Origin of the sequence: Arundinibacter roseus (assembly GCF_004348825.1) — a bacterium.
GTDB lineage: Bacteria > Bacteroidota > Bacteroidia > Cytophagales > Spirosomataceae > Arundinibacter > Arundinibacter roseus.
In genome coordinates, this window is record NZ_SMJU01000001.1 from 1 (window position 1) to 55,595 (window position 55,595).

Genomic DNA, 55,595 nt, shown 5'->3' on the forward strand with positions numbered 1-55,595 from the left:
ACCTACATTGGAAACAGAAACAATCATACTTATTTGTGCCTTGTAACAGATGCTTATTCCAAGAAAATTGTGGGTTATGATCTCTCTGACAGCTTGAATGCAGGTGGTGCAGTAAGGGCTTTAAAAATGGCCTTGAAACAAAAGGGAACAAAAGAATCGTTAATTCATCATTCGGACCGAGGCTTACAATACTGCTGTGATGACTACCAGAAAGTACTTAAAAAACACAAAATAAGATGCAGTATGACAGAGTCTTATGATCCTTATGCTAACGCAGTGGCAGAAAGAGTAAATGGAATTTTGAAAGATGAATTTATGCTCGAAGAATATCAGGTTGATTTGCAAACGATGAAAAAGCTTGTCAAGGATAGCATTGAAATCTATAATTCCATGCGCCCTCATTATTCTGGTTTTATGTTAACACCAGAGCAAATGCATCAGCAGAGTGAAATAAAAATACGCACTTATAAAAAAGAAAGCCGCTGCAAAAATAATGTTGCAACGGCCTAAACAATCTAAATTAAACTAATCTTAAATCTGTATCTCTATTTTAGGACTAGTCATAAATAAAAATTTATGAATTGCTTATACTTTATAAGTCCACCCAAATGTATCGGCCTCTTTGCCAGTACGCAAGTCAGAAAGAAAACGGCTTACCCGCGCCACAAACGAATTTTCTTCTAATTGTGGAAGAACATACTCTTCACCCTGATACCCAATGACAGAAAATGGCGAAACAACCACGGCTGTTCCGGCACCAAAAGCCGCTTCAAGGCGCCCTTCTTTAATGGCATCAATCACCTCCGTGATATTGACTTTCCGTTCTTCCACTACCATTCCCCAGTGGCGGGCAATCTCTACAATACTTTTACGAGTAATTCCATCAAGAATAGTATTCGAAACAGCGGGAGTTACCAGCTTGCCATCAATTACAAACATGACATTCATCGTGCCCGACTCTTCTATAAATGTATGCTCTTTGGCATCTGTCCAGATCAATTGGTCGTAGCCCTGCTGCTGAGCCAGTTTGGTAGGGTAAAGCGATGCGGCATAATTTCCGGCGCACTTGGCAGCGCCCACGCCACCTTCCGCTGCCCGAATATACTCCGTTTCAACCTTTACCTTGGGTGGATTGGAATAGTAAGAACCTACAGGAGAGGTAAAAATTATGAAGTAGTAGGTTTCGGAAGGACGCACACCGAGGTACGGATCCGTTGCAAACATGTAGGGACGCACGTATAATGAGCAACCGGGCTGCGAAGGAACCCAGCCAGCATCAAGGCGAAGTAGCTCCGTAAGGCCGCCCATAAACAATTCTTCGGGCACTTCGGCCATGCACATGCGTTGTGCCGAATGATTAAACCGTTTCCAGTTGTCGTGGGGCCGGAAAAGCAGCACTTCGCCTTCGTCATTTTTGTAGGCCTTCATGCCTTCAAAAATCGCCTGTCCATAATGCAAAGCTGCCGTAACGGGGCTTAGTGAAAGATCACCATAAGGTACCACGCGGGCATCCTGCCATTGGCCATCGCGATATTCGGCAATAAACATATGGTCGGAAATATTCCGGCCAAACACAAGGTTGTTAAAGTCAACCTCTTGCAAACGAGACTGTGTCGTTTGCTGAACCTCAATTTGCAACGTATCAGCTATCATAATTACTGGTGTTATTTCTGACTATTTCGATGGCCTGCCTATCCGAGTTATAAACGGTCGTGCAATTTAATCATATTTAATCATATTTTGCCAAACCCTTAGTACAACAATTAATTCATTATTTTAAACTAAAAATCAGATTCTGGGCTTCCATATAACCTCCTCTACGGCAAGCTCAACCGTCATTTTCCGGCATAGTACAAAAAGATAATCAGACAGACGATTGAGATATTTTATCAAAATTGCTTCAACGGGCTCATGCTCGTGCAGGTAAATGACGGCCCGTTCGGCCCGCCGGCAAACGGTGCGGGCTACATGTCCAAACGAAACGGAAGGATGCCCGCCCGGCAACACAAATGCCCGCAAGGGAGGCAAGTCAGCATCCATCTGATCCATTAGTTGTTCCAGCATTTCACTATCGCTTTCATGAAGATCTGGTAACTTACTGAAATTCAAATCATTTTCAGCAGCTAAATGTGATCCGATGGTAAAAAGCCGGTCCTGAATTTCTTTCAACTCCTCGCGTCGGTGGGCATTTACGGGTTGATCGCGCAACAGGCCAATGCAGGCATTAAGTTCATCAACGGTACCGTAGGCCTCAATACGCATGTGTGCCTTGCTGAGGCGGGTTCCTCCCACAAGCGATGTACTGCCGGTGTCGCCGGTTTTAGTATATATTTTCATGAAAACTCTGGTTTAAATTCTTTAATTATTACAACAACCTTTTTGAGCGATATTAGGTTTTAGGAACCGTCCCCCCTAATTTTGCCCCCACTATTTTTAACCCATACAGGGCTGATATAGATTTAAAAATTATTTTTATTATAGTATTTCATGAAAGTTACAACATTTGCTATAAAAGTTTGGCGCTGGTTTTCGGTCGTTTTAGTGATCGGGGCCCTCGCCTGGACCTACTCTTTACTTCCTGACCTCGTGGCTGTGGGCTACGCTGCCTCAGGAATGGCCGATCATTATGTAGAAAAAAGCACAATTTTCTACATCGTGATGGGTCTCATTATTTTCAACAATGTAGTCATAATGGCTACCGCGCGTCAGATTCCCAAAGTTCCGGCAATGATGATGCCCATACCAAACAGGGCTGCATGGGCGGCTAATCGGGATGTCCTCAACGAACATCTGACCAATTGGCTGCTGTGTTTGGTGGCAGCCATAAACACGATTCTTGCGCTTAGTTTATTTTCGCTCGCTACGGTAAACAGCTCGCAATATAAAAGCGATATTTTTGATTTTGCCTGGCTGTTTTATCTGGGCTTTGGCATGTTGACAAGTATAGTGCTGGCATTGCCCATTCGACTCATGCGTGCACCTGCACCAGAAATCTCCCTGGATTAATTTCACGATCTTTGTATGCAAGAGAACTGGCAATCACAAGCCGATGCACTGCTTTTAAGTGAATTCACGTACGATCTTCCTGATGAACGCATCGCACGGTATCCGGTTAGTCCCCGGCACGATTCCCGCCTGCTTATTTATGAGCAATCAAATATTGAACACACTCATTTTCATCAACTTACTAACTATCTACCTGCGCAAAGTCTGCTGGTTTTTAATGATACGCGGGTTATTCCGGCACGGGTATATTTTCAGAAATCAACCGGAGCTACCATTGAAGTTCTGCTCCTGAATCCCGAAGCGCCTACGACAAATATCAATGAAGCGATGCTTGCAAAACAGGCTTCGGTATGGACCTGTATGATCGGAAATAAGAAAAGATGGAAACTTGCGGATACCCTTTCAAAAATCTTAACGATCAATAATCAGTCTGTACTTCTTCGGGCCGCCTATGCAAACTATGAGCAGAATCAGGTGGAGCTATCCTGGGATACAGACGCTACTTTTCTGGAAATTGTGCAGGCGCTAGGAGAAATTCCGCTGCCGCCTTACCTGAATCGAAACACCGAAGAGCGCGATTTGGATACGTATCAAACCGTGTATGCGCGGCAGGAAGGTGCCGTGGCCGCACCTACCGCCGGCCTGCATTTTACGGAAACTGTTTTGAATCAGCTGGAAGCCAAAGGAATAAAGCGCTCGTTTCTTACCCTGCACGTCGGTGCTGGCACCTTTCAACCAATCAAGGTAGAAAACGTAATAAACCACTCCATGCACAGCGAGCAGATTGTTTTTACGCGTGCATTTATTGAACAACTGCTGGTGCAAAACGGGCCGATTGTTGCCGTTGGCACAACGTCTATGCGTTCGCTGGAAAGTCTGTATTGGTTTGGAGTAAAGCTCTATCGCAAAGAATCAACAACATTTTGGATCGAAAAACTTTATCCATATTCTATTTCCGAATCAGATGCTCCTTCGCTTACACAGTCTTTGGAGGCGATTCTGGAACAAATGATGTTGGAAAACAAGGATGAAGTTACCGGCCAAACCGAGATTTTTATTTTTCCCGGCTATTCATTTAAAGTTTGCGATGGACTCATTACAAACTACCATCAGCCGGGCTCCACCCTCATTTTGCTGGTAGCTGCTTTTGTCGGTCAAAACTGGAAACAAATTTACGAAGCGGCCTATTTACACGGCTATCGCTTTCTGAGCTACGGCGATTCGTCACTTTTATGGAGGAATCAGCGCTCCGTTTGAAAGGCAAAGTAAGTGGTTTAGAGCATATTCATTTTACGGAAGAATTTCATTTTTCCAACGTATTTTTGTGTTGCTTCGGCCCAATGAATCTAAACCAACCCTTCCTTTCAAGCATTTATGAACAACCGTTTACTATCTCTCGACGTACTCCGAGGGCTCACCATCATGATGATGACCATCGTGAACAACCCCGGCGACTGGGGGCATGTATACGGCCCACTGCTCCACGCCGAGTGGCACGGCCTGACGCCCACGGATCTGGTTTTTCCAACTTTTCTCTTCATTGTCGGCATCACTACCGTCCTGGCAACTCCCCAAAAAATACTCAATCAGGAAACCTTGCAAAAACTCCTGACGCGCTTTCTACGGTTTTTTACCCTTGGGCTTTTCCTTAACTTTTTTTCAAAAATTCAACCAGGTAGCTTAGAAGGTACGTCGTTACTTTTAGTTCGGCTTGCCTTTACCGCACTCATCGTAGTTGCGCTATTCGGAAACTATAATCGTCGCTTACAACTTTTTGTAGCAGCAGGTATATTGGCTGTACTACTTGTACTGGCCTTTGGCAGCTTTGACGCCTACGCATCAGTACGGCTTCCGGGCGTTTTGCAGCGCATTGCGTTGGTTTATTTGGTGGTTTCATTACTTTATCTTTCCAGTTCGGTACAAACACAAGCCGTGGTTGGGGTGATCGTCCTGCTTCTATACTGGGCACTAATGGCTCTTATACCCGTGCCGGGAATAGGTGAATCCTCTTTTGAAAAGGGCGTAAATCTCGCGGCCTGGCTCGACAATCTGCTATTGCCCGGGCATTTATGGGCTACTTCAAAAACCTGGGATCCGGAAGGAATTCTGAGCACACTACCGGCTATTGGCACAGGCATTGCCGGACTGCTTGCAGGCGCACTTCTTACGAGTACCCGAACACCTGCTCAAAAAACGGTTGGACTACTCGCTGCCGGAATCGCAGGAATCTTGATTGGGGTTTTATGGGGAATAGTCTTTCCCATAAACAAGGCGCTTTGGACAAGTTCATATGTGCTCCTAGCGGCTGGAATTGCACTAGTTTTACTTGCTGTCCTGTACGCGGTGATTGACTGGAAAAATCAAAAAAGCCGGATCCTGCCATTTCTTGTCTTTGGTGTAAATCCAATGGTTGTATTTTTCTTCTCAGGCATTATTCCCCGAGTACTCAATGGCATTAAAGTACCTTCACCGGATACCCCTCAGGAGATCATTGGCCTGCAAAGTTATCTGTATGATTTTCAGATTGCACCTCATTTTTCAGATCCAAAAAATGCCTCACTTGCTGGCGCACTGATTTATCTGTTGATCTGGTTCGGGATTTTGTATTTTTTTTATCGTAAAAAACTAATTTTCAAAGTATAAGATCATTTTCCACTTTTCTCAATTTTATCATTTTCTGTAACACTAACTCACGCATGAAAAAAAGCTTACTCCTACTGTTTTTCTGGCTTCCAGGCTTATTTTGTTTTGGTCAGTCCTTGCCTCAGCGCAGCTTTGAGGGGACAATTATGGGCAAAATCCCTATTACACTTACCCTATCGGAAGACGGAGATGCGATCTTTGGCACCTTGATTTACAAGAAAAAAGGGATTCCAATTACGGTCATTGGTTCCAAATACGACGGCACCTATTTCCTGAAAGAACATATGCCAAACGGCGAAGTTACGGGTGTCTTTTCGATCTCTCCCAAAGGCACCGGCCTGGAAGGAATATGGTCAGCACCAAAGCGCGACGCGAAAGAATTGAAAGTCAGCCTGAAACAAACATCCCGGAATACGGTGGCATCCAAACCTTTACCTGACCTTACAGGTACTTATTACTATTCCTTTGGGGCCGAAGACGGCTCAGGCGAGTTGAAAGTCCAGCAGGCAGGACCCGGCAAACTAGTGATAGCGCTCAGCGCGGTGACGGGAGGGCCGTCGTTCCATATTGCGGACCTGGAAAAAACGACGATTAGTTTAAAAGGGAATAAGGCCATTTACGAAAATAAAGAGTTTGGCGCCTGCAAACTGCTCTTCACTTTCGGCAAAAATTCCGTGCAGATTGACTACCTCGACGATGCCTACGAATGTGGCTTCGGAGCACGCGCCTCTGCGGCGGGCAGTTATGTCAGAATCAAAGCCAGTAAACCTGATTTTTTGTAGAAATAAAATACAAAAAAAAATGGCTCCCGATTCCTTGAAGGAAAAGGGAGCCACATGATTATTCCTGCCGATTGGCAAATTAGAATTGCTCGGTGGCAGAAAAGAAGAAATTTCCTTCAATGGCAGCATTTTCGTCCGAGTCAGACCCGTGAATAGCATTAGCCTCAATAGAACGGGCATAGAGCTTACGGATCGTGCCTTCTTCGGCATTGGCTGGATTGGTAGCACCAATCAGTGTACGAAAATCAGCTACAGCATTTTCTTTTTCCAGAATCATCGGCACAATAGGCCCCGACGACATGTACTTACAAAGATCTGCATAAAAAGGACGCTCCTTATGAACTTCATAAAACTGACCCGCCCGCTCAGGCGTAAGTACTGTTTTTTTCATGGAAACAATCCTGAATCCAGCCTCTTCGATCATTTTAATAATTGCACCTGAGTGACCGTCAGCAACGGCATCAGGTTTAATCATAGTAAAGGTTTTATTGCCTGACATACAGTTCCAAAATTTTATTTTGGCCGCAAAATTAGCCAAGTTTCCCCATAAAACCGATAACACTCAACAAATCTCAACAGTTTTGTTAATTTTGTGCGCTAATCAGGAAACCTAAGCCAGGTGCAAGTTTTTATACAACGGATCTATCGGCAGGTAAATAGCCTCATTAACTGACTACAAATAGCTGTGATTCAAGATCTGGAAGCCTTAAAAACTTTACTTTCTACTCCCCAAAAAATCGTGGTAACGATGCACCGGGATCCCGACGCTGATGCAATGGGATCTTCGCTGGGCTGGGCTCTCTACTTACAAAAGAAAGGGCATCAGGTAACGGTCATCAGTCCTACTGATATGGCCGCTAACTTGCAGTGGCTGCCCGAAGCTGATACCGTGTTGACTTATGAAGGTAATGCCGCCAAACCGCGCGAATGCCGGGTGCTGATTCAGGATGCAACGCTGATTTGCTGCCTGGATTTTTCTGCTTTGTCGCGTTTAAAAGAATTGGGCAAACTCGTCAAGGAAGCCTCAGCCGTAAAATTGCTCGTAGATCATCATCTCGAACCCGAAAATTTTGCCGATTTGATGGTATGGAGCACCAAGGCTGCTGCAACGGCTCAGCTGATTTTTGAGCTGATTCGTGACTTAGGCGATTTGGAACTGATTGATGTGCCAATGGCCGAATGTTTGTACGCAGGCATTATGACTGACACAGGTTCATTTCGGCATGGCAGCACTACACCGGAAGTACACATGGCCGTTGCTCAACTCATGCATACCGGCTTTGAAGTAAACAAGGTACATCGGATGATTTTTGATAATTCTCCGATTTTACGAATGAAACTTTTGGGGCATGTACTATGCAACAAATTGCAGGTTTTGCCTGAGTACCGCACTTCCTACATGACCCTAAGCGCTGCCGAACTCGAAAAGTATCATTCCGAAGCCGGCGACACCGACGGGATTGTCAACAACGGGTTGCAGATAGAAAATGTGGTCATGACTGCTCTTTTCATTGAGCGAAAAGGCGAAGTCAAAATCTCGTTTCGCTCGTTTGGAAGCTTTTCAGTACGCGAACTCGCCAACGCACATTTTGATGGAGGCGGGCATTTTAATGCGTCCGGCGGGCGCTCCAGTCTTTCCCTGGAAGAAACCGTCGAGCATTTTTTAAAACTGTTACCTTTTTATAAAACTCAGCTTTTAGCCGTAGAAAAGTAAGTCTATTTTCTTACCTCAAAACATAAAAAAGCCGCAGGATACGTTATAAAAAGAATTATTTAAGACAAAAATCAATCACGTAACTACGAACTACTCTAATTTATATTTAATCAAGAACCAATGAATCTTAAATCAATCGGTATTGTGCTGGGTGTCTGTTTCCTGGCCGCCTCCTGTAACCAACATCGGGTGCAGGTAACAGAAAGTGGGCTAAAATATCAATTTCACGAACATGATGATGATGCACCCAAATCTAAACTCGGGGATATAGTTTCCTTTCATCTGCTTTTGAAAAACAGCGAAGACTCTGTATTACGTGATACGTACAAGGAAAACCTGCCCGTTAAGCTCGTACTTCAGCAACCCCCTTTCAAAGGTAGTTTTGAAGAAGGACTTGCCATGCTTGCCAAAGGCGACAGTGCCACGTTCTTTGTCAGTGCCGATACGCTCTTTGCAAAAATGATGCAGCCACTGCCTCCGATGGTAAAAAAAGGCACAGATCTTACATTTACTGTTAAGGTATTGAACGTTCAGTCGTCAGAAGATTTCCAGAAAGATCAGGCTGCCAAGGGTGCTGCCCAAAAGTCAGTGGATGCCAAAATCATCAGCGATTATCTGGCCAAAAACAAGCTAACTGCTCAAAAAACCGAATCAGGCCTTCATTATATTGTTCAAACTCCGGGCTCAGGTGCTACACCTGCCCAAGGCGATGTTGTGAAAGTACACTACACAGGCAAACTGCTGGACGGAAAAGTATTTGACAGCTCTATCGGCAATCCTCAAACAGGTGGCAAACCCATCGACTTTCAGGTTGGCGTAGGCATGGTAATTCCGGGTTGGGAAGAAGGCATTATGTCGATGCGTAAAGGCGAGAAACGCACCTTAATCATTCCGTCAGGATTGGCCTACGGAAGCGAAGGCTCCGGACCAATACCTGCCAATGCCGTGTTGCTTTTTGATGTTGAATTAGTAGATTTCTCAAAATCTGGTACAGGAAATACTCCGGCTGGTAATACCCCCTAAGGACTATGAAAGTGGTGAATACAAACGGTTGGATAGTAGCCCTCGGGCTATTGGTGGGTGGTCTTCTGTCGGCTTGTAATGATCAATCAAATATAATTGGTGATCAGAAAAAAGCTCAGAACGACGAGGAAATCAGAACCTATCTGTCAGAAAATGGAATTACAGCTCAGCGGACTACCGAAGGCCTGTATTACTCCGTAATCTCCCGCGGCACAAGCGGGCAGAAGGTTGCTGTTGGTGACGAAGTGAAGGTAACGTATGTAGCCACCCGCCTGGATGGAGTTTTGGTAGATAGTAGCGAGATCACGCTCAACAAGCCTGTCCGAGCAATATTTGGTATATCCAAGCTTCCATTTTTTTCAGATCAGGCCATGTCGCTTGTGTTCGGAACGCCGCTGCTCACAGAGGGGGATTCTGCTGTACTTTTCCTGCCTTCGTACCTTAGTTTAGGAGCAACAGGTACTTTACTTTTTCCAGCATATAGTCCCGTCAGGATTGATTTGAAGGTAACTAGTATCAGCACCGAAACAGAACAAATGGATGCTTTCGTGCGTGATCATGCCGTAGTCATTACCGAAACAACTGAAAGCGGACTGCGGTTTGGAAAATTAGTTTCCTATCCTGATTCCGCAGAGGTAAAAGACGGAAGCGTTTTGCAGGTAAAATATACAGGTCGCCGGATGGATTACACTATTTTCGATTCAGGGACTATTAGCGTAACCGTAGGTAGTACAAGCCTTGTACGTGGATTTACGGAAGGTCTACTGAAATTACGAGCGGGCGAAAAAGCGAATTTGCTTTTCCCATCGGCCCTCGGGTACGGTACACAGGGAAACAACAATATTCCTGGCTTTGCACCGCTTTATTTTGAAGTAGAAATTGTGTCAAAATCCAATTGATCGCACGCTTTCAGTTGGTATAAAAACGAAAGAGGCCGTCCCGCTAGGATGGCCTCTTTCGTTTTTATATCTGTCTTGTTTCCGTCAACTTTTATACCTTGTGCAGGCAAAAGTCATCGATCATCCGTAAACTTATCTGCATCAATTTTATTTCGTGAACTTTACAGGAAAAACTATGGAACTTTGTTTTGCAACAAATAACCTGCACAAACTCGCCGAAATTCAGGATCTTATGGGTGCTGAATTTCGTCTGTTAACCCTCGAAGATATTGGCTGTTTTGAGGATATTCCAGAAACTCAACCTACGATTGCGGCTAACTCGCACCAAAAGGCCGAGTACATTTGGGAGCATTTTGGAGCCAATGCTTTCGCCGACGATACAGGCCTGGAAGTGTACGCCCTCGACAATGAGCCCGGTGTGTATTCGGCGCGCTATGCCGGCCCGCAACGCGATGCCAACGACAATATTGAGCACCTGTGGCACCGACTGGCCGAAACCGGAAAAACGCTCCCTTCGCCGGCTCGCTTTGTGACCATCATTACGCTGGTGCATCGTGGAAAATACTATCAATTTGAAGGAATCATGGAAGGCTCAATTATTGCTAAAAAAAGAGGAACCAATGGCTTTGGCTATGATCCCGTTTTTTTGCCTTTGGGACATTCACGCACGTTTGCCGAAATGAGCCGGGAAGAAAAAGGGCAGCTGAGTCATCGTGCCAAAGCATTTGAAAAACTGGTTGAGTTTCTTAAACAGTCGCCTTTGGAATAAAGCAGACTTGTAAAAATGCGTTCGTTTTTTTTAACTATTTCATTTTCATCAACATAGAAACCTATGCCCCATTTTGATCCTGATTTCTTCCGCTACGATGGCTCCCGACCGTTCAATATTGCGTCAACTGATACCAAAATTCCTGACATTTATGATACAAGGGAAGAATATGAAGAATTGTTAAAGGAATCTGCGCAAAGTCTTGATGTACTGCAAAGCATGATGTACGCCCACAATCGGTACGGACTTTTGGTCATTTTGCAGGCGCTTGATGCCGCCGGAAAAGACGGTACGATCAAACACGTGTTATCGGGTGTAAATCCAATCGGGCTTAAAATTCATTCGTTCAAACGCCCCACAGTAACTGAGCTTGGACACGATTACATGTGGCGCAGTTCGGTACTTTTGCCCGAACGCGGGTCAATCACAATCTTTAATCGTAGCTATTATGAAGAAGTGCTTGTGGTGAAAGTTCATCCTGAGATTCTGCTGCAAACGCAAAATTTGCCTGTTGAACTAACAGAAGATTTGGAGAAAGTTTGGAAAAACAGATACAAGGATATTCGAAATTTTGAAAAATATCTGTATCGAAATGGTATTCGCGTGATGAAAATATTTTTAAATGTATCCAAAAAAGAACAGGCAGAACGGCTCATTGAGCGCATTCAGGACCCATCTAAAAACTGGAAATTTGAAGAAGGTGATGTAAAAGAACGAGGCTATTGGAACGAGTATATGGATGCTTACGAAACCTGCATCAACAAAACAGCCTCTAAACAGGCACCGTGGTATGTAGTGCCCGCGGACGACAAGAAAAATGCGCGATTGATTGTTGGTAAATTAATTGCCGAAGAACTTCAAAAAATGCATCTAAGCTATCCGAAAGTAGACGACAAACGCTCAGAGGAATTACAGCATTTTATTGATTTAATCAATTCTCAAAACGAGGAGTAAAGCCAGGCTACCACATAAAAATAGCAGGAAGCCTTTCAGGACTTCCTGCTATTTTTACACAATACATTTTTGATTATTAACGAATTACGAAGTTTCCACCACCAATTCGATATCCTTCGGCATATAGTTCAATGCTGTATTTGCCAGGGCGGAACTGTGATGAATTGTCGTAGATCATTTCCACTTTCTGATTATTGTTCAGGTATGCAACTGACTCACGCGTGGTGAATTTTGTTTCCTGACCATTGACTTCAAATTCTCCCGAACCAACGGCATCATCAGAAAGAACTGCGCCTTCCGGATCAAGTACGCGCACATAAATATCCTTCGTATCCTGACGGGTCAATGGATTTTCGGGCAAATCAAACACAACTTTAATTTTATCAACCCGCTTGGCTTTGTACGCATCGTCCTCTCTGGTTTTTCCTTTGTTTGTAACAGCCAATACTTTCAAGTTCTGTGCTTTAAGTGCAGCCGCACGATTTACCTTTTCCGAAAGCTCCTGATTTTGAGCCGTATAGGTCATCACAGAATCTGCCAATTCGGTTTGACGCTGCACGAGGGTCTCACGCTCACTCCGCAACGAACCTACCTGAACATTCAGCGAGTCATTGTTAGCAGCCAATAGCTGATTTTCTTCGCGTAATTGCGCAATTTCCGTGTCCTTTTCAGTCAGGTAATTTTCGTATTCCTTAATCTTAGCCAGGTATTTACCTGTTTCTACTTTCTTACTTCTGGAAAGAGCTACTTTATCGGCTTCCAGTTGGGCCTTCATTTTGTTTAGTTCTTCAACATCACCGCCCAACTTTTCTACTTCTGCAATTTTCAAGTTAAGAGCAGTCGACAAAGAATCCAGCTTCGTGCGGGTAGAGGCTACCTCCCTTACCTTTTCCATAACAACAGCCTCCTGATTGGTCAATTCGGCTCTCTGTTGGAAAAACAGAAACCCTAACATGGCCGTGGCAATTGCCAAAACTACCACAACTGCCCATGCCGTACTTTGCTTTTTCTGTGCTTCGTTTTGCATTTTGATTTACGTTTAGATTGAAATTAAGTTAGAAAAGAAAAAAGTACAGATTCACACATCCATCCACATTTAGTTTTACAATCTCTGATTCGTTTAAACTTTTCTGTACAGACCTCAGTCTGTAAAAATCCAATTTGGTTTTCCAGCAGTCATTTCCTGCTTTCTGAACTTGCTGCGTATTGAACGTTATTCGTGTCCTGTTTAATATATAGTACTACAAAGACTGTTCTAAGCAAAAAGGAGAACAACCTGGTTGCTCTCCTTTTTAACCATTTGATTATTAATAAATTACATTAATTATTAGCTTCACGAACCTTTTGACTAACCAATCGTCTGAATTAGTGAACGGCAAAAGAAGCTATTTATAATTTAAGAAGTGTAGAATAAAATACACGACGCTCAGAAATCAAATCTATAAAACGTCCTATTTTCTCCCATATTCTGTCAGAATTTGTCCGCTATTTTTGTTGACCGTAGAGTTTAAATGATGCCTCCTCATACTTATCTCCGGCTACCCATTTTGGCGCAAGGGCACGATCAGCAATGAGCCGGGCTGCATAGGCATAGGCTTGTGAAAATTTCAAAAGGTAATTAAAATCAATGGTGTCAGGGTTGTCTGAAACCTGATGGTAATTTTTCATCAGCTCTGCATCAAATGCTCTGAAACCAGGCGTCATTGTTGGTGCCGGAATCCCTTTGGCAGCAAAACTTACGTTGTCCGATCGATCGAATAATCCCTGTTCCGGAGAAGGATCGGCTACAACGTCTAAACCAAAAGCCTTGCTTGCGGTTTCTATTTCGGCACGGGCGCCGGTTCGATCAAGGCCAATTACGCTCAAAATACTGGTATCATTATAGCCAGCACCATCCGAATTAAGATTAAAAATACACTGTTTCCAGGGTAATAGCGGGTGGTTGGCCAGGTATTTACTACCTAACAACCCAACTTCTTCGCCGGTCAGGGCTACCAAAAGAACGGAACGCTTCGGCGGATTTTGGGCCAGCGCCTCGGCAGCTGACAACAAGGCTACCACTCCAAACGCATTGTCGCGGGCACCATTAAAAATACTATCCTCAGCAGTATACGGCTGCCCTCCTTGCTTACCCACCCCAACGTGGTCATAATGGGCAGTCAGAAGCACATATTCGTCCTTTAACTTTGCGTCCGAACCCTGAATATAAGCGGCTACGTTAAAACCATTAATCGGCTGAACGAGGCGTCCATCCGTTTTGATTTGCAGCGAAGTGGCTGCACGCAAAAGTTTGGTAAGGGCGGCTTCGCTACCATTTACCCATGCGTGAGGAAGTGTCACAGGAGCTGTTCCATCTGCAAGTGATAGGCGTTCCCCAGAGAAATAATTCACCACAAAATTCCACGGAATGGGAGCTTTGAAAAGCTCAATTACCGCAACAGCTCCTTTTTCAGCAGCAATTCGGCGCTTCTGCGTGGATGCACTAATAATGTCGGAGGGTGTAGTTGCTTCTGATGAGCCGCTTTGTACCAGCACGATTTTCCCTTTGACATCCAGTCCTTTGTAATCGTCCCAGCCTTTGGCTACATCTTCCAACCCAAATCCTGCATAGGCAAGCGGTGCATCGATATTCATCGTCGAGCCTGCCATCAGAATCCAGTCTTTCTTCTGAACTAGCGTATCATTTCCGGCGATAAGCATACCCTCGCCCACACTCCCCAATTTTTCAAGCGGTACGGGCTGCATGTAGCCTGACTGCCCCGATTGCCCCGGTGCGGGCGTAAGCCCCAAACGCCGGAACTGCTCCGCGATATAGCGGGCAGCGACCAGATTGCCGGGCTCTCCCGTGCGTCGCCCCTGCAACTCATCTGACGCCAGGAAACGCATGTGAGCTTCTCTTTCTACTTTTTGGAGGTTAAACTCCGGAAGGCTTTTTCCCTTTTGACCAAACGCCGGGCTGATCAGCAAAAGTCCGAATGAGCATAGGTATAAAATCTTTTTCATGTGCAGAGAAAATTGAATAATTGGAATAACACGTTACTATTGAATATTTACCTTCACATCGAACGGCTTTCGTTCGCTAATGATTAACTCCTGAAATCCATAGATATGATACGAGCGCAACCTCCACTTTCCGTCAAGTGCGGCGGCCTGCATTATCAGATTTTTTTCAGATTCATATAAAGGATTCTTCGAAACGATTTTAGCTTCGATGCGTGCAGGTTGCCGGTTTTGGTCATCAAGAATCACTTTTAAAAATTGTACGGGTAAATCTTCTCCATTTTTTAGTACATAAGTAAAAGTCAGAGAATCCGGGCGGCTTACTTCATAGCTTTGCCGATAGGCCGGCTTATTGATGTCAGCCTGAATAAATAATTCAAGTTCTTTTTGCCAGTCAATGGCATCAGAATTTCGGCTTTCGGATTGTTCCCCAACAATCATCTGTTTTTCTACCGCAGGCTTTTGCTGATTCAGAATCTCAATTTGCTGCTCCATAAAGCCTTTTACGTCGTAATAAACGTTGGCTTGCGTTTTAGATTCTTTTTGAGACTCACATGAAGAAATAGTCCACACGATACACATACTCAAAAACCAGACAGCCCGGGTCGGTGTCGTTCTTTTGGTGTGTAAATGTTTTTTTGTAAAGATAGCGTACACTGTACAGGGGAAAAATGAAGGTTTCAATCGAATATAAAAAAATTCAGAGAGCCAATGTGACTCTCTGAAAGGCTAACACAGGTCGTGCGTATATAGTTTATAATAGGCTTTCTCCGGTCATTTCTACGGGCTTTTCGACACCCATCAGCGCCAGAATAGTAGGAGCTACGTCCGAAAGCTTACCGTTTTTGAGCGGCGTTGTATAGGTATTGTCCACAAGTATACAAGGTACAAGATTGAGCGAGTGTGCCGTATTGGGCGAACCGTCATCATTAAACATATAGTCCGAATTGCCATGATCAGCAATAATAATAGATGAGTAGCCATGAGCGAGTCCGGTTGTTACGACGGCCTGTGTACATTTGTCGACTGTTTCGCAGGCTTTTACAGCAGCTTCAAAAACACCGGTATGTCCAACCATATCCGGGTTAGCAAAATTCAAACAAACAAAATCAACTTCCTCTTTTTCAAGCGCCGGCACAATAGCATCCCGAATATCGTAGGCAGACATTTCAGGTTGCAGGTCATACGTAGCAACTTTGGGTGAAGGGCACATTAAGCGACTTTCCCCTTCAAATTCGAGTTCACGCCCGCCTGAAAAGAAGAATGTTACGTGCGGGTATTTTTCGGTTTCAGCAATTCGGATCTGTTTTTTACCTGCTTTTGCCAGTACTTCGCCGAGGGTGTTTGTCAAATTATCTTTATCAAAAATTGCTTCTACGCCTATGTAGGTATCATCATAGTTGGTCATTGTGATATACCTGAGGTTCAGCTTGTGCATATTTTGCTCGTGGAAATCCTGCTGAGTAAGCACCTCGGTAATTTCCCGGCCACGATCGGTACGGAAATTAAAACAAATCACGACATCATTTTCCTCAATGCAGGAAACGGGTGTTCCTTCTGCTGTAACGGCCACAATTGGCTTGATAAATTCATCCGTAATTCCATCCTGATAAGACGCTTCTACGGTTTGAAGCACAGCGGTCTCCGGTACGTGCTGCCCTACTCCATGGACCATAGCGTCGTAGGCAAGTTTCACCCGTTCCCAGCGCTTGTCGCGATCCATGGCGTAATAGCGGCCTGTAATACTGGCAATTTTGCCGGTAGTAACGCCCATGTGCGTTTCCAGTTCTCTCAGAAACCCAAGACCACTTTTTGGGTCGCAGTCGCGACCGTCAGTAAATGCATGTACGAACACATCTGATAAACCCGCCTGATGCGCAATTGTACAAAGACCTTTGAGGTGATCAATGTGCGAATGTACCCCACCATCCGAAACAAGTCCAATAAAATGTACCTTGGTACGATTCGCTTTGGCATAGGCAAGAGCCTGCGCCAACACGGGTTCGTGAGCCAAAGTACCTTCCTGAACGGCCAAATTAATTTTTACCAAATCCTGATAAACCACTCGTCCGGCTCCCAGATTGGTGTGTCCTACTTCGGAGTTTCCCATTTGTCCATCGGGTAAGCCAACGGCAAGGCCACTCGCTTCCAGCTTACTATGAGGATATTTTTGAAGAATGCTATCGTAAAAGGGTGTTTGAGCGGCCAAAACAGCGGAACGGTTTTCTTCTCCGTTTTTGGCGATCCCCCAACCATCCATGATGATAAGTATGACTTTCTTATTCATTGTTTTAATTGATTCTTTTGGATTAAAAATTCGAGAAACTGTACTCCGCATCTTTCGACCATACGGAACACGTCTTCAAATACAGAAATATCTTCGTAATAAGGATCAGGAACATCAGATGAACCATCCTGAACAGGATCAAACTCCCGATATAAAAACAACCGATCTTCGGGATAAAAGAATCCACTGCTCCGGTAACTCTGATTTCGAATGTCGTCAAAGTTGATTTCATCCATAGCCAGGATATAATCGAAGGTATAGAAGTCATCGCCATTGAGTTTACGGCTTTTGTGAATCAGTTGAATGCCATTCTGAGCAGCTACCTGACGCATACGGCGGTCCGGAAGATTTCCGATGTGATACGAAGCTGTACCTGCCGAGTCGCACTGAATAGCGTCCGAAAGCCCGGCATCCTCTACAAGTTTGCGAAAGACGCCCTCTGCCACTGGCGAACGGCATATATTTCCCAGGCAAACAAAGAGTACGTGTATCATGCAGGAAGGTTGTATTTGCGAGAGAGATTAAAGAAAAACAGGCCCAAATTGTACCAGTTGGCTTGAATTACTTCTTTTCGATGTATTCTCCGTTTTCATCAACTATGACATATACATCTTCGGAAGGCTTCCTCATCATGTACTTTTCGCGTGCCCACTTTTCAAGCAGTGCTTTACTGCCGAAAACTTCATCATGTTCTTTTCTTACAAGTTTTACCTGCTCGATAAAATAGCTCCGGTCTCGCTCCAGGTCCAACATTTTCTGACGGTTTTCCCAGACCACAAATAAATTGTTATCGTCAATGACAAAGATCCAAACCAGCCAACCAATAAATGTTGCTGCGTAAAATTTTCGTAAAAAAAGGAAGGCCTTGCGAAGCCATGCAGGAATTGTGACCATACGAAAACGGAAAAGACCGGAGTTATTAAACAACTCCGGTCAGGTATACATTTGAGATTCTTGTTAGAATTTCAGACCTGGGAAATAGGCAGTTTCTCCAAGCTCCTCTTCAATGCGCAATAGTTGGTTATATTTCGCCATACGGTCGGAACGTGACGCCGAACCGGTTTTGATTTGCCCGGTATTCAACGCAACCGCAAGATCGGCAATTGTAGAATCTTCGGTTTCGCCCGAGCGGTGCGACATAATGTTTTTGTAGCTGTTGCGTTTAGCCAGATTAACCGTATCAATCGTTTCGGTCAAAGATCCGATCTGATTAACTTTAATTAAAATAGCGTTTGCGATGTTTTGATCAATGCCCTGCTGCAGACGATTTACGTTCGTTACGAACAAGTCGTCCCCTACGAGCTGACATTTGCTGCCAATACTATCGGTAACAGACTTCCAGCCATCCCAATCGTCTTCGTCCATGCCGTCTTCAATGGAAATAATTGGATATTTATTAACCCACTCTGTCCAATATCCAGCCATTTCTGCCGAGGACAGCTTACGACCATCTGATTTTTTGAAGTGATAAACACCATTTTCGTAGAACTCTGACGCAGCAGCGTCCATAGCGATAAAGATATCTTCACCAGGCTTATAACCGGCCTTTTCGATAGCCTGTACAACGATTTCAATCGCTTCTTCATTGGATTTGATATTGGGGGCAAAACCACCTTCATCCCCAACATTGGTTGAATATCCTTTGCTTTTCAACACTTTTTTCAAGGTATGAAATACCTCAACACCCATTCTCAGCGCTTCGGAAAATGTATCAGCCTTGGCGGGCATTACCATAAACTCCTGAAAATCAATTGAATTATCAGCATGACTACCTCCGTTAAGAATATTCATCATCGGTACGGGAAGGGTATTCGCATTTGTACCGCCAACGTAGCGAAATAGCGACATTCCAGCTTCCTGAGCAGCAGCTTTTGCAACGGCCATCGAAACGCCCAAAATTGCATTGGCGCCCAATTTCCCCTTGTTATGGGTACCGTCCAGTTCAATCATAATCTTATCGATTAGATTCTGCTCATAGATCGAAATACCGATTAGCTCAGGATATATGATATCGTTAACGTTTTCTACCGCTTTCAAAACCCCTTTACCTACATATACATTATCATCGTTGTCGCGTAATTCTACGGCCTCGTGCTTACCTGTTGAAGCTCCGGAAGGTACGGCGGCCCGGCCTAAATAGCCATTTTCGGTACGGACATCCACTTCTACGGTAGGGTTTCCTCGTGAATCCAGAATTTGTCTTGCATGTACTGACTGAATAGTACTCATGTGCAGCTTTGGGTTTGTTTGAGTTATTGGTTAAATTTAACGAAGCAAAAATAACGTAAAATTTTGGGAACCGTTGTGTCCCTTCTTTTTTTAAAACCTTTTCTATAAATCCTTTACAATTGATATACTATGCGACGCTTACCAATTCTCCCTCTGATGACACTCCTGTTACTTTCTCTTTGCGGAATGGGCCAAACGGTTTTGGATGCAGAAATTTTTAAAAATAAACTCTCCTCAACTCCAAACGGTCAGTTACTTGATGTGCGCACATTTGAAGAATACGCACAGGGCCATTTAAAAAATTCACTCAATATTGATGTAACAGGGTCTTCTTTTGAGCAAAAGACGCTGGCATTGGATAAATCCCAACCTGTTTTTGTATACTGTTTGTCCGGAGCCCGAAGCGCAAAAGCCGCAAAACAGCTTGTAGATAATGGTTTTAAAGAAGTATATGATATGAAAGGAGGCTATCTGAAATGGTCTTCGGCACAGCTACCTATTGATAAAAATGAACACCTTGCCAAGGGAGTAGAAGAAATAAGTCAGGATGATTTTGAGAAACTTATTGCTTCTGACAAACCTGTATTGCTTGATTTTTTTGCTACATGGTGCGCACCCTGCAAGCAAATGATGCCTACGATGCAAAAACTCACAAAGGATTATGAAGGCAAGGCGGTTATTAAAACCATCAACTACGATAAAAACAAAGCACTTACCCAACGCCTTCAAATTGACGAAATCCCTATTTTCTTACTTTACAAAAATGGGAAACTGCTGTGGCGCGGCATGGGATTAATGCCTGAAAAGGAGTTTAAAGAAATAATCGAGGCAAATTTGTGATAAAATGACTTAACCATTAAGAGTGAAGCCTTCCGGCAAGAGAAAAGTTCTCATGCAGGAAGGCTTCATTTTTAATCAATAGGTTGAATTTACTCAGCTTCGGTTAACAACTTGGCAAATTCATCAAACAAATAGCGCGAATCGTGCGGACCGGGTGATGCTTCGGGATGATATTGTACTGAGAACGCCGGTTTGTCCTTCCGACGAATACCTTCAATAGTTTTATCGTTCAGATTAACATGCGTTACCTCTACATCAGGATGACTCAAAATCTCGTCCGGGTTAACAGCAAACCCGTGATTTTGTGAGGTCACCTCACAGCGGCCTGTGATAAGATTCTTAACCGGATGGTTTAGTCCCCGGTGTCCGTGGTGCATTTTGTAGGTAGAAATACCACTAGCCTCTGCCAAAAGTTGATGTCCGAGGCAAATTCCAAAAACTGGTTTGCTGGTATCTACCATCTTTTTGACAGTTTCAACGGCATACAACATGGCGCCGGGATCTCCCGGACCATTTGAGATAAAAAATCCGTCGGGCTTCCATTCCATTACCTCTTCAAACGATGTTTGGGCGGGGAAAACTTTACAATAGCATCCTCGCATTGTCAGGTTTTTGAGGATACTTTTTTTAATGCCATAGTCCATCACCGCAACTCGCCAGCGACTTTCCATTTCATCGCCAACAAAGTATGCCTGCTCTGTACTGACTTCCGATGATAATTCCAGGCCAGCCATAGAAGGTATCTTCTTCAACTCCTGCATCAATTCGGTTTCATCCAGAATTTCAGACGAAATAATGGCGTTCATTACGCCTTTTTGACGCACATGCCGTACCAAATGCCGGGTATCAACATTACTAATCCCGACAATATTAGCTCTTTCAAAGTATTCCTGAAGAGAAAAGTCGGCGGTATGCCTTGAATAGACATTTGAAAAAGTGTTACAAACCATGCCTTTAATCTTTACATGATCTGATTCTTCTTCACTTCCCAGTTGCACGCCATAGTTCCCAATGTGCGAGGTCGTGTTAACCACGATCTGACCATAATACGAAGGATCTGTATAAATCTCCTGATAACCCGTCATGCCGGTATTAAAGCAGATTTCACCTCCCGTAGTACCAGATTTTCCCAGGGCTGTGCCTCGATAGGCCGTACCATCTTCCAGTAGCAATAGTGCTTCCTTTGTCTCAGTCATTTTTATCGTTACAAGAGTTAGAGATTCAAAAGTATTAAATAATGCCCAAAAAAAGGGGTTAAACGATAATCGCCTAACCCCTTTCTCAATTTTATTCTATCATTTCTGATATATTTTCTATCAATTCTCGCGTCCTCCGTTCAATTCGTCCTGCCAGGTTTTCAGCTCTTCCCACTGACCTGCGGCGGCCAATTCAGCTTGCTTAGGCCAGGTTGCAGGATCATGTGAAGCAAATTGTGAACCTGCATTGTCCAGGATTTCACGAATAGCCTCGGGAGTTGTTTCAGCCAATTTAGCGAAAGAGTCAATACCGGCAGCTTGCAAAACCTCAGCAATTTTTGGTCCAACACCTTCTACTTTTTCCAAATCGTCAGCTTCGGGTGCAGCTGTTTCTTCCAGAGCTACGGGAGCTGCTTGCGCATCATCCGCAGTTGAAGTTTCAGACTTTTTACCACCACGACGGCTACGACGCGTTTTGGTTGCTTTTTCAGTTTCTGCGAGAAGTAGTGTTTCGTTGAAATCAACCAATTCCATCAAACAGGTTTCGGCGGCATCTCCAAGACGAGTTCCCAACTTTACGATACGGGTATATCCACCCGGACGGTCAACAATTTTATCAGAAACAACATTGAAAAGTTCTTTTACAGACTCCTTATCATGGAGGTAAGAAAAAACGATCCGACGATTGTGCGTAGAATCCACTTTTGAGCGAGTCAAAAGAGGTTCAACATACTTTCTGAGTTCCTTGGCTTTGGCAAGTGTAGTCTCAATGCGTTTGTGTAAGATCAATGAAGAGGCCATGTTTGACAGCATTGCCCGACGGTGTGAAGCCGTTCTTCCCAGGTGGTTATCTTTCTTTCCGTGTCTCATTTTTTTAATTGTTTAGTAGCTTCGAGCGGCGGGTTAAAACGCGCTACAGAATACTGACTTATTTAACTTACTTTTCAATCCTCTTCAAGACGGTACTTTCCAACCTCCATGCCGAAGGTAAGGCCTTTCTCAGATACGAGTTGCTCCAACTCGGTCAATGATTTCTTTCCAAAATTGCGGAATTTCATCATGTCTGAAATTTCTAACTTCACCAGATCTCCCAACGTTTTTACATCTGCTGATTTCAAACAGTTGTAAGCCCTAACAGAAAGATCAAGTTCAGACAAAGATGTTTTCAAGAGCTTGCGCATACGCAACATCTCTTCGTCTACCTGATTATCTTCTTCTGCTTTCTGCTTCTCAAACGTCATCGTTTGGTCAGAGAAAAGCATAAAGTGTTGAATCAATATATTAGCTGCTCCTTTCAAAGCTTCCTCGGGATGAATAGAGCCATCTGTTTGAATATCAATCAGAAGTCTTTCATAATCCGTCCGTTGCTCTACACGAGTATTTTCAACGCTGTATTTAACATTTTTGATGGGCGTATAAATAGCATCCATCGCAATATGGCTGAAAGGCAATTCGGTAGCACGAGGCTCATCCGCAGGTACATATCCGCGTCCCTTATCCAAAAGAATTTCCATTTCGAATTCCTTCTGATCATCGAGGTGGCATATCACCTGCTCAGGATTCAATACCTGATACGAACTTGTGAATTTACCAATATCACCAGCCGTTACAACTGATACATTTTTCAGATTAACTACAATTCGATTCTCAACAAGATCAACAACTTTCTTGAATCGTACTGTTTTAAGATTGAGGATAATTTCCGTAACATCTTCAACCACACCCTCTATGGTAGAAAATTCGTGGAGAACACCGGGGAATTTCACGCTCGTAATGGCGTAGCCTTCCAATGATGAAAGCAATATGCGGCGTAGGGCATTGCCTATGGTCACACCATATCCTTTCTCCAAAGGCTTAAATTCAAACAACCCGTGAAAATCGTCAGCTTTCTCCATGACGACCTTATCAGGCATTTGGAATGCTAATATTGACATAGTCTTTGTCTCCTTTTTGTGTAGTAAATGACGGTTGATCAGGCCATCGTTACCTTTGCGATCGCAAACGTTTCCCGTTTCAGGGGTACAAGGATGCCCCGGACGAGCCGGGGCTATGTAGATGATTAAGTGTAATTACTTAGAGTACAACTCGACAATGAGTTGCTCGTTGACATTCTCAGGAATCTGATCCCGCTCAGGATAAGAGATAAACTTACCCGTTAGCTGAGAACCTTCCCATTCGAGCCAGGTAAAACGCTTGGACGTATGTCCAGCCAGGCTATCAGATATTGCTTCCAGAGACTTAGACTTCTCACGAACGGAGATTGTCTGACCGGGGCGCAAAGAATAAGATGGGATGTTCACGATTTCACCATCCACCATCAGGTGCTTGTGAGCAACCAATTGGCGGGCAGCCCGCCGGGTTGGTGCGATACCTAACCGATACACTGTGTTATCGAGTCGAGCTTCACACAATTTCAGAAGATTCTCTCCCGTGATTCCCTCTTTTACAGAAGCTTTCTGGAATATATTTCTGAATTGCTTTTCCAAAATACCGTAGGTATACTTCACCTTCTGCTTCTCCATTAATTGAAGTGCATATTCGGATTTTTTGGAACGTCTGCCGCGGCCATGAACGCCGGGAGGATAGTTCTTTTTAGTGAGAGCCTTACTTGGACCCATAATGGGTTCACCATAACGCCTCGAAATTTTTGCCTTGGGACCTGTATAACGTGCCATTTTCTAAATTTAAATAATGCTGTAATCAATTAGATAACCCCAGTTCCTAAATTATTAATTGATTACCCGCGGCCTAATGAAAAAAATTATACTCTTCTGCGTTTGGGAGGACGACATCCATTGTGTGGAAGTGGTGTAATATCCCGAATTGAAGAAACTTCAATACCTGCGTTCTGAATGGTCCGGATGGCAGATTCTCTTCCGGAACCCGGTCCTTTAACAAAAACCTCAGCTTTACGCATTCCTAAATCAAAAGCAACCTGTGCGCAGTTTTGAGCCGCAGTTTGTGCTGCATACGGCGTGTTCTTTTTGGAACCCCGGAAGCCCATCTTTCCCGCTGATGCCCACGAAATAACCTGACCGTTATTGTTCGTGATAGAAATGATGATATTATTAAAGGTAGCTTTAATATGAACCTGACCAACAGATTCAACGACCACTACTCTTTTCTTTGCTTTGTCTTTTCTCTTATTTTGTGCCATTGTGCTATTGCTGAATTAATTAAGCATGAATTTGACTTCAATGCCTAAGTGTTATTTCGTGGCTTTCTTTTTATTTGCTACCGTCTTACGCTTACCTTTCCGTGTACGTGAGTTATTCTTCGTTCTTTGCCCACGAAGCGGCAAGCCTTTCCGATGGCGAAGCCCGCGATAGCAAGCAATGTCCATAAGCCGTTTAATACTCAACTGCACCTCTGACTTGAGCGCACCTTCAACTTTGAATTCGTTCGCAATTACCGAACGAACCGCACCTGATTCGTCATCCGACCATTCTGCAACCTTCTTATCGAAAGATACACCTGCCTTTTCTAAAATTTTCCGCGATGCACTACGACCAATTCCGTAGATATAGGTAAGGGCGATTTCGCCTCTTTTACGATCGGGAATATCAACTCCTGCAATACGTGCCATAATGAATTATCCTTGTCTTTGTTTGTACCGAGGATTCTTTTTATTAATTACATAGATCTTGCCTTTGCGGCGGATCACTTTGCAGTCAACACTGCGCTTTTTTACTGATGCTTTAACTTTCATTTTTATTCAGGATTTTCGCGTAAATTAGTAAGCGACTGTCTCAAACATTTATTTGTAACGATAAACGATTCGCGCCTTTGTCAAATCATACGGAGACATTTCCAGTTTGACACGATCGCCAGGCAAAATTTTTATATAGTGCATCCTCATTTTTCCTGAGATATGCGCAATAACTTCGTGCTTATTTTCCAACTGAACACGAAACATCGCATTTGACAATGCTTCTACGATTACTCCGTCCTGCTCAATGGATGCTTGTTTTGCCATTATATTTTTATCAGATGTTTTTGTTAGTGAGCAACAACCATTAAACTGGTATTGGCTGTTACTTCTTCTATATATTCAAACGTGGTCAATATCTCTGCCTTCCCTTTACGGATTGCTACTGTATGCTCAAAGTGCGCAGATGGCTTGCGATCAACAGTTCTGATTGTCCAGCCGTCACGCTCCTGTACAACTCCTTTTTTTCCGAGGTTTATCATAGGCTCAATCGCTATCACCATACCCTCTTTTAATTTTATTCCTTTTCCTCTTTTTCCATAATTAGGAACTTCCGGGCCTTCGTGAAGGTTTTTGCCAACGCCGTGACCAACAAGTTCTCTGACAACGGAGTAATTCAGTTCTTCTACATAGTTTTGTACAGCAAATCCTATATCTCCTGTCCGTAATCCATCGATTGCTTTATCGATTCCTTCATAGAGCGAGCGCTTGGTATGGCTCAATAAAGCAGAAACTTCTTCTGAAACTTCTCCAATCGGATAGGTGTAGGCACTATCGCTGTGAAACCCACCTAATTTAACTCCGCAATCAATAGAAATAATATCTCCTTCAACTAATTGGTAGTTGCCTGGTATTCCATGTACTACAACCTCATTAACGGAAATACAAAGCGAGGCAGGGAAATTATTATAACCTTTAAAGGAAGGAACTCCCTGATGATCCCGAATAAATTCTTCCGCAACCGAATCAAGACGTTTTGTGGTAACACCGGGCTTTATCCATTTGGCTACTTCCGCGTGTGTTTTACCCAGAACAATGGCGCTCTTTTTAATGAGCTCTATCTCCTGATCTGTTTTCAGGTAGATCATATATCTAAACTGCTATACTTTCTGTGCGTCCTTTAATACGTCCGGACTTCATCAGCCCTTCATACCGACGCATCAGGAGATAGCTTTCAATTTGCTGCAATGTATCCAACACCACACCAACCATAATCAGAAGAGATGTCCCTCCAAAAAACTGTGCGAAAGAACTGGTCATTCCGACTAAACTAGCTAATGCAGGGAGAATCGCCACGATAGCTAACATGATAGCTCCCGGGAAAGTAATACGATCCAATACTGTACTAATATAATCCGAGGTCTGCTGCCCAGGTTTGATGCCCGGAATAAACCCACCCCCGCGTTTCATATCATCTGCTATTTGCTGTGGATTTACTGAAATGGCCGTATAGAAAAATGTAAAAACGATAATGAGTACACCGAACAAGACATTATACTGCCAGGTAGTGTAAGTAGCAAAAATAGTCGCTACATTACTCGCGAAATCGCTTGTTTCGGCAAAAAGAGAAGCTACTAGAGAAGGAACAAACATTAATGCCTGCGCAAAAATAATGGGCATCACGCCAGCAGCATTTACTTTCAATGGAAGATATTGCCGCTGTCCGCCTCCAATAGCCCGATTTCCGACAACTTGTTTGGCATATTGAATTGGTACCCTTCGGACAGCCTGAGTTAACATCACTGCCCCCATGATCACAAAGTAAAGTGCGACTAATTCAAGAACAAAAATCAGAATCTGCGAACTTCCACGTGAGGCAAATTCCTGATAAATAGCACCGGGGAATCGAGAAACGATTCCAATCATAATAAGCATTGAAATACCGTTTCCAACACCTTTATCCGTGATACGTTCACCAAGCCACATACAAAACATGGTGCCGGCAATCAGAATAAACACAGATGATACTGTAAAAATGCTGCGGGAGACTAATAATGCCTCATCAGGCACGGTGGTTTTCAAATAGGTAATGCCCTGGGCAAACGTAACAATGATGGTCAGAACCCGTGTAATCTGATTTAACTTCTTACGACCGGACTCCCCTTCTTTCTGCATTTTTTGAAAGTAAGGTAGTGCCATTGTCAAAAGCTGAATTGCAATTGATGCCGAAATGTAGGGCATAATCCCTAAGGCAAAAATTGACGCTTTACTGAATGCGCCGCCCAAAAATGTATCCAATAGGCCAAGTAGCCCCTGCGCTGAAAAATTCATGCGGTCAGGTTCAATACCTGGCAGCACTACAAACGACCCCAAACGGAATATCGTTATAAACAAAAGAGTGTTGAGAATTCGTGTTCTCAACTCCTCAATTGAAAAAATATTTTTGAGCGTATCGATAAATCGTTTCATATGAAAAGTCTTGTATAACCTGGGGATCGTTCAAACTTTAACGGTAGTAAGATACCAACAGGATTTACAATTTAATTGCCTTACCTCCGGCTTTCTCAATAGCTTCAATGGCACTGGCTGAAAACCCATGCGCGTGAACTTCAATTGCAGCAGAAACTTCGCCGCGATTAAGGATTTTCACAAGGTCTTTCTTGCTCACGAGTCCGTTATCCCGAAGCAGTTCGAGCGTAATAACGGCTGTTCCAGTTTTTTCTACCAGAGCCTGAATAGCATCCAAATTGAGTGCTTTGTATTCAACTCTATTGATATTATTGAAACCAAACTTAGGCACACGACGCTGAAGGGGCATTTGACCACCTTCAAAGCTGCGCTTTGCGCTATATCCTGAACGGGACTGTGCTCCTTTATGACCTCTTGTGGAGGTACCGCCTCTTCCCGAACCCGTTCCGCGTCCTACTCGCTTGTTGGCCCGAACCGAACCGGCAGCTGGTTTTAATGAACTAAGATTCATAGCAATATATAATTAAATTTCTTCGACTTTGACCAAATGGCTCACCTTACGGATCATTCCCGCAATGGAAGAGTTATTTTCTTTCTCAACAGAGCGATTGATTTTGCCCAACCCAAGCGCCTTTACTGTGCGCTTCTGATCTTCGGGGCGATCAATTGTGCTTCTGATTTGGGTAATACGTACTTTTGACATGGTTTCTTCTAAGTAAGAGATCTATCTGTATTGCAGATTATCCGTTGAATACTTTTTCCAACTTAACTCCCCGCTGAAAAGCAACCTGATGTGGAGCTCTCATTTTCATTAGGGCATCAATTGTGGCTTTTACCACGTTGTGCGGGTTGGATGATCCTTTGGACTTGGCTAGTACGTCGTGAATTCCGGCAGCTTCAAGTACCGCACGCATCGCACCACCGGCAATTACACCTGTTCCTGGTGCTGCGGGCTTGATCAGGACAAATCCACCGCTGTACTTACCTTCCATGGCATGAGGAACGGTTGTTTTCAAAAGAGGTACCTGAAAAAGGTTCTTCTTTGCATCGTCAATACCTTTGGCAATTGCATCTGTTACTTCGTTTGCTTTACCAAGGCCGTAACCAACAACTCCTTTTCCGTCTCCAACTACCACAATTGCGGAGAAGCTAAAACGACGACCGCCTTTCACTACTTTGGCCACTCGATTGATGGCAACAACACGCTCTTTGAGCTCTGATTCATTGACCTTTGAGGGTCTGTTGTTCGTATACATAATCGTGTTTCTTAGAATTTGAGACCACCCTCACGGGCTGCTTCGGCTAATGCTTTAACTTTACCATGATACAAGTAGCCGTTCCGGTCGAAAACTACCGCAGATACGCCAGCTTCTACTGCTTTTTCTGCAATTTTCTTACCTACCAATGCAGCAGCTTCAATGTTGGTATTCCATTTTTTCTCTCCTAAATCCAGGGAAGAAGCACTTACTAATGTTACGCCTGTTTCATCATCAATTACCTGAGCGTAAATGTTAGTGTTTGAACGAAAGACCGACAAACGTGGGCGGTCAGCTGTTCCATGCACCTTTTTACGGATATGATATTTGAGGCGTTGTCTCCTGTCTGTTTTTGCAGTCGCCATTGAATTATCGAATGTACTTGTTTAAAAATACTCCCCGAAGGGATTTTATTATTTCTTGGAAGCAGATTTACCCGCCTTACGACGAACAACTTCCCCAACAAACCGAATACCTTTTCCTTTGTAAGGTTCAACTTTACGGAGCGACTTGATTTTTGCCGCAACAGCTCCAATCAGTTCTTTGTCAATGCCTTCGAGAATTACCTTGGGGTTTTGACCTTTTTCGGTAATTGTAGACACTTTAATTTCCTGAGGAACAGCCATAAAGATGCTGTGAGAATATCCAAGGCTTAGTTCAAGAACATTATTGGCGGCAGTTGCTTTATAACCTACCCCAACTATTTCAAGTTCTTTACGGTAGCCTGTATTTACTCCAATAATCATATTGTTGATCAGAGAGCGGTACAGGCCATGAAGGGCCTTGTGTCGTTTTTGTTCGCTTGGGCGACGAACCTTCAATTCGCTGCCCTCTACCTCAATGCTAATATCTTTATCAACCACTTGGGTTAAGGTTCCCTTAGGTCCCTTTACAGATACTATATTATCGTCGTTCACGGAGACCGTGATTCCGGCGGGTAGTTCAATTAATTTGTTTCCTATTCGTGACATTTCTATCTAGACTTTACGATTAGTACACGTAACACAACACTTCTCCACCGACGTTCATCGTGCGTGCTTCCTTATCGGTCATCACGCCTTTTGATGTAGAGATAATGACTGTCCCTAATCCGCTCAAAACGCGGGGTAGAGTATCAGCACCTGAGTATTTGCGAAGACCTGGCTTGCTCACACGCTGAAGTTTTACGATTGCGGGTTGTTTGGTTACTGGATTATATTTCAAAGCAATTTTGATGGAGCCTTGTGGGCCGTTATCATCAAATTTATAGCTTTGAATGTATCCTTTTTCAAATAGTACCTTCGTAATTTCCTTCTTTATGTTTGAAGCAGGTATCTCTACAACCCGGTGCTTCGCCTTTATGGCGTTTCTGATTTGAGTCAGATAGTCTGCTATGGGATCCGTTACCATTTTAGTGACTTGTTTAAGCACTCCTCAAAAAGGCGTGCAAAGTTAAGTAATTGAAATCAGAATTAAAAGGGTTCTTACCAACTTGATTTAGTAACACCAGGAATTTTTCCTTGTGATGCCATATCACGAAATAGAACACGGGAAATTCCAAATTTGCGCATATATCCGCGGGGACGTCCAGTGATTTTGCAACGATTGTGCAGACGCACCGGTGAGGAGTTTCGGGGTAATTTATCGAGAGCAACCCAGTCTCCGGCTTCTTTCAACTTTGCACGCTTGTCAGCATACCTAGCCACCAACTGTTGTCTTTTTCTTTCCCGGGCTTTTACTGATTCTTTTGCCATTGTCAGTGAAATATCTTAATCTGAGAATTATTGATTACTTCGTTGCGTTCGTAAAAGGCATGCCGAGTGCTTTTAGCAATTCGTAGCTTTCCTCGTCCGAATTCGTTGAGGTAACAAACGTGATATCCATTCCCGTGATCTTATTTACTTTATCAATACTGATTTCGGGAAAGATAATCTGTTCTTTTACGCCAAAGGTATAATTACCACGTCCATCAAACCCTTTATCGCTTATCCCACGGAAATCACGTACCCGAGGCATTGCGATTGCAGTAAGACGATCCAGGAATTCGTACATGCGATCTCCACGAAGCGTAACCTTCGCACCAATCGGCATATTTTCACGGAGTTTAAAGTTCGAAACGGCTTTCTTTGAGATGGTAGCCACCGCTTTCTGTCCTGTGATTAGAGTCAACTCTTCAACTCCTGTATCCACCAGTTTTTTGTCAGCTACCGCTGCACCTATTCCTTTATTAAGAACGATTTTTTTCAGGCGAGGAACCTGCATGATAGACTTATACTGAAACTTCTCTCTCAGTTGATCTACAACATCGTTATGGTATTTTTCTTTTAGTCTTGGAGTTGCCATCTGAAAATTACACGTTCGTGGATTACCGACCCACTTGTTTATAAATAGTTATATTCTATGCGTAGAATCAGATAAACTTATCTGATTTCTTGGAGAAGCGCTGCAACTTGTTCTTATCGTTGAGACGACGGCCTGTGCGAGTGGCTTCTCCCGTAGCTGGATCCACAACCATCAAATTGCTGATATGTATGCTTCCTTCCAACTTTTCAATGCTTCCCTGCGGGTTTTGTGCATTAGGCTTTACGTGTTTGGTAATCATATTGGCACCTTCAACGATTGCACGTTGCTTAGCTATAATGACTGACTTAACCAAACCAGTTTTTCCTTTTGAGTTCCCGGCAATTACCTTAACAGTATCTCCTGTCCGGATGTGCAACTTTGGCTGCTTTGTTTGCTTTTTTTCCATGATTGGTATTCTTTATCGGTTCAAAGAATTACGGGTTGCCGTTCAGACTTAGAGAACTTCCGGTGCAAGAGAAACGATTTTCATAAATTGCTTTTCACGCAATTCACGGGCAACCGGTCCAAAGATGCGGGTTCCGCGGGGCTCATCATTGTTGTTAAGCAAAACAGCCGCATTGTCTTCAAAACGGATATAGGTTCCATCTTTCCGGCGCAACTCCTTTTTGGTACGCACCACAACCGCCTTTGATACTGTCCCTTTCTTCATGTTGCTTGAAGATAAGGCTGATTTTACCGTTACGACAATTTTGTCGCCTACTGTTGCATAGCGCTTACCAGTTCCGCCAAGCACCCGAATTACGAGTACTTCTTTGGCTCCGCTGTTATCTGCTACGGACAGTCTTGATTCTTGCTGTACCATTGTTACTTCGCTCTTTCAAGGATTTCTACTAATCTCCAACGCTTATTTTTGCTAAGCGGGCGAGTTTCCATTATACGGATCGTGTCGCCTACTCCACATTGGTTACTTTCATCATGCACCATAAACTTGGAAGTCTTTTTCATAAACTTACCATACATTGGATGCTTGACCTTACGTTCGACAGTGACAATACAAGATTTTTCCATCTTGTTACTAACCACCTGCCCTACTCGTTCTTTACGTAAATTTCTTTTTATTTCCTCCATGATTTCTTACCTGCTAATTATTGCTGTTGGGAAGATTTTGCCGTCAATTCGGTCATCAAACGTGCAATTTGCTTACGCGCAGCACGAATTCGGATCGGATTCTCAATGGGAGAAACAGCATGGGCAAACTTCAAACGCAGCAAGCGCTCTTTCTCCTGGACGATTTGCTCTTTCAGCTGATCTGCTGACAGGGCTTTTATTTCTTGATTATTCATTGCTCTATGAATTTGTATGGTTCAGAAAACGCACAAAAAATGCTTTCTATTCCTGATAATCGCGACGCACGATAAATTTGGTCTTGATCGGCAACTTCTGAGCGGCTAAGCGCAACGCTTCGTTTGCAGTATCAAGGTTCACACCGGCTGCTTCAAAAATGATTGTTCCGGGCTTAATCATAGCTACCCAATATTCAGGGGCGCCTTTACCTTTACCCATACGTACTTCGGCAGGCTTCTTTGTAATGGGTTTATCTGGAAATACACGTATCCAAACTTGCCCTTCACGTTTCATTGCACGAGTTACTGAAATACGTGCTGCTTCGATCTGACGAGCGGTAAGCCAACCCGGTTCCAGTGCTTTGATGGCAAATGATCCAAAGGATATTTGATGCCCACGCGATGCAACCCCATTGAAGCCGCCTTTATCTTTCTGCTGCTTGCGAAATTTGGTTCTTTTCGGCTGTAACATGATTCTGATTTATTTTTACCGACGCCTGGCGCCGAAAATCGTTCTGATTACTTCTTCTTGTTGGTATTGGTAGTACCCTTGCTGCGTTTGCGACGGTCACCGCCACGATCAGCACCACCTTTATCGTTTTCGCCTCCACGGCCACGACGTTCGCCTCCACGGGCACCGCCACGTTCGGTCCGGTCGTTACGATCTGCCTGTGCAGTTGCTGCGCTTGGCGTCAAATCACGCTTTCCGTAGAGTTCTCCTTTGAAGACCCATACTTTGATTCCGATCTTACCATAAATGGTTTGTGCCTCAGAAACTGCGTAATCAATGTCAGCACGAAGGGTGTGCAATGGAATACGTCCTTCTTTGTACTCTTCGGTACGGGCCATTTCTGCACCGCCCAAACGTCCGGAAAGACGAATTTTTATTCCCTGCGATCCTACACGCATAGCCGATGAAATGGATTGCTTCATGGCACGACGATAAGAAATACGAGCCTGCAATTGTTGAGCGATTGCCTCACCCACTAATTTTGCATCAATTTCGGGACGTTTGATCTCATAAATATTGATCTGTACGTCTTTTCCCGTAATCTTTTTCAGCTCTTCTTTAATCTTATCTACCTCGCTTCCGCCTTTTCCAATCACAATTCCGGGGCGTGCCGTATGAATTGTAAGGGTGATCCGCTTCAGCGTACGTTCAATGACTACCTTAGAGATAGAGCCTTTTGGGATACGAGCCTGAATATATTTGCGGATTTTTTCGTCTTCAACCAATTTGTCAGAGAAGTCTTTTCCACCATACCAGCTCGACTCCCATCCTCTAACAATTCCTAGTCTAAGACCTATTGGGTTTACCTTTTGTCCCATTCGTATACAGATCGTTTATGATTCGGTGTTTGTTTCTTCTGCTTCTACAAAATTTGCCTCTGTTGAAGCATCGTCAATCACAATTGTGATGTGGTTTGACCGTTTACGGATTCTGTGAGCTCTTCCCTGAGGGGCAGGGCGAAGGCGCTTTAACATACGACCTCCATCCACAAATACCGTTTTTACGTATAAATCAGCATCTTCAATTTTGGCATCTTCATTTCCCTGCTGCCAGTTTGCAACTGCTGATAGCAGTGCTTTGTGAAGTACAGGAGATGCGCCATTGGGCTGAAATTTCAAAAGGGCCAAAGCTTTACTGACTTTTTGACCACGAATCATGTCAGCTACCAGTCTCATTTTCCGAGGCGAGGTAGGTACATTTTTTAGTATTGCTTTTGCTTCCATGTTCTTTCAGATTAGCCTTTCAGGGATTGTTACCCTGAGTCGGCGGTCAACAAAGTTTATCGTTTTCCCTTATCTTTTTTCGCTGTGTGCCCACGGAAATTCCGGGTTGGTGCGAATTCACCTAATTTATGTCCAACCATATTTTCAGTCACATATACAGGAATGAATTTATTCCCGTTGTGAACCGCAAACGTATGTCCGATGAAGTCAGGTGAAATCATTGAACGCCGTGACCAGGTTTTGATTACCGATTTACGGGCCGCGCTATTCATCGTCTGAATTTTATTCTCCAAACGAAAATCTATATAAGGTCCTTTTTTTAATGAACGTGCCATGTAGCTATCTTACTTTTTACGTCTGCTAATAATCAGTTTTTCAGAATGCTTGTTCCGATTTCTCGTCTTCAATCCTTTGGCGAATTGACCATTCCGTGAACGTGGTTGTCCTCCTGATGCACGTCCTTCACCTCCACCCATTGGGTGATCGACCGGGTTCATGGCTACACCTCTCACACGGGGACGACGTCCCAACCAACGCTTCCGACCGGCTTTCCCAATGTTCACGTTCATGTGAGTTGAGTTAGAAACCGTACCTACCGTTGCGATACAGGTAGAAAGGATCATACGCATTTCACTGGATGGAAGTCTCAAAACAGCGTATCTTCCTTCACGCGCTACTAACTGAGCGTACGTTCCGGCGCTACGGGCAAACTGCCCGCCCTTTCCAGGAGTTAGTTCGATGTTGTGAACAATTGTACCAATCGGCATTGAGCCTAGTGGCAAAGCATTCCCAACTTCGGGGGCAACATTTGATCCGGCTACAATCACCTGACCTACGTTGAGGCCATTTGGTGCCAGGATGTAGCGCTTTTCACCGTCTTCATATTGCAACAGGGCAATACGTGCTGAACGGTTGGGATCATATTCTATGGTCAATACCGTAGCGGGTGCATCCACGCGATTTCTCTTGAAATCAATCACACGGTACATGCGCTTGTGGCCACCACCAATGTGACGCATGGTACGTCGACCCTGATTATTACGACCACCCGATTTTTTGATCGGTTCGATCAGGCTGCGCTCGGGCTTGTCTGCCGTAATCTCCGAAAAAGAAGGAGCGATACGGAAGCGTTGACCGGGGCTTGTGGGTTTTAATTTTTTAACTGCCATTGCTATACTTGCTCGTCAATGTTATGAATCAGTCAACTATCTTCTAGGCTTCACCGTAGATATCAATGATCTCCCCTTCGGCCACGGTTACGATAGCTTTCTTATAAGTTGATGTTTTACCCGAGATAAACTTACCGGCTGAAATGCGGGTTTTGGCTTTTCCGATGCAGCGCATTGTATGCACGCTTCTAACCGTAACTCCATACATTTTTTCAACAGCTTTCTTTATCTCCACCTTATTCGCATCTTTTGCTACTTCAAAGGCATACTTTCCAAGGCCCGCCTGTGCAGTTACCTTTTCAGTTATGATTGGACGCTTAAGTACACTCATCATTATTTATTCAATAAGGTTTCCAGTACAGACAGTGCAGGTTCGCTTATCAAAAGACGATCTGCGTTCATAAGATCATACGTATTAACCATATCAGCCGTTGTAATTTTGGCCTTCGGTACGTTACGTCCTGACAGATACACATTTGCATCATTTGCAGGCAAAATCAGCAATGTTTTGGTACCTACGAGCGAAAGTGCATTTAACACATTCAGGTAAGACTTTGTCTTGGGGGCATCAAATGTAAATGCTTCCAGAACCGAGATAGAATTTGCATTAGCCTTCACTGCAAAAGCAGATTTACGAGCCAATGTCTTCACTTTTTTGTTCAGTTTGAAACCATAGTCGCGGGGTCTTGGACCAAAAATACGTCCACCACCTACAAATACCGGCGACTTGATACTGCCTGCACGTGCTCCTCCTGTACCCTTCTGACGCTTGATCTTCCGTGTAGAGTAGCTAACTTCTGCACGTTCTTTTGCCTTGTGTGTACCCTGACGCTGATTGGCCAGATATTGTTTTACATCCAAATAGATTGCATGCTCGTTGGGCTCCACGCCGAAGATATCTTCCGAAAGACTGATCTTCTTACCGGTATCTTCTCCTTTTATATTAATTACGGACAGTTCCATCGGTATTATTTCTCAATGATTACAAATGAATTCTTTGAACCTGGTACCGAGCCGCTAACCACTAAAAGATTTTGCTCGGGAATCACTTTCAGAACACGAAGGTTCTGAATTTTAACACGATTATTTCCCATGCGACCACCCATTCGAATACCTTTGAATACGCGGGAAGGAAATGAACATGCACCGATTGAACCCGGGTGACGTGCACGGTTATGCTGTCCGTGAGTTTGACCACCCACCCCGGCAAATCCATGACGCTTCACTACCCCCTGGAAACCACGTCCCTTGGCATTTCCAATTACGTCCACAAAATCACCTTCAATGAAGAGATCCTGAATCGATAGTGTAGTGCCTAACTCGTGATCTACCTCGAAGTACTTAAACTCCACTACTTTTTGCTTAGGAGTCGTGCCAGCCTTTTTGAAGTGACCGAGCATCGGCATCGTGGTATTTTTTTCTTTCTTTTCGCCAAAGGCCAGTTGCAGAGCCTTGTAGCCATCTTTTTCTTCGGATCTTACTTGCGTTACAACACAAGGACCAGCTTGAATTACAGTACATGCCAGAGCCTGCCCGTCAGCATTGTACAAACTAGTCATTCCGATTTTCTTTCCTATTAAACCAGACATCTTTATTGTTTTAAAATAGCAGGATTAAACCTATTTTTTGAAACGGACTGCAAAGTTAGTGAAATGTTCCTGACTTCCTATGTGATTCCGTTTATTATTTTTCTGATTATCAATAAAAAAGGTCAGATGTGGGATACATCTGACCTCAGTGTCGTTAGCAGAGTAAATATCAGGCAAGGCGCCTTCTCTGACGATTCGAGCTCAGATGTGGTTTCCTATACTGGACCTTCATCCGATTTATGTGTTTCAGGATAATTAGCGCAAAAGAAAAGGTATCAACCTGTATTCTTTTGCTCTCCTGAATTGCGTATTTCTAAACTTTAATTTCTACATCAACTCCACTAGGAAGTTCAAGTTTCATCAGAGCGTCAACCGTTTTGGCACTTGTCGAGAAAATATCAACCAAACGCTTGTAGGTGCAAAGTTGAAACTGCTCGCGTGACTTCTTATTTACGTGAGGTGAACGCAATACGGTAAAGATCTCTTTTTCCGTTGGCAAAGGAATAGGTCCACTGACCACAGCGCCGGTTGCTTTCACAGCCTTCACGATTTTCTCGGCTGACTTATCGACCAGGTTGTGATCGAAAGATTTGAGTTTAATGCGAATTTTTTGATTCATTGCTTTTTTACTTGTACAGGTTCCTGAAAAATATGCCCGTTCCCGACAGGCGTCACTGATGAAAGAACCATTTGCTTCATCAATGCTTTGTATCAGTTTTCAGGAGGTTTTTTGAATTTCTTTAAACAACCTCCTGAAATGAATTTATGCGTTTACTGAGCCACCTTTTGCTTTGGCAATCACTGCATCGGCAAAGTTTTGTGGAAGAAAATCGTAGTGAGAGAACGTCAGGTTGGCCGTTGCACGACCGGATGTGATTGTCCGAAGGTCTGTTACGTAACCAAACAGTTCAGAAAGAGGTACGTCAGCCTTAATTACCTGTGAACCTGCTTTTGTATCCATTCCTTTCATGATTCCACGACGACGGTTGAGGTCACCGGTGATTGGTCCTGTGTATTCTTCGGGCGATACAACCTCAACGGCCATAATCGGTTCCAGAATTTTAGCACCTGCCTGACGGGCCGCTTCTTTGAAGCCAATCCGGGCTGCCATTTCAAAAGAGAATGAATCTGAATCCACATCGTGGAATGAACCGTGGAAAATACGAATCTTCATGGAATCAAGCGGGTAGCCTGCCAAAGGACCGTTTTTCATGGCTTCGTCAAAGCCTTTCTGAATGGATGGAATAAATTCTCTTGGAATTACACCACCGACGATATTATTGACAAATTGTAGCCCCTGATTTTTTTCTTTGCCTTCTTCGTGGTCGTCCCGTGGTCCGATTTCGAAAACGATGTCAGCAAATTTACCACGACCACCCGTTTGTTTCTTGTATACTTCGCGGTGCTCGTAATTTTTGGTAAGTGCTTCTTTGTAAGCAACTTGTGGCGCACCCTGATTTACTTCTACCTTAAATTCACGACGCATACGGTCAATGATAATTTCAAGGTGAAGTTCTCCCATTCCACGAATAATCGTCTGACCGGTTTCTTCGTCTGTGTTTACCTGCAAGGTTGGATCTTCTTCGACTAATTTGGCAATTGCGTTACCAAATTTATCCTGATCAGCTGTTTTCTTAGGCTCAATTGCGTAGCCGATTACAGGCTCAGGGAACACCATTGATTCGAGAACAATTGGGTTCTTTTCATCGGAAAGGGTATCACCCGTTTTAATATCTTTAAATCCTACAACAGCACCAATATCACCTGCTTCCAGACGTTCGATCTGATTTTGCTTATTGGCGTGCATTTGGAAAATCCGCGAAATACGCTCTTTGTTTCCGGAACGGTTGTTAAGTACGTACGAACCTGACTCCAACGTTCCTGAATAGGAACGGATAAAGCACAGACGACCTACATAAGGATCCGTTGCGATTTTGAATGCAAGGGCGCAGAAAGGATCAGTGCCTACGGGCTGACGGGTAATTTCCTGCTCAGTGCGTGGGTCGGTACCTACTATGCTTTCACGATCTTGTGGTGATGGTAAAATTGCCATCACATAGTCAAGCATTGTTTGAACACCCTTGTTTTTGAACGACGAACCACATACCATCGGAACGATTTTCATGCTGATGGTAGCGGCACGAAGAGCTGCCAAAATTTCGTCTTCCGAAATTGAGGTAGGATCTTCAAAGTACTTTTCCATCAAAGTATCGTCGAATTCGGCTACTGCTTCGAGCAATTTCTCTCTCCACTCGGTAGCTTCTTCCAGCATATCTTCCGGAATCGGTACCTCACGGAAGGTCATTCCTTTATCTTCTTCGTTCCACTCGATTCCCCGGAAGTTCACCAGGTCAACCACGCCGCGGAAAGTATCTTCGGCACCGATTGGCAATTGAAGAGGCACAGCGTAGCTGCCGAGCATTTCTTTTACCTGCGCACAAACTTTCAGGAAGTCGGCACCCGAACGGTCCATTTTATTCACGAATCCAATCCGTGCAACGTTGTAGTTATTCGCTAAACGCCAGTTGGTTTCAGACTGTGGCTCAACACCGTCAACCGCACTGAATAAGAAAACAAGTCCATCCAATACCCGCAACGAGCGGTTTACCTCCACCGTAAAATCTACGTGACCGGGTGTATCGATGATGTTGATATGGTATTTCTCTCCACGGTACATCCAATCTACGGTAGTAGCAGCCGACGTAATCGTGATTCCACGCTCCTGCTCCTGCTCCATCCAGTCCATTGTAGCGGCGCCATCGTGTACTTCACCGATTTTGTGGCTAACTCCTGCGTAGTATAAAATACGCTCTGTGGTGGTGGTTTTACCTGCGTCAATGTGGGCAGCAATACCGATGTTTCTTGTAAGTCTTAAATCACGTGCCATGATGGATGGTGAATTTTAGTATATCTGTTGATAATCAATTATTCTCTTCAAAAGAAGGGGTCCGATTGGGCCAAAATGGCGGCACCTCCCCAAAAATCAGACCGCAAAATTAGACTAATAATTTTCTAAAAACAATAGGGAGCTTTTTTTTTCTTGAAAGATTTTTTGGGAGTGTCAAAAAGTAATAGCCGATCGATACTTTAACGTTACATACAAGTCTTAACCTGTGTTTGAAAAGTGCACTATTCAGCATTTCAGGGTCTAAGCGTAACTATAACTAATGAAGCCTTATTTGATAAATACTTTACTCCTGCTTATAGGTTTTGTCTGCTACTCCTGCACTACCCCCTGCGAAACTCAAACGTTTCGTTTCGGGGAGCATACCATCGAATTTCCGGTAGATGTGACAACTATTAAAAGCAGGATACCCGATGTACAGCTGATTCCTAATAGTTATTTACTAACCAAAGCTATGGAAGACACCCTAATACGTATATGGTAAAGTTCTTATACTGACCATCGGTTTACACCCGACGGAGAAGATGGCCATATACTAAATAACAAGGGAGTTGAGGTAATTGATACTCTGGGTAAGGGAATATACAATTATTGTTTTTATCTGCCTGAGACAACCTATGACAGCACCTTTCGCTACTTAGAACAAACCTATGGAACTACGTATGTTAAACGGATAGGACGCTATTCCCTAATTCCCTATTATGTTTGGGAATTAAGCGATTGTACGAAGCTAGTTTTTGCCTGTCTGCGGAACTATTATCCTGAACAAACAGCTTTGGGCGAGAATGTGACTTATGTGGCGTTTTCTCATCGACTGACAGATACTGAAATAGACCTTTCGATTGAAAATTCAGGGTTCAAAGGAAAACCCTTTGATTAATACAATTTATTCCGTGACACTCCAATGCAGGACAGCTACGCAAGTGGCCGTCCTGCATTAGTTTAGTCTAAATTCGGACAATAACTAAGTACCTGATATTAAAAACCTTCAAAAACCCTCCAAACATGAAAAACCGGATAGCAATCATTTTAGCCCTTATCATCACGTGCTTCTACGGCTGCATTCCCAAACAAGACTGCCCGCCTACACGTAGCCTCACCTTCCGGGGTGTTGAAATCTCTTTTCCCGTAACGGGATTGCAGGTTTTGAAAAAGCAAAAAGACGTTTTTTTTGTGAGCAGCCTTTTGTCTACCAGTAAAACCTTATATGACCCTTCTAAGAATACCACTATTTGGTTTTTGGAAACTACTGATTATCCATATCCTACGGTAGATACTGTTGAATTTCTACGAGAAAGGGAAGCCTACGGGATCACTTTTGCACTTTTGGATGAACGAAACCTTACCGATCAGGAAATGGCTGAAAAAGTAAAGAAGGAACTGAATCTGCCGGGCGAGTTTGTACTAAAAACCAAACCGGGGCGGGCGTTCTATCATTATCAGGAAGGATGTCTCTCTATTATTACCAGTTTACTTGCAGATAGTATCAGCCCGTATCCGCAGGTTTCGTTTTGCTATGGTTTCAAAGAGGACGAGCTGTTTTACTACTCTTCCACACCAGGTCAAAGAGCATCTGATTAAAAAACAAAAGCTTTCCCACTAAAAAAGCCTGCCTCGGTGTACGAGGCAGGCCATCCAATTTTTTCCTGAAAGGAACGCTGACTTAGAAGCGGAAGTGCGAGAACGCCTTGTTGGCTTCGGCCATGCGGTGCGTATCGTCTTTCTTTTTCACGGCAGCACCTTCACCTTTGGCAGCCGCAATAATCTCAGCAGCCAAACGATCCATCATGGTTTTTTCACCCCGCTTGCGAGCGTAGTTGATGAGCCACTTCATGCCCAACGACTGCTTGCGCTCAGGACGTACTTCGGTAGGTACCTGAAACGTAGCTCCACCTACCCGGCGGCTTTTTACTTCTACCGAAGGCGTTACGTTGTTCAATGCTTTGCGGAAAAGTTCTAGTCCGCTTTCGCTTGTTTTCTTTTCTACCAGTTCAATGGCATCATAAAAAATAGTGAACGCGGTGCTTTTCTTGCCGTCAAGCATCAGGTTGTTTACAAACTTGGTTACCTGCACATCACGAAATTTCGGATCGGGCAGGATATATCTTTTCTTTGGTTTGGCCTTTCTCATTGTCTTGGTTTGTTTTTACGTGAGGTTTCGTTTTGCAACTCATTCATCCCGACCGGTTGGTGCAGGATTACTTCCCTTTTATAGATTCAGTTATTGTCTAATAAAAAGTAGAGAGAGTTACTATTTTATTTTTTCTTTCCTTTGGTTGGTGCTGCTGCAACCTGACCTGGCTTCGGACGCTTGGCTCCGTATTTTGAACGACGCTGCTTACGGCCGTTAACACCGGAGGTATCCAAAGCACCACGGATGATGTGATACCGAACACCGGGAAGATCTTTTACACGACCCCCACGAATCAGGACGATGGAGTGCTCCTGCAGGTTGTGGCCTTCTCCGGGAATGTAGGCGTTTACTTCTTTCTGATTGCTCAGACGCACACGGGCTACTTTACGAAGCGCCGAGTTTGGCTTTTTAGGCGTTGTGGTGTACACCCTCGTACACACACCCCGACGCTGCGGGCAGGAATCCAAAGCCGGAGACTTTGATTTCCAGGTCATTTTCTCTCTCCCTTTACGGACTAATTGTGAAATAGTTGGCATTTAACAGATTGATTTTGAATAGTTAATCAACTAATCGGTTGTATTTATACAGTATTTTTGAAAAAATCGGACTGCAAAAGTAAGCAACCTCAACTGATTTCCAAAAGGTTGGTATCGTTTTTTTATGTTCTGCCCATTAACAAAATCTATGTTTGTATACTTGTACTTCGTATTTTCTTTTGCAATTCAATTGATCAATCCCTATGTCATCAACAAAAACACCCATTACCGTGGCCTACGGCGACGGCATCGGACCTGAAATCATGGACGCCACGCTGCGTATTTTGACCGCCGCCGGCGCCCGCATCGAACCCGAAATAATTGAAATCGGTGAAAAAGTGTATAAAAGTGGAAACACCGCGGGCATTCAGCCTTCCGACTGGGAGTCGCTGCGGCGCACCAAAGTTTTTTTGAAATCTCCCATCACGACTCCGCAGGGCGGCGGCTATAAAAGTCTGAATGTGGCTGCGCGTACCAGTTTGGGCCTTTTCGCCAACGTCAGGCCGTGTCAGGCCTACTCGCCTTATGTAGAAACCAAGCATCCGCTGCTGGATTTGGTCATTATTCGGGAAAACGAGGAAGACCTGTATACGGGCATAGAACACCGGCAAACCAATCAGGTGTATCAATGTTTAAAACTGATTTCGAGGCCGGGCTGTGAAAAAATCATTCGCTACGCCTTTGAATATGCACGCGCCTACAACCGTCGCAAGGTGACGTGTCTTTCCAAAGACAATATCATGAAAATGACTGACGGACTTTTTCATAAAGTTTTTGATGAAATCGCTCTTGAATATCCCGACATTGAAAAAGAACACTGGATCATCGACATTGGCTCGGCACTCCTCGCCGACACGCCCGAACGCTTCGGGGTGATCGTTACGCTTAATTTATACGGAGACATCATTTCTGACATTGCGGCCCAAATCGCCGGGTCGGTGGGTATGGGCGGCTCGGCCAATGTGGGCGAGCAGTGCGCTATGTTTGAAGCTATTCATGGCTCTGCTCCCGATATTGCCGGGCGCGGCATTGCCAATCCGTCCGGGCTACTTAATGGTGCCATCATGATGCTGGTCCATATCGGGCAGGGCGATGTAGCCGCAAAGGTTCACAATGCCTGGCTCAAAACCATCGAAGATGGCATTCATACGGGCGATATATATCAGGAAGGCATTAGTGCCAAACGCGTCGGTACCGCCGAATTTACCGAAGCTGTACTGGAACGCCTTGGTCAGCTTCCCGAGCATTTCAAGCCGATTAGTTATGCAGCCGCGCCGCGCCCCATTCAAATCAGTACCGGTAGCGAAACCCGGCAGCAAAAAACACTAGTGGGTATTGACATCTTTCTGGATTGGACACAAGGCACTTCACAGCAGCTGGGCGAAACCCTAACCGCACTGGAAAATGCCCCGCTTCAACTCAAAATGATCACCAATCGGGGGGTACGGGTTTTTCCGGACGGTATTCCTGAAACCTTCTGTACGGATCATTGGCGGTGTAGATTTGTGAGTAAAAATGGCCCCGATGCCCCGGTTGATCGTGCCGCTACGCTCGCCATGTTGGCGATGCTTCATGAACAGGGCTTTGATACTATCAAAACCGAAAATTTATATTTATTTGACGGACAACCAGGTTTTTCATTGGTTCAGGGTGAGTAAAAACATCAGGCGGCAGAGTCAGCTCAGTAGATTCTGCCGCTATTCTTTCAATTTTTAGTAAAAAAAAACGTTTGATCCACGTAGAATTTCCTTTACAAACGTTGTTTTAGTAGTATTGTCATCAGATAGTACCACTTTTATGGATCGGTATATGAGATTGTTTTTAGCTACACATATGAAAATCAAAAGGAGTCGTGTATTGGGCTTGTTGCTTATCGGCATTTGCCTATGGTTGCAGGCCTGCAACCCTACGATGCAAGCGTACAAGCAGGGAATCAAGAAATTTGACAATGGCGAATACGACCTTGCCATTAAAGATCTTCAAAGGGCCGCTGCGGGTGGCTACGAAGCTGCTCAAACCAATCTTTTACTCGCAGAAGCGTACCGCCTTTCCAACCGATTTCGGGAGGCTATCCCCTATTACAAAGCAGCTTTTGAGGCCGGCTCAACCGATGCTGACGCCCGTTTTCAATATGGCTACGCACTAAAAGCAGCAGGACAGTACGAAGAAGCCAAAGCGCAATTTGCACAGTTTGTTGATGCTCCCAATGCCAATAAAAATTTGCAGGAACGGGCATTTCGGGAAATAGAGACATTAAAAATTACAGATCGGATCAGTCTGAAAAAACAGGAAGTTACCGTTCTCAATCTTCCATTCAATACTCCCGGCGCCGAATTCGCCCCCGCTGTTCTCGGAAATGAACTAGTACTATCGGCTTCCAAAAAAGAAAAAGTATATAAAAATAACGGGCAGCCGATGCTTGGTTTATACAAAATCAAGGTCGGTGAAGCGCCTTCCGAAGCGAGCGGTAGCCCTACCCTATTTAGTTCTGCTGTTTTTGCGGAGGATGCCAACGAAGGTTCTCCTGCCTTTACACCCGACGGCAAAACGCTGGTCTTTGCGCGCGGAAATACCGGAAAGCGCAAAGGTACCGTAGACGTGGACCTGTACATGAGTCGGCTGGTGAATGGTCAATGGACTGAGCCACGCTACCTGCCCATCAATGATTCACTGGCGTGGGATGGTTCTCCGGCCTTCTCACGTGACGGCAAAACCCTCTATTTTGCTTCAAATCGCGCGGGCGGTTCGGGCGGCATTGATCTTTACCGAACCAACATGGATGCTTCCGGGCGGTTTAGCAAGCCCGTCAATATGGGCAAAGACATCAATACTGCGGGTGACGAAATGTTTCCGTATGTGTCTCCTGAAAACAAACTTTATTTTTCTTCAGACGGGCACCCCGGCCTTGGCAAGCTGGATATCTTTGTAGCTACGCGTACGCAGGGAGTCATTTCCATCGAAAATCTGGGCATACCATTCAATACGCCTCAGGATGATTTTGGGTTTGTGTTTTTTGAAGATCTGGACAATGGATTTTTCTCTTCCAACCGGGAAGGTGGCAAAGGCGATGACGACATTTACTTTTTCTCAAACCCCGTCGTGGACGAACCTGACTCTACCGTTATTGCTGCCAATGATCCGTCCAACCCGAACAACCCAAATAATCCTAATTACATCAAAGGGCAACTCAAAGTAGTCCGGTACTTCCTGGCCGGCACTATCCTGACCAACAACCCTACCGCACTTCCTCTGGACTCGGCTACGGTGCGTATACTATCGGACAGTGCCGATGTAGAACTGGCCAAACTAACAACCGCCGATCAGGGTAAGTTTGGAAATTACCGCCTGGAAGAAGGAAAGGATTATATTCTATTGGTCGAAAGAAAGGGCTACATCAGCAAGCGGGAGCCATTTTCGATGGATGGGCGTAGCATCCCTCCTATTTTTCTGGATAAAGTCCTGACCGATACTACCTACCGGGTAACCGTTCGGCTGGATAGTCTCGAATTGAACAAAACATTTGTGCTGGACAATATCTATTACGATTTGAATAAGTATAACATTCGACCCGATGCAGCCGCAGAACTGGATAAACTCGTTCAGATTTTGAAAGATAATCCTTCTGTCACGATTGAACTTGCCTCGCATACCGATGCCCGGGCTACCGATGCCTACAACAATACGCTTTCTCAGCAACGGGCCGAGTCTGCGGTGAATTATCTCGTATCCCGGGGAATTGATGCGAGCCGCATGACCGCCAAAGGCTACGGGGAGCGTCAGCTGATTGTTCAAAATGCCAAAACCGAAGAAGAACATCAGCGCAACCGCCGGACCGAATTCACGATTTTGAGCTACTAAATTGGTTTCAGCCATTAGTTAGTTAGTTAGTTAGAACTTATCTTTATTTATAATAATCTTCGCAAGCAGCCCAACGCCAATGTTTGGGCTGCTTTTTTTATGCATTGCATGAAAATTCGTATTCGGCACAGATTTTTATGAAAGGTTGATAAAGTCTTATCAATCCTGAAATCCATGAAAATTTCCTATGCACTCCTTCTCGTTTTATTGGTACTTCTTGGCACCCTTAGCTCCTGCGAAATATTCGGGCCGGGACAGGGTATTTTTGCCCCGGCTTCTCCACATGAGCAATATGCACGTTCGTTAAAATCAGCCAACCTGGACCAAACCGCCCTTGGAACCCGATGGCTGTCTGCCTCAGAAAAGGCCCTTCAAGACTCTGTTTCCCTGTCCGTTCCTTACCGCGAAAGTGGCTATTTCCCGGCGCATACGCCCGTAGCCGTAGGGTATAAACTGGCCGTTGAGCGGGGCGATGTAATCCTGCTTTCGCTTACCATTCAAAGCGAAAATCCTGCCCGGGTATTTTTGGATGTTTTTGAATTTGATGAAGAAAAAGGTACCACCAAACGAGTACTCTCCGGACAGGCCGACTCCACGCTTCGCTGGGAGGTTCGCCGCTCCCAAACCCACCTGATCCGCATACAACCCGAGCTCCTTCGCAGTGGCCGCTACACCTTGTCGGTCAGCCGTCAACCGCTCCTGGCATTTCCAGTGGAGGGGCGCAACAGCAAACAAATCAGTAGTTTTTGGGGCGCCAATCGTGACGGAGGCCGGAGGTCGCACGAAGGCGTTGATATTTTCGCCCCTCGCCAAACCCCCGCACTCGCCGCAACGGATGGCCTCGTGACAAGGGTTGGAGTCAATACTTTGGGCGGAAATCATGTATTTCTTTCCAGCATCAAGCACGGCCTTAATCTATACTACGCCCATCTCGATAGCTGGAATGTGGCACAAGGCGCACGCGTGCAGGCAGGAGACACCATCGGGTTTATTGGAAATACGGGCAACGCACGCACCACTGGCCCGCACCTGCATTTTGGTATTTATGAATCAGGGAAGGGAGCAATTGATCCACTCCCATTTATCAGAATTGGCTCCGGCGAACCTACCCAAGCCCTTTTAGCAGCAGAGCTTTTGGGCGATACCCTCCGGCTAACCTCAGCTTCGCCTTTGCGGATAGCCCCTACATCCAAAGCCGACCGTCTGCAAACGCTTCCCCGATATCAGATCGTGTCGGTCATTGGCGGTACTGCCGAATGGGTACGGGTACGGACACCTGCCAACCTCGAAGGTTACGTGTCACGCAATGCACTCAGCCCCATTGAAAAATCGCTGCGGGCGCGCACATTGCCTCCCCAAACTGTAATTCTGGATAATGCTTCGACTTTGGCAACTGTAATGGATTCACTAAAAACATCCGGTAAAATTTCTGTTTTGGGTGTTCACGATTCCTTTGAGCTAGTGGAAAGTCCGTCCGGCGGTTCTTTTGGTTGGGTAAATATGGAGGTTTCAAACTGAATTTGAAGCCAACCGGCTACTTCGTCTAAAAAACCTTTCTGTTTTGGCGTATGTTTGCAGATAGTATCAACAGGCTATCGCATTTCATGTCCAATCGCACAATTTACTGGTTTCGTAACGATCTGCGCCTTCACGACAACGAAGGTTTTTTGAAAGCTTCCCAAAGACCCGGTGAAATTATCCCGGTATATGTTTTTGATCCCCGAATTTTTGAATTATCACCGCTTGGTTTTCGGAAAACAGGGATTTTTAAAACCCGTTTTTTGCTTGAATCCGTAGAAGATTTACGTCGGTCTTTGCAAGCAAAAGGCGCCGATCTGCTCATCCGGTTTGGGGAGCCTGAAAAAGTACTTGCCGAACTGGCCCAACAATATGACGTCAGCGAAATTCACCTCAGCAAAGAAGTTGCACAGGAAGAAACCGACGTAGAATCTTCGCTCAGTAAGCGCCTGAAAATCCTGAATGTGGATATGGTTTTTACCTGGATGGCCACCCTTTACCATGTGCGGGATTTACCCTTTGGGTTCAATAAATTACCCAACGTTTTCACCGATTTTAGAAAAAGCGTCGAAAAAAATACGTCGGTTCGCCCAACCCTGGCCGAGCCATCCGCTCTCAACTTACCTGAGGAATTCGTGCCTGGTGAAATTCCTTCATTCCAAACACTCGGCTATGAAGAAACGGAACTGATACAGGCAGATGGCAGGGGCGTTCTTGATTTTAAAGGCGGCGAAACCGCCGGTTTGCAGCGCTTGCATGCATATCTCTGGGAAACACAGAACTTAGCTACTTACAAAACTACCCGAAACGGTCTGCTTGGCGCTGATTATTCCTCCAAATTCTCCGCCTGGCTGGCAGTAGGCTGTCTTTCTCCACGAAAGGTTTATGAGGAAGTCAAACGATTTGAAACGGAAATTATAGTCAATGACTCAACTTACTGGCTGATATTTGAGCTGCTGTGGCGCGACTATTTCCGCTTTGTCATGCTGCGCTGGGGCACTCGCTTATTCAAACCCTCAGGACTAAAACTCGACAAAGACAAAACCTGGAAACAGGATAAAGCACTTTTTGAACGCTGGACATCCGGCCAAACCGGCGTACCTTTTGTAGACGCCAACATGCGCGAGTTAAACGCTACGGGCTTTATGTCTAACCGGGGCCGGCAAAATGTCGCTAGTTTCCTGGCTCATGATTTGGGTATCGACTGGACCTGGGGTGCGGCTTACTTTGAAAGTCTGCTGCTAGATTATGACGTATGCAGCAATTGGGGCAACTGGAACTACATTGCAGGCGTGGGCAACGATCCGCGCGAAAACCGCTATTTCAATACTTATTCACAGGCCACCCGCTACGATCCCGACGGCGCTTACCTGCGGCATTGGCTGCCTGAGCTTGCGGAAGTGCCTGCCGATAGGCTAAACAAAGTATGGCAACTGAGCAAATCGGAACAGGAAACCTACGGCGTCTCCTTAGGCAGTACATATCCGTTACCGATCATCCCGGCCGACAAATGGTTGTAGGCCCTAGGCTACCGATAATGTAGTTTTATAGTTAGAAATAATTAGATTTGAATAATTTTATACCAACATCAACCTCAAATCAAAAACTGTTATGTCAAAGAGTGTAATCGTTATAGTAGTCGTTCTTTTGCTGGGTGGCATGTTCGGATGCAGTACATACAACGGACTTGTCGGCAAAGACGAAACCGTCAATGAAGCCTGGTCAAAAGTGCAAAGCCAATACCAACGCCGGGCGGATCTGATTCCCAATCTTGTGAACACAGTTAAAGGAGCAGCCGATTTTGAAAAAAGTACCCTTACGGGTGTAATTGAAGCGCGTTCCAAGGCAACTTCCGTACAGCTAACAGCCGATCAGCTGACTCCCGAAAATATGCAGAAATTTCAGGCTGCACAGGAGCAACTGAGCGGGGCATTGTCGCGACTACTGGTATCCGTAGAGCGGTATCCTGAACTAAAAGCCAATCAGAATTTTCTGGAATTACAGGCGCAGCTGGAAGGCACCGAAAACCGAATTGCTGTGGCTCGAAATGACTTCAATACCGTAGTGAAAGACTATAACCAATCGGTCCGTAGCTTTCCGGCCAATATATTTGCGGGCATGTTTGGCTTTCCTGTCAAAGGATTCTTCGAAGCTTCTCAGGCAGCACAAAACGCTCCAACGGTACAATTCTAATTCTGAGGATTCCGACACGTACCTTACTGGCGCCACGCTGCTTATTTTTGGTGGTGTGGCGCCTTTTTTGTTGGCTATTTAAACCAAATTCCCGCTATGTCTAAGGCACACCCTTTGTTTGGAAAAGAAGAACAGGATCAAATTGTACAGGCCATTCAGGAGGCAGAAAAACAAACCTCCGGCGAAATCAAAGTACATATTGAACAACACTGCCCGGATGCCGACGTCATGGAACGCGCCAAAGTCGTGTTCGGTGAGCTAGGCATGCATACCACTCAATTTCAGAACGGCGTACTTTTTTACCTCGCCTATCAGGATCGTAAGTTTGCTGTTCTGGGCGATAAAGGAATTTATGAAAAAGTACCCCACGACTTTTGGGAAAGCACCAAAGACAAACTGCGCTTGCATTTCAAAGCCAGCGAGTTTTCCATTGGCCTGTGTGAAGGCATTCTGGAAGCTGGTTTGCAATTGAAAAAATACTTCCCCTATCAATCAGATGACACAAATGAACTCCCCGATGATGTATCATTTGGATAACTTAAAGCCATGAATAAATTTCGCTGTTTTCTTCCCTTCCTGACACTTTTTCTGCTGGCCACTAGCCTGTTTGCGCAGGACATTCCCCCACGGCCCAGCCCGCCCCGGCTCGTCAACGACCTGGCCAATCAGCTCAACGGCACCGAAGTAGCCGCTCTGGAACAAAAACTGGTAGCCTACAACGACTCAACGTCCACGCAGATTACGGTCGTGATTGTACCAACCGTGGAGCCCTACGCCATTGCCGACTATGCCTTTAAACTTGGGCGTGAATGGGGTGTAGGTCAAAAAGGAAAGAATAACGGAATTGTCCTGCTTTGGGCGCCCAACGACCGCAAGGTATTTATTGCCACCGGATACGGCATGGAAGGGGTCGTTCCGGATGCGATTGCCAAGCGTATCATTTCTCAGGAAATTATCCCGGAATTTAAAAATAACATGTTTTACCGCGGACTCGACCGGGGAGTTGATGCCATTATCCGGGCAGCGGCCGGCGAGTATGAAGCCGAAGCTACGAACTCCGACGAAGGTTTTCCAGGAGGCTTTGTTGTCTTTATTTTTATTCTGATTATCATTCTGATCATTATTTCCCGCAACAAAGGCGGCGGCTCAGGCGGACGCGGATTCCGAAATACGAGTGCTGGTCCTGTCATTTGGCCATATAGCACGCACACGGGCTGGGGCAGCTCCTCGGGAAACTGGGGCGGTGGCAGTAGCAGCGGTGGAGGTTTTGGCGGCTTTGGTGGTGGTAGCTTTGGCGGCGGTGGCGCTGGTGGAGATTATTAATTATCTCAGTTTTTCACAAAAAGTCAAATAGAAGTAACTTGTATGAACGCCTCATTCTGCCTAAATTTATAGGCAAAATGAGGCGTTTTCGCCTTCACCGCACACGAACTAATCCCGATGAAAGGGCATGAAACTCCTCATTGCATCGTTTTGGGAAAATAAGTTTAAAATTATCAACGTATACACTTCATGGAAAACAGAGTTAATGTGGGTTTATTAATCGGTTTTCTGGTCATGACGGTGGTTTCGGTAATGTTTGGGTACCTCTACTACCACGAAAGGGCAATAACCCGGCAGCAGGAACGAGCGCTTGACACCCGGGTGAATGAACTGGCACTTACCGAAATGAAACTTGACTCAATTTCCCGACAGTTGACCGAACAAATTACACAGGTACGGCAATTGGGAGGCAATGTTAAAGAACTGGAACGCATTAAAGCCCGGCTTGAAGCCGACCGCGCCGAACTCCGCAAGGGCAATATTGTGCTCGCTTCTACGGTTAAGGAATATGAAGATTTTTTAACCAAAAAAAATACAGAACTCATCTCTCTGCGAAACGCAAATAAAAGTTTATCCTCTAAAAATCAAGAACTTGACTCGACCAACATAATGTTACAGCAGGAACGCCAACTGCTTGATGATTCGCTGGCACAGGTGCTTTCCAAAACGCAGGATCTGGAAGCGAAGGTGTCATTGGCGGCCACGCTGAAAGCCCGAAATTTGAAAGTTGTGGCGGTATCTACGAAAGGTAAAGAACGGGAAGCCGCCGACCTCCGCGCCCGACAGGTAGATGACCTCCGGGTAGAGTTTGAGCTGGAAGCCAACCCCCTTGCCGAACCCGGCACCAAACGTATATACATGAAAATTCTCGACCCGCGCGGAGCCACACTTTCTGATGCAAGCCTGGGATCGGGCGTATTGTCCTACCACGGCAGGTCGGAGCTGTTTACGCTGAGTAAGGATGTAGCCTACACCAACAGTACGCAAAAAGTCAACATTATTTATAACCGCACGCAACCCTATCAGAAAGGGACCTACTCGGTGGAGTTGTTTGCCGAAGGACAAAAAATCGGGGAAGGGGGCTTTTCGATTCGGTAGGCAGGCAGTTTTAGTACAGACACTTGGCCTTCATGAAGTTACTTCTACTAGTTTCTAAATCTTTATAAAAACGAAGAAACCCTCATTCCAGAACATGAATGAGGGTTTCTAAGCTGTAAGAGACTAAGGACTATTTCAGATCAAAGCGATCCAGGTTCATTACTTTGGTCCATGCGTTCACAAAATCTTTGGCAAATTTTTCTTTATTGGTAGTGCTTGCATACACTTCTGCCAATGCTCTCAATTCAGAATTGGATCCAAAAATCAAATCGTTTCTTGTGGCCGTCCATTTCACCACACCTGTCTTCCGGTCTTTTCCCTCAAAAATTTCTTTTGAATCGGCCACGGGCGACCAAACAGTACTCATATCTAGCAAGTTAACAAAGAAATCGTTGGTTAACTTGTCCTTCTGAGAAGTCAAAACACCATTTTGCGATTGGCTATAATTGGCATTCAGTACACGCAATCCACCTACAAGAACGGTCATTTCGGGAGCGGTAAGTTTGAGCAATTGAGCCTTGTCTACCAACAACTCCTCGGTAGGTATTGTAAACTGATTTTTTGAATAATTCCTAAAACCATCGACCAAAGGCTCCAAAACTGCCATGCCTTCAATACTTGTTTGCTCCTGAGTAGCATCTACTCTGCCCGGTGTGAAGGGCACAGGAATTGCTAATCCTGCATTTTTGATGGCTTTTTCAACCGCAGCTGTACCACCCAGTACGATCAGGTCGGCAATAGATACTTCTTTTTTATTTTCTGCTTTAAAATCATTCTGAACCTTTTGCAAAGCTCCTAATACTTTTTCAAGTTGTTTGGGGTTGTTTACTTCCCATTCTCTCTGAGGCAGCAATCGAATACGTGCGCCATTGGCCCCCCCCCTTTTGTCGGATCCTCTGAAAGTACTCGCAGATGACCATGCCGTATAAATCAACTCATTGGCAGGTATGCCGGAGTTAAGAATCTTTGTCTTCAACTTTTCAATTTCGCTGGCATTAAAAGTTACCTTGGCCGGTGCCGGAACGGGATCTTGCCAAATGAACGTTTCCTTCGGAACCTCAGGACCTAAGTACAACGAACCGGGACCCAAATCTCTATGCGTCAATTTGAACCACGCCCGTGCAAAAGCTTCATCAAAAGCCTGTGGATTTTCGAGGAATTTGCGGGATATTTTTTCATATACAGGGTCAAATCGCAGCGAAAGATCGGTTGTCAGCATGGTTGGCAGGTGCATTTTGGTATTGTCAAATGCATCAGGAATAATTTTCTGACCGTTTTTAGCCACCCACTGATGCGCTCCTGCCGGGCTTTTGGTTAGCTCCCATTCGTTTCCAAACAGAATAACAAAAAACTGATGCCCCCAACGGGTCGGAGTTGAAGTCCAGGTTACTTCAAGGCCCGAAGTAATGGCATCCGTACCTTTACCCGATTTATACTTGCTTTTCCAGCCCAGGCCCTGCTCCTCAATTGCAGCCGCTTCGGGCTCTTTACCTACGAGTGAGGCATCACCGGCACCGTGGGTTTTTCCCAACGTATGTCCACCGGCAACCAACGCCACGGTTTCTTCGTCGTCCATACCCATTCTTCCAAATGTTTCCCGTATATCAATCGCCGCCGCTACCGGATCGGGATTGCCATTTGGTCCCTCGGGATTAACATAAATCAAGCCCATTTGTACAGCCGCCAGCGGATTTTCCAGCTTACGTCCATCCGAATAGCGATTATCTTCCAGCCACTTGGTCTCTTTTCCCCAATATACATTCGACGCCGGCTCAAATACATCTTCACGGCCACCGGCAAAGCCAATAGTTTTGAAACCCATTGATTCAAGCGCAACATTCCCTGTCAAAATCATCAAATCTGCCCAGGAAATTTTGTCACCATATTTCTGTTTTACCGGCCAAAGCAACCGTCGTGCCTTATCAAGATTGCCGTTGTCGGGCCAACTATTCAGTGGCGCAAACCGTTGTTGTCCTTCATTTGCTCCGCCTCGTCCATCACCTGTACGGTACGTACCGGCACTGTGCCAGGCCATGCGAATAAAGAGCGGGCCATAGTTTCCAAAATCCGCCGGCCACCAATCCTGAGAATCAGTCAGGATTTTTTCTATATCTTTTTTAAGTGCGTAATAATCCAGCGTCTTGAACTCCTTCCGATAATCAAAATCTGCACCCATCGGATTCGACAATCCGGAATGTTGGCGCAGCACTTGCAGGTTCAACTTGTTAGGCCACCAATCTTCGTTTGCCGTACCTTTCACGGCAGAGTATTCGCCTTTGGGTTTGGTTGAATGACCCATCGGGCATTCGGCTGCCTGTTCCTGAGCGAATGTTGTTCCACTCACAAATAGGGCAAGCACGATTAAAACTTTTTTCATTGTACTAGTTTTTAGGGTTATTAATTCAATTTCTAAATACCTGGCTCAAAAGCATAGGCAATCTGCGTGTGGGTTGAGAAAAAGAGGAGGGATATTCTAAAAAATTCAGTATATCGCTTTTTCCTGTTTCAGCTTAATAAATGCCTCACTACTACGTAAAACACCTTGCAGAAGTAGCGAACGGCTATTTGTTCAATATCTTCTCAGCTACTTGCGACACGGCAAAACTAGGACATCCAAACTCATTTACACAGACAATATTTTCAATACTTACTATTGACAGCATCAATAGTAAAAAACAGGCGAAACATTCTATTGTACATAAAATTTTTCCTGTTGATAATCAGATACTTAAAGAGTTTATTTTGATCTGACGTAAAGATCAGGAAGGAGAAGACTGCACAGAAAATTCTTACTTGCCCAATAAAATAGAGTATTTTCAGGAAAATGATCAGGCAGAAAGCAGGTAACTGACACCCGTCAAAACGTGCAGAATTTTATACCTTCGCAGGAGAAATGCAGGTAGCTAAAGACCAACTGCCCGACAAAAAACGTTTCACCCGGATTTATCAATAAAATGAACTTACAACAAATACAATACATCGTTGCGCTAGATAAATTCAAGAATTTCAGTCATGCCGCTGAATCCTGTTTTATAACTCAGGCTACATTAAGTACGATGGTTAAAAAATTAGAAGAAGAGCTGGATATTGTAATTTTTGACAGAAAAACCAACCCAATTTTAACGACAGAATGCGGGAAAGAGCTAATTGAAGAAGCAAAAAAAATACTTTGGCACAGCAATAACCTAAAACAACT

66 protein-coding genes (1 of these 66 running past the window's edge) are annotated in these 55,595 nt (G+C 44.6%); 21 read left to right on the forward strand and 45 right to left on the reverse strand.

All coding sequences use genetic code 11. From position 1 onward, the window contains the following. Positions 1–510: DDE-type integrase/transposase/recombinase (locus EZE20_RS00005; RefSeq protein ID WP_207104695.1), on the forward strand; the 510-nt coding region annotated here is incomplete at its 5' end. A 75-nt stretch (positions 511–585) separates the two neighbouring features. Here EZE20_RS00005 and EZE20_RS00010 read toward each other — a convergent pair. Together EZE20_RS00010 and EZE20_RS00015 are read right to left on the reverse strand one after the other, a co-directional pair. Beyond that, a complete protein-coding gene (locus EZE20_RS00010) occupies positions 586–1,653 on the reverse strand; it encodes a branched-chain amino acid aminotransferase (RefSeq protein ID WP_132113155.1) in 1,068 nt (355 codons plus the stop codon). A 135-nt stretch (positions 1,654–1,788) separates the two neighbouring features. Beyond that, positions 1,789–2,337, reverse strand: coding sequence for a cob(I)yrinic acid a,c-diamide adenosyltransferase (locus tag EZE20_RS00015; RefSeq protein WP_132113158.1), 549 nt, complete (start codon positions 2,335–2,337; stop codon positions 1,789–1,791). Positions 2,338–2,487: 150 nt separating this feature from the next. On the opposite strand from EZE20_RS00015, the gene EZE20_RS00020 reads away from it, so the two are divergent. The 4 genes from EZE20_RS00020 (at position 2,488) to EZE20_RS00035 (ending at position 6,431) form a co-directional block, all read left to right on the forward strand. Continuing rightward, the gene (locus tag EZE20_RS00020; RefSeq protein ID WP_132113161.1) at positions 2,488–3,006 is read left to right on the forward strand and encodes a hypothetical protein; all 519 of its coding nucleotides are present in this window, start codon (positions 2,488–2,490) and stop codon (positions 3,004–3,006) included. Between the two features lie 15 nt (positions 3,007–3,021). Next, positions 3,022–4,263 (forward strand): S-adenosylmethionine:tRNA ribosyltransferase-isomerase, encoded by a 1,242-nt coding sequence (locus EZE20_RS00025; protein ID WP_132113164.1) that lies wholly within the window; start codon positions 3,022–3,024, stop codon positions 4,261–4,263. A gap of 117 nt (positions 4,264–4,380) precedes the next feature. Beyond that, on the forward strand, positions 4,381–5,649 hold the full coding sequence (locus EZE20_RS00030; protein WP_132113167.1) for an acyltransferase family protein: 1,269 nt from the start codon (positions 4,381–4,383) through the stop codon (positions 5,647–5,649). A 53-nt stretch (positions 5,650–5,702) separates the two neighbouring features. After that, positions 5,703–6,431, forward strand: a complete 729-nt coding sequence (locus tag EZE20_RS00035; RefSeq protein ID WP_132113170.1) for a hypothetical protein — start codon at positions 5,703–5,705, stop codon at positions 6,429–6,431. Between the two features lie 79 nt (positions 6,432–6,510). Here EZE20_RS00035 and EZE20_RS00040 read toward each other — a convergent pair whose 3' ends face one another. Then, on the reverse strand, positions 6,511–6,930 hold the full coding sequence (locus EZE20_RS00040; RefSeq protein ID WP_132113173.1) for a nucleoside-diphosphate kinase: 420 nt from the start codon (positions 6,928–6,930) through the stop codon (positions 6,511–6,513). Between the two features lie 186 nt (positions 6,931–7,116). Between EZE20_RS00040 and EZE20_RS00045 the strand changes: the two genes are divergently transcribed. The 5 genes from EZE20_RS00045 (at position 7,117) to EZE20_RS00065 (ending at position 11,790) form a co-directional block, all read left to right on the forward strand. Next, on the forward strand, positions 7,117–8,145 hold the full coding sequence (locus EZE20_RS00045; protein ID WP_132113176.1) for a DHH family phosphoesterase: 1,029 nt from the start codon (positions 7,117–7,119) through the stop codon (positions 8,143–8,145). Between the two features lie 120 nt (positions 8,146–8,265). Further along, positions 8,266–9,168 carry an FKBP-type peptidyl-prolyl cis-trans isomerase gene (locus EZE20_RS00050; protein WP_132113179.1) on the forward strand — a complete coding sequence of 301 codons (903 nt, stop codon included), beginning with the start codon at positions 8,266–8,268 and terminating at the stop codon, positions 9,166–9,168. A gap of 5 nt (positions 9,169–9,173) precedes the next feature. Further along, a complete protein-coding gene (locus tag EZE20_RS00055) occupies positions 9,174–10,067 on the forward strand; it encodes an FKBP-type peptidyl-prolyl cis-trans isomerase (protein WP_132113182.1) in 894 nt (297 codons plus the stop codon). Positions 10,068–10,242: 175 nt separating this feature from the next. Beyond that, a complete protein-coding gene (gene rdgB / locus EZE20_RS00060) occupies positions 10,243–10,836 on the forward strand; it encodes an RdgB/HAM1 family non-canonical purine NTP pyrophosphatase (protein WP_132113185.1) in 594 nt (197 codons plus the stop codon). A gap of 63 nt (positions 10,837–10,899) precedes the next feature. After that, a complete protein-coding gene (locus EZE20_RS00065; RefSeq protein WP_132113188.1) occupies positions 10,900–11,790 on the forward strand; it encodes a polyphosphate kinase 2 family protein in 891 nt (296 codons plus the stop codon). Positions 11,791–11,866: 76 nt separating this feature from the next. Here the strand turns inward: EZE20_RS00065 and EZE20_RS00070 are convergent, their stop codons facing one another. From EZE20_RS00070 to eno, 7 genes are all read right to left on the reverse strand, one after another. Beyond that, positions 11,867–12,817, reverse strand: a complete 951-nt coding sequence (locus EZE20_RS00070) for a hypothetical protein (protein ID WP_132113190.1) — start codon at positions 12,815–12,817, stop codon at positions 11,867–11,869. A gap of 458 nt (positions 12,818–13,275) precedes the next feature. Continuing rightward, the gene (locus tag EZE20_RS00075; RefSeq protein ID WP_132113192.1) at positions 13,276–14,793 is read right to left on the reverse strand and encodes a M20/M25/M40 family metallo-hydrolase; all 1,518 of its coding nucleotides are present in this window, start codon (positions 14,791–14,793) and stop codon (positions 13,276–13,278) included. A 36-nt stretch (positions 14,794–14,829) separates the two neighbouring features. Continuing rightward, positions 14,830–15,285, reverse strand: coding sequence for a hypothetical protein (locus EZE20_RS00080; protein WP_132113194.1), 456 nt, complete (start codon positions 15,283–15,285; stop codon positions 14,830–14,832). A 259-nt stretch (positions 15,286–15,544) separates the two neighbouring features. Then, entirely contained in the window at positions 15,545–17,077 is a 1,533-nt protein-coding gene (gene gpmI / locus EZE20_RS00085) for a 2,3-bisphosphoglycerate-independent phosphoglycerate mutase (protein ID WP_132113196.1), read from the reverse strand. Beyond that, the gene (locus EZE20_RS00090) at positions 17,074–17,571 is read right to left on the reverse strand and encodes a low molecular weight protein-tyrosine-phosphatase (protein WP_132113199.1); all 498 of its coding nucleotides are present in this window, start codon (positions 17,569–17,571) and stop codon (positions 17,074–17,076) included. Before EZE20_RS00090 ends, gpmI begins: the two co-directional genes overlap by 4 nt. A 67-nt stretch (positions 17,572–17,638) precedes the next feature. After that, positions 17,639–17,971 carry an FtsB family cell division protein gene (locus EZE20_RS00095; RefSeq protein ID WP_132113202.1) on the reverse strand — a complete coding sequence of 111 codons (333 nt, stop codon included), beginning with the start codon at positions 17,969–17,971 and terminating at the stop codon, positions 17,639–17,641. Positions 17,972–18,034: 63 nt separating this feature from the next. Further along, the gene (gene eno, locus EZE20_RS00100) at positions 18,035–19,306 is read right to left on the reverse strand and encodes a phosphopyruvate hydratase (protein WP_132113205.1); all 1,272 of its coding nucleotides are present in this window, start codon (positions 19,304–19,306) and stop codon (positions 18,035–18,037) included. A gap of 156 nt (positions 19,307–19,462) precedes the next feature. Here eno and EZE20_RS00105 point away from each other — a divergent pair, with 156 nt between their 5' ends. Further along, positions 19,463–20,146, forward strand: a complete 684-nt coding sequence (locus EZE20_RS00105; protein ID WP_165933373.1) for a thioredoxin domain-containing protein — start codon at positions 19,463–19,465, stop codon at positions 20,144–20,146. A gap of 89 nt (positions 20,147–20,235) precedes the next feature. Here EZE20_RS00105 and carA read toward each other — a convergent pair whose 3' ends face one another. The 32 genes from carA to fusA all read right to left on the reverse strand — a co-directional run bounded on the left by carA (position 20,236) and on the right by fusA (position 39,721). Then, positions 20,236–21,342 (reverse strand): glutamine-hydrolyzing carbamoyl-phosphate synthase small subunit, encoded by a 1,107-nt coding sequence (carA, locus tag EZE20_RS00110; RefSeq protein WP_199879855.1) that lies wholly within the window; start codon positions 21,340–21,342, stop codon positions 20,236–20,238. 120 nt (positions 21,343–21,462) lie between these two features. Then, positions 21,463–22,212 (reverse strand): 50S ribosomal protein L17, encoded by a 750-nt coding sequence (gene rplQ, locus EZE20_RS00115; RefSeq protein WP_132113214.1) that lies wholly within the window; start codon positions 22,210–22,212, stop codon positions 21,463–21,465. A 74-nt stretch (positions 22,213–22,286) separates the two neighbouring features. Continuing rightward, positions 22,287–23,276, reverse strand: a complete 990-nt coding sequence (locus EZE20_RS00120) for a DNA-directed RNA polymerase subunit alpha (RefSeq protein WP_132113217.1) — start codon at positions 23,274–23,276, stop codon at positions 22,287–22,289. 135 nt (positions 23,277–23,411) lie between these two features. Continuing rightward, positions 23,412–24,017, reverse strand: a complete 606-nt coding sequence (gene rpsD / locus EZE20_RS00125) for a 30S ribosomal protein S4 (protein WP_132113220.1) — start codon at positions 24,015–24,017, stop codon at positions 23,412–23,414. 86 nt (positions 24,018–24,103) lie between these two features. After that, positions 24,104–24,499, reverse strand: a complete 396-nt coding sequence (rpsK, locus tag EZE20_RS00130; RefSeq protein ID WP_132113223.1) for a 30S ribosomal protein S11 — start codon at positions 24,497–24,499, stop codon at positions 24,104–24,106. Positions 24,500–24,550: 51 nt separating this feature from the next. Continuing rightward, positions 24,551–24,928 (reverse strand): 30S ribosomal protein S13, encoded by a 378-nt coding sequence (gene rpsM, locus EZE20_RS00135; RefSeq protein ID WP_132113226.1) that lies wholly within the window; start codon positions 24,926–24,928, stop codon positions 24,551–24,553. A gap of 6 nt (positions 24,929–24,934) precedes the next feature. Then, positions 24,935–25,051 (reverse strand): 50S ribosomal protein L36, encoded by a 117-nt coding sequence (gene rpmJ, locus EZE20_RS00140; RefSeq protein ID WP_084299511.1) that lies wholly within the window; start codon positions 25,049–25,051, stop codon positions 24,935–24,937. A 48-nt stretch (positions 25,052–25,099) separates the two neighbouring features. Further along, positions 25,100–25,318, reverse strand: a complete 219-nt coding sequence (gene infA / locus EZE20_RS00145; protein ID WP_132113229.1) for a translation initiation factor IF-1 — start codon at positions 25,316–25,318, stop codon at positions 25,100–25,102. Between the two features lie 23 nt (positions 25,319–25,341). Then, positions 25,342–26,139: a type I methionyl aminopeptidase gene (gene map / locus EZE20_RS00150; RefSeq protein WP_132113234.1), complete on the reverse strand. Its 798-nt coding sequence runs from the start codon at positions 26,137–26,139 to the stop codon at positions 25,342–25,344. A 4-nt stretch (positions 26,140–26,143) separates the two neighbouring features. Beyond that, on the reverse strand, positions 26,144–27,460 hold the full coding sequence (gene secY, locus EZE20_RS00155; RefSeq protein ID WP_132113237.1) for a preprotein translocase subunit SecY: 1,317 nt from the start codon (positions 27,458–27,460) through the stop codon (positions 26,144–26,146). Between the two features lie 64 nt (positions 27,461–27,524). Continuing rightward, complete coding sequence (gene rplO, locus EZE20_RS00160) at positions 27,525–27,971, reverse strand: 50S ribosomal protein L15 (RefSeq protein ID WP_132113240.1); 447 nt, start codon at positions 27,969–27,971, stop codon at positions 27,525–27,527. A gap of 12 nt (positions 27,972–27,983) precedes the next feature. Next, the gene (gene rpmD, locus EZE20_RS00165) at positions 27,984–28,163 is read right to left on the reverse strand and encodes a 50S ribosomal protein L30 (RefSeq protein ID WP_132113243.1); all 180 of its coding nucleotides are present in this window, start codon (positions 28,161–28,163) and stop codon (positions 27,984–27,986) included. A gap of 37 nt (positions 28,164–28,200) precedes the next feature. Beyond that, positions 28,201–28,716 carry a 30S ribosomal protein S5 gene (rpsE, locus tag EZE20_RS00170; protein WP_132113246.1) on the reverse strand — a complete coding sequence of 172 codons (516 nt, stop codon included), beginning with the start codon at positions 28,714–28,716 and terminating at the stop codon, positions 28,201–28,203. A gap of 11 nt (positions 28,717–28,727) precedes the next feature. Beyond that, positions 28,728–29,081, reverse strand: coding sequence for a 50S ribosomal protein L18 (gene rplR, locus EZE20_RS00175; protein WP_132113249.1), 354 nt, complete (start codon positions 29,079–29,081; stop codon positions 28,728–28,730). Positions 29,082–29,129: 48 nt separating this feature from the next. Then, entirely contained in the window at positions 29,130–29,687 is a 558-nt protein-coding gene (gene rplF, locus EZE20_RS00180) for a 50S ribosomal protein L6 (protein ID WP_132113252.1), read from the reverse strand. Between the two features lie 19 nt (positions 29,688–29,706). Then, entirely contained in the window at positions 29,707–30,105 is a 399-nt protein-coding gene (gene rpsH / locus EZE20_RS00185; protein ID WP_132113255.1) for a 30S ribosomal protein S8, read from the reverse strand. A 74-nt stretch (positions 30,106–30,179) separates the two neighbouring features. Further along, positions 30,180–30,449 (reverse strand): 30S ribosomal protein S14, encoded by a 270-nt coding sequence (gene rpsN, locus EZE20_RS00190; protein WP_132113258.1) that lies wholly within the window; start codon positions 30,447–30,449, stop codon positions 30,180–30,182. 34 nt (positions 30,450–30,483) lie between these two features. Further along, positions 30,484–31,038, reverse strand: coding sequence for a 50S ribosomal protein L5 (gene rplE, locus EZE20_RS00195; RefSeq protein WP_132113261.1), 555 nt, complete (start codon positions 31,036–31,038; stop codon positions 30,484–30,486). 67 nt (positions 31,039–31,105) lie between these two features. Continuing rightward, on the reverse strand, positions 31,106–31,444 hold the full coding sequence (gene rplX, locus EZE20_RS00200; RefSeq protein ID WP_132113264.1) for a 50S ribosomal protein L24: 339 nt from the start codon (positions 31,442–31,444) through the stop codon (positions 31,106–31,108). Between the two features lie 48 nt (positions 31,445–31,492). Then, positions 31,493–31,861 (reverse strand): 50S ribosomal protein L14, encoded by a 369-nt coding sequence (gene rplN / locus EZE20_RS00205; protein ID WP_132113267.1) that lies wholly within the window; start codon positions 31,859–31,861, stop codon positions 31,493–31,495. Between the two features lie 2 nt (positions 31,862–31,863). Next, positions 31,864–32,127 carry a 30S ribosomal protein S17 gene (gene rpsQ, locus EZE20_RS00210; protein WP_132113270.1) on the reverse strand — a complete coding sequence of 88 codons (264 nt, stop codon included), beginning with the start codon at positions 32,125–32,127 and terminating at the stop codon, positions 31,864–31,866. A gap of 17 nt (positions 32,128–32,144) precedes the next feature. Continuing rightward, positions 32,145–32,342 (reverse strand): 50S ribosomal protein L29, encoded by a 198-nt coding sequence (gene rpmC / locus EZE20_RS00215; protein WP_132113273.1) that lies wholly within the window; start codon positions 32,340–32,342, stop codon positions 32,145–32,147. A gap of 46 nt (positions 32,343–32,388) precedes the next feature. Further along, positions 32,389–32,814 carry a 50S ribosomal protein L16 gene (gene rplP, locus EZE20_RS00220; RefSeq protein ID WP_132113276.1) on the reverse strand — a complete coding sequence of 142 codons (426 nt, stop codon included), beginning with the start codon at positions 32,812–32,814 and terminating at the stop codon, positions 32,389–32,391. 47 nt (positions 32,815–32,861) lie between these two features. After that, the gene (rpsC, locus tag EZE20_RS00225) at positions 32,862–33,671 is read right to left on the reverse strand and encodes a 30S ribosomal protein S3 (RefSeq protein ID WP_132113278.1); all 810 of its coding nucleotides are present in this window, start codon (positions 33,669–33,671) and stop codon (positions 32,862–32,864) included. Positions 33,672–33,686: 15 nt separating this feature from the next. Next, positions 33,687–34,076, reverse strand: coding sequence for a 50S ribosomal protein L22 (gene rplV / locus EZE20_RS00230; protein WP_132113280.1), 390 nt, complete (start codon positions 34,074–34,076; stop codon positions 33,687–33,689). Positions 34,077–34,132: 56 nt separating this feature from the next. After that, the gene (gene rpsS / locus EZE20_RS00235) at positions 34,133–34,411 is read right to left on the reverse strand and encodes a 30S ribosomal protein S19 (protein WP_132113282.1); all 279 of its coding nucleotides are present in this window, start codon (positions 34,409–34,411) and stop codon (positions 34,133–34,135) included. 9 nt (positions 34,412–34,420) lie between these two features. After that, complete coding sequence (rplB, locus tag EZE20_RS00240) at positions 34,421–35,245, reverse strand: 50S ribosomal protein L2 (protein ID WP_132113284.1); 825 nt, start codon at positions 35,243–35,245, stop codon at positions 34,421–34,423. A gap of 43 nt (positions 35,246–35,288) precedes the next feature. Further along, entirely contained in the window at positions 35,289–35,576 is a 288-nt protein-coding gene (rplW, locus tag EZE20_RS00245; protein WP_132114132.1) for a 50S ribosomal protein L23, read from the reverse strand. Between the two features lie 2 nt (positions 35,577–35,578). Continuing rightward, positions 35,579–36,208 carry a 50S ribosomal protein L4 gene (gene rplD, locus EZE20_RS00250; protein WP_132113286.1) on the reverse strand — a complete coding sequence of 210 codons (630 nt, stop codon included), beginning with the start codon at positions 36,206–36,208 and terminating at the stop codon, positions 35,579–35,581. 5 nt (positions 36,209–36,213) lie between these two features. Continuing rightward, positions 36,214–36,834, reverse strand: a complete 621-nt coding sequence (gene rplC / locus EZE20_RS00255; RefSeq protein ID WP_132113288.1) for a 50S ribosomal protein L3 — start codon at positions 36,832–36,834, stop codon at positions 36,214–36,216. A 313-nt stretch (positions 36,835–37,147) separates the two neighbouring features. Continuing rightward, positions 37,148–37,453 carry a 30S ribosomal protein S10 gene (gene rpsJ, locus EZE20_RS00260; protein ID WP_132113290.1) on the reverse strand — a complete coding sequence of 102 codons (306 nt, stop codon included), beginning with the start codon at positions 37,451–37,453 and terminating at the stop codon, positions 37,148–37,150. A 144-nt stretch (positions 37,454–37,597) separates the two neighbouring features. Next, a complete protein-coding gene (gene fusA / locus EZE20_RS00265; RefSeq protein WP_132113292.1) occupies positions 37,598–39,721 on the reverse strand; it encodes an elongation factor G in 2,124 nt (707 codons plus the stop codon). Positions 39,722–40,744: 1,023 nt separating this feature from the next. Between fusA and EZE20_RS00270 the strand changes: the two genes are divergently transcribed. Continuing rightward, a complete protein-coding gene (locus EZE20_RS00270) occupies positions 40,745–41,320 on the forward strand; it encodes a hypothetical protein (protein WP_132113294.1) in 576 nt (191 codons plus the stop codon). 82 nt (positions 41,321–41,402) lie between these two features. Here the strand turns inward: EZE20_RS00270 and rpsG are convergent, their stop codons facing one another. Beyond that, positions 41,403–41,870, reverse strand: coding sequence for a 30S ribosomal protein S7 (gene rpsG, locus EZE20_RS00275; protein WP_132113296.1), 468 nt, complete (start codon positions 41,868–41,870; stop codon positions 41,403–41,405). A 125-nt stretch (positions 41,871–41,995) separates the two neighbouring features. Further along, complete coding sequence (rpsL, locus tag EZE20_RS00280; protein WP_132113298.1) at positions 41,996–42,409, reverse strand: 30S ribosomal protein S12; 414 nt, start codon at positions 42,407–42,409, stop codon at positions 41,996–41,998. Positions 42,410–42,612: 203 nt separating this feature from the next. Between rpsL and EZE20_RS00285 the strand changes: the two genes are divergently transcribed. From EZE20_RS00285 to EZE20_RS00320, 8 genes are all read left to right on the forward strand, one after another. Then, a complete protein-coding gene (locus EZE20_RS00285) occupies positions 42,613–44,067 on the forward strand; it encodes an NADP-dependent isocitrate dehydrogenase (RefSeq protein ID WP_132113300.1) in 1,455 nt (484 codons plus the stop codon). A gap of 175 nt (positions 44,068–44,242) precedes the next feature. Beyond that, positions 44,243–46,267, forward strand: a complete 2,025-nt coding sequence (locus EZE20_RS00290) for an OmpA family protein (protein WP_228713475.1) — start codon at positions 44,243–44,245, stop codon at positions 46,265–46,267. Between the two features lie 174 nt (positions 46,268–46,441). Beyond that, the gene (locus tag EZE20_RS00295; protein WP_132113302.1) at positions 46,442–47,785 is read left to right on the forward strand and encodes a M23 family metallopeptidase; all 1,344 of its coding nucleotides are present in this window, start codon (positions 46,442–46,444) and stop codon (positions 47,783–47,785) included. A gap of 86 nt (positions 47,786–47,871) precedes the next feature. Next, complete coding sequence (locus tag EZE20_RS00300; protein ID WP_132113304.1) at positions 47,872–49,305, forward strand: DASH family cryptochrome; 1,434 nt, start codon at positions 47,872–47,874, stop codon at positions 49,303–49,305. 91 nt (positions 49,306–49,396) lie between these two features. Continuing rightward, positions 49,397–49,978: a LemA family protein gene (locus EZE20_RS00305; protein WP_132113306.1), complete on the forward strand. Its 582-nt coding sequence runs from the start codon at positions 49,397–49,399 to the stop codon at positions 49,976–49,978. A 96-nt stretch (positions 49,979–50,074) separates the two neighbouring features. Beyond that, a complete protein-coding gene (locus EZE20_RS00310; RefSeq protein ID WP_132113308.1) occupies positions 50,075–50,515 on the forward strand; it encodes a TPM domain-containing protein in 441 nt (146 codons plus the stop codon). Positions 50,516–50,524: 9 nt separating this feature from the next. Further along, a complete protein-coding gene (locus EZE20_RS00315) occupies positions 50,525–51,301 on the forward strand; it encodes a TPM domain-containing protein (RefSeq protein WP_132113310.1) in 777 nt (258 codons plus the stop codon). A gap of 189 nt (positions 51,302–51,490) precedes the next feature. Continuing rightward, on the forward strand, positions 51,491–52,399 hold the full coding sequence (locus EZE20_RS00320; RefSeq protein WP_132113312.1) for a hypothetical protein: 909 nt from the start codon (positions 51,491–51,493) through the stop codon (positions 52,397–52,399). Positions 52,400–52,529: 130 nt separating this feature from the next. Here EZE20_RS00320 and katG read toward each other — a convergent pair whose 3' ends face one another. Further along, entirely contained in the window at positions 52,530–54,776 is a 2,247-nt protein-coding gene (katG, locus tag EZE20_RS00325) for a catalase/peroxidase HPI (protein ID WP_132113314.1), read from the reverse strand. A gap of 577 nt (positions 54,777–55,353) precedes the next feature. Between katG and EZE20_RS00330 the strand changes: the two genes are divergently transcribed. Beyond that, positions 55,354–55,595, forward strand: partial view of a LysR substrate-binding domain-containing protein gene (locus tag EZE20_RS00330; protein ID WP_132113317.1) — the beginning only. The gene runs 694 nt beyond the window's last position; 242 of the gene's 936 nt are visible here — the first part of the coding sequence; its start codon is at positions 55,354–55,356; its stop codon lies off the right edge, out of view.

What these genes read in the sequence shown, in the direction of transcription:
- EZE20_RS00270 (WP_132113294.1), top strand. Translation starts at nt 40,745, where the DNA reads ATGAAAAACCGGATAGCAATCATTTTAGCCCTTATCATCACGTGCTTC.
- EZE20_RS00065 (WP_132113188.1), top strand. Translation starts at nt 10,900, where the DNA reads ATGCCCCATTTTGATCCTGATTTCTTCCGCTACGATGGCTCCCGACCG.
- rplC (WP_132113288.1), bottom strand. Translation starts at nt 36,834, where the DNA reads ATGTCTGGTTTAATAGGAAAGAAAATCGGAATGACTAGTTTGTACAAT.
- EZE20_RS00055 (WP_132113182.1), top strand. Translation starts at nt 9,174, where the DNA reads ATGAAAGTGGTGAATACAAACGGTTGGATAGTAGCCCTCGGGCTATTG.
- EZE20_RS00030 (WP_132113167.1), top strand. Translation starts at nt 4,381, where the DNA reads ATGAACAACCGTTTACTATCTCTCGACGTACTCCGAGGGCTCACCATC.
- EZE20_RS00310 (WP_132113308.1), top strand. Translation starts at nt 50,075, where the DNA reads ATGTCTAAGGCACACCCTTTGTTTGGAAAAGAAGAACAGGATCAAATT.
- map (WP_132113234.1), bottom strand. Translation starts at nt 26,139, where the DNA reads ATGATCTACCTGAAAACAGATCAGGAGATAGAGCTCATTAAAAAGAGC.
- rpsK (WP_132113223.1), bottom strand. Translation starts at nt 24,499, where the DNA reads ATGGCACAAAATAAGAGAAAAGACAAAGCAAAGAAAAGAGTAGTGGTC.
- EZE20_RS00095 (WP_132113202.1), bottom strand. Translation starts at nt 17,971, where the DNA reads ATGGTCACAATTCCTGCATGGCTTCGCAAGGCCTTCCTTTTTTTACGA.
- rplP (WP_132113276.1), bottom strand. Translation starts at nt 32,814, where the DNA reads ATGTTACAGCCGAAAAGAACCAAATTTCGCAAGCAGCAGAAAGATAAA.
- EZE20_RS00035 (WP_132113170.1), top strand. Translation starts at nt 5,703, where the DNA reads ATGAAAAAAAGCTTACTCCTACTGTTTTTCTGGCTTCCAGGCTTATTT.
- rplW (WP_132114132.1), bottom strand. Translation starts at nt 35,576, where the DNA reads ATGAGTGTACTTAAGCGTCCAATCATAACTGAAAAGGTAACTGCACAG.
- rpsL (WP_132113298.1), bottom strand. Translation starts at nt 42,409, where the DNA reads ATGCCAACTATTTCACAATTAGTCCGTAAAGGGAGAGAGAAAATGACC.
- EZE20_RS00015 (WP_132113158.1), bottom strand. Translation starts at nt 2,337, where the DNA reads ATGAAAATATATACTAAAACCGGCGACACCGGCAGTACATCGCTTGTG.
- EZE20_RS00285 (WP_132113300.1), top strand. Translation starts at nt 42,613, where the DNA reads ATGTCATCAACAAAAACACCCATTACCGTGGCCTACGGCGACGGCATC.
- EZE20_RS00075 (WP_132113192.1), bottom strand. Translation starts at nt 14,793, where the DNA reads ATGAAAAAGATTTTATACCTATGCTCATTCGGACTTTTGCTGATCAGC.
- EZE20_RS00305 (WP_132113306.1), top strand. Translation starts at nt 49,397, where the DNA reads ATGTCAAAGAGTGTAATCGTTATAGTAGTCGTTCTTTTGCTGGGTGGC.
- EZE20_RS00105 (WP_165933373.1), top strand. Translation starts at nt 19,463, where the DNA reads ATGACACTCCTGTTACTTTCTCTTTGCGGAATGGGCCAAACGGTTTTG.
- rpmC (WP_132113273.1), bottom strand. Translation starts at nt 32,342, where the DNA reads ATGAATAATCAAGAAATAAAAGCCCTGTCAGCAGATCAGCTGAAAGAG.
- EZE20_RS00295 (WP_132113302.1), top strand. Translation starts at nt 46,442, where the DNA reads ATGAAAATTTCCTATGCACTCCTTCTCGTTTTATTGGTACTTCTTGGC.
- rplN (WP_132113267.1), bottom strand. Translation starts at nt 31,861, where the DNA reads ATGGTACAGCAAGAATCAAGACTGTCCGTAGCAGATAACAGCGGAGCC.
- EZE20_RS00070 (WP_132113190.1), bottom strand. Translation starts at nt 12,817, where the DNA reads ATGCAAAACGAAGCACAGAAAAAGCAAAGTACGGCATGGGCAGTTGTG.
- EZE20_RS00025 (WP_132113164.1), top strand. Translation starts at nt 3,022, where the DNA reads ATGCAAGAGAACTGGCAATCACAAGCCGATGCACTGCTTTTAAGTGAA.
- EZE20_RS00040 (WP_132113173.1), bottom strand. Translation starts at nt 6,930, where the DNA reads ATGTCAGGCAATAAAACCTTTACTATGATTAAACCTGATGCCGTTGCT.
- secY (WP_132113237.1), bottom strand. Translation starts at nt 27,460, where the DNA reads ATGAAACGATTTATCGATACGCTCAAAAATATTTTTTCAATTGAGGAG.
- rpsH (WP_132113255.1), bottom strand. Translation starts at nt 30,105, where the DNA reads ATGGTAACGGATCCCATAGCAGACTATCTGACTCAAATCAGAAACGCC.
- rpsN (WP_132113258.1), bottom strand. Translation starts at nt 30,449, where the DNA reads ATGGCAAAAGAATCAGTAAAAGCCCGGGAAAGAAAAAGACAACAGTTG.
- EZE20_RS00300 (WP_132113304.1), top strand. Translation starts at nt 47,872, where the DNA reads ATGTCCAATCGCACAATTTACTGGTTTCGTAACGATCTGCGCCTTCAC.
- EZE20_RS00120 (WP_132113217.1), bottom strand. Translation starts at nt 23,276, where the DNA reads ATGTCAATATTAGCATTCCAAATGCCTGATAAGGTCGTCATGGAGAAA.
- carA (WP_199879855.1), bottom strand. Translation starts at nt 21,342, where the DNA reads ATGACTGAGACAAAGGAAGCACTATTGCTACTGGAAGATGGTACGGCC.
- rpsQ (WP_132113270.1), bottom strand. Translation starts at nt 32,127, where the DNA reads ATGGAGGAAATAAAAAGAAATTTACGTAAAGAACGAGTAGGGCAGGTG.
- rplR (WP_132113249.1), bottom strand. Translation starts at nt 29,081, where the DNA reads ATGGCGACTGCAAAAACAGACAGGAGACAACGCCTCAAATATCATATC.
- rplB (WP_132113284.1), bottom strand. Translation starts at nt 35,245, where the DNA reads ATGGCAGTTAAAAAATTAAAACCCACAAGCCCCGGTCAACGCTTCCGT.
- rpsE (WP_132113246.1), bottom strand. Translation starts at nt 28,716, where the DNA reads ATGTATACGAACAACAGACCCTCAAAGGTCAATGAATCAGAGCTCAAA.
- infA (WP_132113229.1), bottom strand. Translation starts at nt 25,318, where the DNA reads ATGGCAAAACAAGCATCCATTGAGCAGGACGGAGTAATCGTAGAAGCA.
- EZE20_RS00020 (WP_132113161.1), top strand. Translation starts at nt 2,488, where the DNA reads ATGAAAGTTACAACATTTGCTATAAAAGTTTGGCGCTGGTTTTCGGTC.
- eno (WP_132113205.1), bottom strand. Translation starts at nt 19,306, where the DNA reads ATGAGTACTATTCAGTCAGTACATGCAAGACAAATTCTGGATTCACGA.
- EZE20_RS00315 (WP_132113310.1), top strand. Translation starts at nt 50,525, where the DNA reads ATGAATAAATTTCGCTGTTTTCTTCCCTTCCTGACACTTTTTCTGCTG.
- rplX (WP_132113264.1), bottom strand. Translation starts at nt 31,444, where the DNA reads ATGGAAAAAAAGCAAACAAAGCAGCCAAAGTTGCACATCCGGACAGGA.
- EZE20_RS00010 (WP_132113155.1), bottom strand. Translation starts at nt 1,653, where the DNA reads ATGATAGCTGATACGTTGCAAATTGAGGTTCAGCAAACGACACAGTCT.
- rplQ (WP_132113214.1), bottom strand. Translation starts at nt 22,212, where the DNA reads ATGAGACACGGAAAGAAAGATAACCACCTGGGAAGAACGGCTTCACAC.
- rplV (WP_132113280.1), bottom strand. Translation starts at nt 34,076, where the DNA reads ATGGAAGCAAAAGCAATACTAAAAAATGTACCTACCTCGCCTCGGAAA.
- rpsG (WP_132113296.1), bottom strand. Translation starts at nt 41,870, where the DNA reads ATGAGAAAGGCCAAACCAAAGAAAAGATATATCCTGCCCGATCCGAAA.
- fusA (WP_132113292.1), bottom strand. Translation starts at nt 39,721, where the DNA reads ATGGCACGTGATTTAAGACTTACAAGAAACATCGGTATTGCTGCCCAC.
- rplO (WP_132113240.1), bottom strand. Translation starts at nt 27,971, where the DNA reads ATGAATCTTAGTTCATTAAAACCAGCTGCCGGTTCGGTTCGGGCCAAC.
- gpmI (WP_132113196.1), bottom strand. Translation starts at nt 17,077, where the DNA reads ATGAATAAGAAAGTCATACTTATCATCATGGATGGTTGGGGGATCGCC.
- EZE20_RS00090 (WP_132113199.1), bottom strand. Translation starts at nt 17,571, where the DNA reads ATGATACACGTACTCTTTGTTTGCCTGGGAAATATATGCCGTTCGCCA.
- rpsM (WP_132113226.1), bottom strand. Translation starts at nt 24,928, where the DNA reads ATGGCACGTATTGCAGGAGTTGATATTCCCGATCGTAAAAGAGGCGAA.
- rpsC (WP_132113278.1), bottom strand. Translation starts at nt 33,671, where the DNA reads ATGGGACAAAAGGTAAACCCAATAGGTCTTAGACTAGGAATTGTTAGA.
- EZE20_RS00080 (WP_132113194.1), bottom strand. Translation starts at nt 15,285, where the DNA reads ATGGAGCAGCAAATTGAGATTCTGAATCAGCAAAAGCCTGCGGTAGAA.
- rpsD (WP_132113220.1), bottom strand. Translation starts at nt 24,017, where the DNA reads ATGGCACGTTATACAGGTCCCAAGGCAAAAATTTCGAGGCGTTATGGT.
- rdgB (WP_132113185.1), top strand. Translation starts at nt 10,243, where the DNA reads ATGGAACTTTGTTTTGCAACAAATAACCTGCACAAACTCGCCGAAATT.
- rpmJ (WP_084299511.1), bottom strand. Translation starts at nt 25,051, where the DNA reads ATGAAAGTTAAAGCATCAGTAAAAAAGCGCAGTGTTGACTGCAAAGTG.
- EZE20_RS00290 (WP_228713475.1), top strand. Translation starts at nt 44,243, where the DNA reads ATGAAAATCAAAAGGAGTCGTGTATTGGGCTTGTTGCTTATCGGCATT.
- rplD (WP_132113286.1), bottom strand. Translation starts at nt 36,208, where the DNA reads ATGGAACTGTCCGTAATTAATATAAAAGGAGAAGATACCGGTAAGAAG.
- rplE (WP_132113261.1), bottom strand. Translation starts at nt 31,038, where the DNA reads ATGGCAACTCCAAGACTAAAAGAAAAATACCATAACGATGTTGTAGAT.
- katG (WP_132113314.1), bottom strand. Translation starts at nt 54,776, where the DNA reads ATGAAAAAAGTTTTAATCGTGCTTGCCCTATTTGTGAGTGGAACAACA.
- rpsS (WP_132113282.1), bottom strand. Translation starts at nt 34,411, where the DNA reads ATGGCACGTTCATTAAAAAAAGGACCTTATATAGATTTTCGTTTGGAG.
- rpmD (WP_132113243.1), bottom strand. Translation starts at nt 28,163, where the DNA reads ATGTCAAAAGTACGTATTACCCAAATCAGAAGCACAATTGATCGCCCC.
- rpsJ (WP_132113290.1), bottom strand. Translation starts at nt 37,453, where the DNA reads ATGAATCAAAAAATTCGCATTAAACTCAAATCTTTCGATCACAACCTG.
- rplF (WP_132113252.1), bottom strand. Translation starts at nt 29,687, where the DNA reads ATGTCACGAATAGGAAACAAATTAATTGAACTACCCGCCGGAATCACG.
- EZE20_RS00320 (WP_132113312.1), top strand. Translation starts at nt 51,491, where the DNA reads ATGGAAAACAGAGTTAATGTGGGTTTATTAATCGGTTTTCTGGTCATG.
- EZE20_RS00050 (WP_132113179.1), top strand. Translation starts at nt 8,266, where the DNA reads ATGAATCTTAAATCAATCGGTATTGTGCTGGGTGTCTGTTTCCTGGCC.